General features: G+C 69.6%; 54 protein-coding genes, 6 pseudogenes and 1 other annotated feature (2 of these 61 only partly in view). Of the genes and pseudogenes, 38 read left to right on the forward strand and 22 right to left on the reverse strand.

All coding sequences use genetic code 11. The annotated features are described in order from the left end of the window. The 3 genes from WJ438_RS23560 to WJ438_RS23570 form a co-directional block, all read left to right on the forward strand. On the forward strand, positions 1-296 hold the final stretch of the coding sequence (locus WJ438_RS23560) for a fascin domain-containing protein (RefSeq protein WP_406726997.1). It extends 367 nt beyond the left edge of the window; only the last 296 of its 663 coding nucleotides appear in the window; its start codon lies off the left edge, out of view; the stop codon is at positions 294-296. A 476-nt stretch (positions 297-772) separates the two neighbouring features. Next, positions 773-1,417, forward strand: coding sequence for an SMI1/KNR4 family protein (locus WJ438_RS23565; protein WP_406726998.1), 645 nt, complete (start codon positions 773-775; stop codon positions 1,415-1,417). Between the two features lie 701 nt (positions 1,418-2,118). Further along, complete coding sequence (locus WJ438_RS23570; protein WP_406726999.1) at positions 2,119-2,664, forward strand: hypothetical protein; 546 nt, start codon at positions 2,119-2,121, stop codon at positions 2,662-2,664. A gap of 256 nt (positions 2,665-2,920) precedes the next feature. Here WJ438_RS23570 and WJ438_RS23575 read toward each other — a convergent pair whose 3' ends face one another. Both WJ438_RS23575 and WJ438_RS23580 read right to left on the reverse strand, forming a co-directional pair. Next, a complete protein-coding gene (locus tag WJ438_RS23575; protein ID WP_406727000.1) occupies positions 2,921-3,250 on the reverse strand; it encodes a hypothetical protein in 330 nt (109 codons plus the stop codon). Positions 3,251-3,264: 14 nt separating this feature from the next. Beyond that, positions 3,265-3,573, reverse strand: coding sequence for a hypothetical protein (locus WJ438_RS23580; RefSeq protein ID WP_406727001.1), 309 nt, complete (start codon positions 3,571-3,573; stop codon positions 3,265-3,267). Positions 3,574-4,224: 651 nt separating this feature from the next. On the opposite strand from WJ438_RS23580, the gene WJ438_RS23585 reads away from it, so the two are divergent. Both WJ438_RS23585 and WJ438_RS23590 read left to right on the forward strand, forming a co-directional pair. Next, positions 4,225-5,259 carry an SMI1/KNR4 family protein gene (locus tag WJ438_RS23585; RefSeq protein ID WP_406727002.1) on the forward strand — a complete coding sequence of 345 codons (1,035 nt, stop codon included), beginning with the start codon at positions 4,225-4,227 and terminating at the stop codon, positions 5,257-5,259. A gap of 533 nt (positions 5,260-5,792) precedes the next feature. Next, complete coding sequence (locus WJ438_RS23590; RefSeq protein ID WP_406729786.1) at positions 5,793-6,359, forward strand: SMI1/KNR4 family protein; 567 nt, start codon at positions 5,793-5,795, stop codon at positions 6,357-6,359. A gap of 46 nt (positions 6,360-6,405) precedes the next feature. Here the strand turns inward: WJ438_RS23590 and WJ438_RS23595 are convergent, their stop codons facing one another. Together WJ438_RS23595 and WJ438_RS23600 are read right to left on the reverse strand one after the other, a co-directional pair. Next, positions 6,406-6,786, reverse strand: coding sequence for a hypothetical protein (locus tag WJ438_RS23595; protein WP_406729787.1), 381 nt, complete (start codon positions 6,784-6,786; stop codon positions 6,406-6,408). Then, positions 6,786-6,878 (reverse strand): annotated as a pseudogene (locus tag WJ438_RS23600) (ATP-binding protein); the annotation flags it as partial. The pseudogene WJ438_RS23600 and the gene WJ438_RS23595, both read right to left, overlap by 1 nt. A 55-nt stretch (positions 6,879-6,933) precedes the next feature. Here WJ438_RS23600 and WJ438_RS23605 point away from each other — a divergent pair. Next, positions 6,934-7,893, forward strand: coding sequence for a hypothetical protein (locus tag WJ438_RS23605; protein WP_406727003.1), 960 nt, complete (start codon positions 6,934-6,936; stop codon positions 7,891-7,893). On the opposite strand, the gene WJ438_RS23610 is transcribed toward WJ438_RS23605, so the two are convergent. Next, complete coding sequence (locus tag WJ438_RS23610) at positions 7,864-8,169, reverse strand: transposase (protein ID WP_406727004.1); 306 nt, start codon at positions 8,167-8,169, stop codon at positions 7,864-7,866. The genes WJ438_RS23605 and WJ438_RS23610 overlap by 30 nt on opposite strands. A 198-nt stretch (positions 8,170-8,367) precedes the next feature. Between WJ438_RS23610 and WJ438_RS23615 the strand changes: the two genes are divergently transcribed. Together WJ438_RS23615 and WJ438_RS23620 are read left to right on the forward strand one after the other, a co-directional pair. Further along, complete coding sequence (locus WJ438_RS23615) at positions 8,368-8,637, forward strand: hypothetical protein (protein WP_406727005.1); 270 nt, start codon at positions 8,368-8,370, stop codon at positions 8,635-8,637. Beyond that, on the forward strand, positions 8,634-9,062 hold the full coding sequence (locus tag WJ438_RS23620; RefSeq protein ID WP_406727006.1) for a PIN domain-containing protein: 429 nt from the start codon (positions 8,634-8,636) through the stop codon (positions 9,060-9,062). The genes WJ438_RS23615 and WJ438_RS23620 overlap by 4 nt, the downstream gene beginning before the upstream one ends. 452 nt (positions 9,063-9,514) lie before the next feature. Here WJ438_RS23620 and WJ438_RS23625 read toward each other — a convergent pair whose 3' ends face one another. Both WJ438_RS23625 and WJ438_RS23630 read right to left on the reverse strand, forming a co-directional pair. After that, positions 9,515-9,961, reverse strand: coding sequence for a hypothetical protein (locus WJ438_RS23625; protein ID WP_406727007.1), 447 nt, complete (start codon positions 9,959-9,961; stop codon positions 9,515-9,517). After that, positions 9,958-10,224 (reverse strand): hypothetical protein, encoded by a 267-nt coding sequence (locus tag WJ438_RS23630; protein ID WP_381360068.1) that lies wholly within the window; start codon positions 10,222-10,224, stop codon positions 9,958-9,960. Before WJ438_RS23630 ends, WJ438_RS23625 begins: the two co-directional genes overlap by 4 nt. 372 nt (positions 10,225-10,596) lie before the next feature. On the opposite strand from WJ438_RS23630, the gene WJ438_RS23635 reads away from it, so the two are divergent. The 3 genes and pseudogenes from WJ438_RS23635 (at position 10,597) to WJ438_RS23645 (ending at position 11,592) form a co-directional block, all read left to right on the forward strand. Then, complete coding sequence (locus WJ438_RS23635; RefSeq protein ID WP_406727008.1) at positions 10,597-10,884, forward strand: hypothetical protein; 288 nt, start codon at positions 10,597-10,599, stop codon at positions 10,882-10,884. Between the two features lie 205 nt (positions 10,885-11,089). After that, a pseudogene (locus tag WJ438_RS23640) lies at positions 11,090-11,269 on the forward strand (type II toxin-antitoxin system RelE/ParE family toxin); the annotation flags it as partial. Next, positions 11,269-11,592 (forward strand): helix-turn-helix domain-containing protein, encoded by a 324-nt coding sequence (locus tag WJ438_RS23645; RefSeq protein WP_406727009.1) that lies wholly within the window; start codon positions 11,269-11,271, stop codon positions 11,590-11,592. The pseudogene WJ438_RS23640 and the gene WJ438_RS23645, both read left to right, overlap by 1 nt. 427 nt (positions 11,593-12,019) lie before the next feature. Here the strand turns inward: WJ438_RS23645 and WJ438_RS23650 are convergent, their stop codons facing one another. Then, positions 12,020-12,316 (reverse strand): hypothetical protein, encoded by a 297-nt coding sequence (locus WJ438_RS23650; RefSeq protein WP_406727010.1) that lies wholly within the window; start codon positions 12,314-12,316, stop codon positions 12,020-12,022. A 124-nt stretch (positions 12,317-12,440) separates the two neighbouring features. On the opposite strand from WJ438_RS23650, the gene WJ438_RS23655 reads away from it, so the two are divergent. Next, positions 12,441-13,001: a GNAT family N-acetyltransferase gene (locus WJ438_RS23655; protein ID WP_406727011.1), complete on the forward strand. Its 561-nt coding sequence runs from the start codon at positions 12,441-12,443 to the stop codon at positions 12,999-13,001. 361 nt (positions 13,002-13,362) lie between these two features. Beyond that, positions 13,363-14,130: a ferritin-like domain-containing protein gene (locus WJ438_RS23660; RefSeq protein WP_406727012.1), complete on the forward strand. Its 768-nt coding sequence runs from the start codon at positions 13,363-13,365 to the stop codon at positions 14,128-14,130. Positions 14,131-14,360: 230 nt separating this feature from the next. On the opposite strand, the pseudogene WJ438_RS23665 reads toward WJ438_RS23660, so the two are convergent. Together WJ438_RS23665 and WJ438_RS23670 are read right to left on the reverse strand one after the other, a co-directional pair. Continuing rightward, positions 14,361-14,580, reverse strand: a pseudogene (locus WJ438_RS23665) (phosphotyrosine protein phosphatase); the annotation flags it as partial. 96 nt (positions 14,581-14,676) lie between these two features. After that, complete coding sequence (locus WJ438_RS23670) at positions 14,677-18,240, reverse strand: NACHT domain-containing protein (RefSeq protein ID WP_406727013.1); 3,564 nt, start codon at positions 18,238-18,240, stop codon at positions 14,677-14,679. Positions 18,241-18,555: 315 nt separating this feature from the next. Here WJ438_RS23670 and WJ438_RS23675 point away from each other — a divergent pair, with 315 nt between their 5' ends. From WJ438_RS23675 to WJ438_RS23685, 3 genes and pseudogenes are all read left to right on the forward strand, one after another. After that, the gene (locus WJ438_RS23675) at positions 18,556-18,798 is read left to right on the forward strand and encodes a hypothetical protein (RefSeq protein ID WP_406727014.1); all 243 of its coding nucleotides are present in this window, start codon (positions 18,556-18,558) and stop codon (positions 18,796-18,798) included. Positions 18,799-19,460: 662 nt separating this feature from the next. After that, positions 19,461-20,471 (forward strand): lytic transglycosylase domain-containing protein, encoded by a 1,011-nt coding sequence (locus tag WJ438_RS23680; protein WP_406729788.1) that lies wholly within the window; start codon positions 19,461-19,463, stop codon positions 20,469-20,471. A 154-nt stretch (positions 20,472-20,625) separates the two neighbouring features. Then, positions 20,626-20,958: pseudogene (locus WJ438_RS23685) on the forward strand (RNA polymerase sigma factor); the annotation flags it as partial. Between the two features lie 8 nt (positions 20,959-20,966). Here WJ438_RS23685 and WJ438_RS23690 read toward each other — a convergent pair. Then, positions 20,967-21,239 (reverse strand): hypothetical protein, encoded by a 273-nt coding sequence (locus WJ438_RS23690; protein WP_406729982.1) that lies wholly within the window; start codon positions 21,237-21,239, stop codon positions 20,967-20,969. A 99-nt stretch (positions 21,240-21,338) separates the two neighbouring features. Here WJ438_RS23690 and WJ438_RS23695 point away from each other — a divergent pair, with 99 nt between their 5' ends. The 12 genes from WJ438_RS23695 to WJ438_RS23750 all read left to right on the forward strand — a co-directional run bounded on the left by WJ438_RS23695 (position 21,339) and on the right by WJ438_RS23750 (position 32,689). Continuing rightward, positions 21,339-21,626 carry a hypothetical protein gene (locus tag WJ438_RS23695; protein WP_406729983.1) on the forward strand — a complete coding sequence of 96 codons (288 nt, stop codon included), beginning with the start codon at positions 21,339-21,341 and terminating at the stop codon, positions 21,624-21,626. Positions 21,627-21,735: 109 nt separating this feature from the next. Beyond that, positions 21,736-22,665, forward strand: coding sequence for an ABC transporter ATP-binding protein (locus WJ438_RS23700; protein WP_406727015.1), 930 nt, complete (start codon positions 21,736-21,738; stop codon positions 22,663-22,665). Further along, on the forward strand, positions 22,662-23,432 hold the full coding sequence (locus WJ438_RS23705; protein ID WP_406727016.1) for an MlaE family ABC transporter permease: 771 nt from the start codon (positions 22,662-22,664) through the stop codon (positions 23,430-23,432). The genes WJ438_RS23700 and WJ438_RS23705 overlap by 4 nt, the downstream gene beginning before the upstream one ends. 3 nt (positions 23,433-23,435) lie before the next feature. Next, positions 23,436-24,257 carry an MlaE family ABC transporter permease gene (locus tag WJ438_RS23710; RefSeq protein ID WP_406727017.1) on the forward strand — a complete coding sequence of 274 codons (822 nt, stop codon included), beginning with the start codon at positions 23,436-23,438 and terminating at the stop codon, positions 24,255-24,257. 5 nt (positions 24,258-24,262) lie between these two features. Continuing rightward, positions 24,263-25,507 (forward strand): MCE family protein, encoded by a 1,245-nt coding sequence (locus WJ438_RS23715; protein WP_406727018.1) that lies wholly within the window; start codon positions 24,263-24,265, stop codon positions 25,505-25,507. Continuing rightward, positions 25,504-26,541: an MCE family protein gene (locus WJ438_RS23720; RefSeq protein WP_406727019.1), complete on the forward strand. Its 1,038-nt coding sequence runs from the start codon at positions 25,504-25,506 to the stop codon at positions 26,539-26,541. The genes WJ438_RS23715 and WJ438_RS23720 overlap by 4 nt, the downstream gene beginning before the upstream one ends. 110 nt (positions 26,542-26,651) lie before the next feature. Further along, positions 26,652-27,632, forward strand: a complete 981-nt coding sequence (locus tag WJ438_RS23725; protein ID WP_406729789.1) for an MCE family protein — start codon at positions 26,652-26,654, stop codon at positions 27,630-27,632. 8 nt (positions 27,633-27,640) lie between these two features. Continuing rightward, positions 27,641-28,744: an MCE family protein gene (locus WJ438_RS23730; RefSeq protein WP_406729790.1), complete on the forward strand. Its 1,104-nt coding sequence runs from the start codon at positions 27,641-27,643 to the stop codon at positions 28,742-28,744. Further along, positions 28,741-30,057, forward strand: a complete 1,317-nt coding sequence (locus WJ438_RS23735) for an MCE family protein (protein ID WP_406727020.1) — start codon at positions 28,741-28,743, stop codon at positions 30,055-30,057. Before WJ438_RS23730 ends, WJ438_RS23735 begins: the two co-directional genes overlap by 4 nt. Further along, entirely contained in the window at positions 30,054-31,334 is a 1,281-nt protein-coding gene (locus WJ438_RS23740; RefSeq protein WP_406727021.1) for an MCE family protein, read from the forward strand. Before WJ438_RS23735 ends, WJ438_RS23740 begins: the two co-directional genes overlap by 4 nt. Beyond that, positions 31,331-31,855, forward strand: a complete 525-nt coding sequence (locus WJ438_RS23745) for a hypothetical protein (RefSeq protein WP_406727022.1) — start codon at positions 31,331-31,333, stop codon at positions 31,853-31,855. The genes WJ438_RS23740 and WJ438_RS23745 overlap by 4 nt, the downstream gene beginning before the upstream one ends. A 24-nt stretch (positions 31,856-31,879) precedes the next feature. Further along, the gene (locus WJ438_RS23750; RefSeq protein WP_406727023.1) at positions 31,880-32,689 is read left to right on the forward strand and encodes a hypothetical protein; all 810 of its coding nucleotides are present in this window, start codon (positions 31,880-31,882) and stop codon (positions 32,687-32,689) included. A gap of 107 nt (positions 32,690-32,796) precedes the next feature. Here the strand turns inward: WJ438_RS23750 and WJ438_RS23755 are convergent, their stop codons facing one another. Next, positions 32,797-33,279: a DUF4291 family protein gene (locus WJ438_RS23755; RefSeq protein ID WP_406727024.1), complete on the reverse strand. Its 483-nt coding sequence runs from the start codon at positions 33,277-33,279 to the stop codon at positions 32,797-32,799. Between the two features lie 27 nt (positions 33,280-33,306). Here WJ438_RS23755 and WJ438_RS23760 point away from each other — a divergent pair. Continuing rightward, a pseudogene (locus tag WJ438_RS23760) lies at positions 33,307-33,484 on the forward strand (glyoxalase/bleomycin resistance/dioxygenase family protein); the annotation flags it as partial. Positions 33,485-33,616: 132 nt separating this feature from the next. Here the strand turns inward: WJ438_RS23760 and WJ438_RS23765 are convergent. Further along, a complete protein-coding gene (locus WJ438_RS23765) occupies positions 33,617-35,314 on the reverse strand; it encodes a LuxR C-terminal-related transcriptional regulator (protein WP_406727025.1) in 1,698 nt (565 codons plus the stop codon). Between the two features lie 317 nt (positions 35,315-35,631). On the opposite strand from WJ438_RS23765, the gene WJ438_RS23770 reads away from it, so the two are divergent. From WJ438_RS23770 to WJ438_RS23785, 4 genes are all read left to right on the forward strand, one after another. Then, positions 35,632-38,661 carry a M36 family metallopeptidase gene (locus WJ438_RS23770; protein ID WP_406727026.1) on the forward strand — a complete coding sequence of 1,010 codons (3,030 nt, stop codon included), beginning with the start codon at positions 35,632-35,634 and terminating at the stop codon, positions 38,659-38,661. Positions 38,662-38,697: 36 nt separating this feature from the next. Further along, positions 38,698-39,807: a S8 family peptidase gene (locus WJ438_RS23775; protein ID WP_406727027.1), complete on the forward strand. Its 1,110-nt coding sequence runs from the start codon at positions 38,698-38,700 to the stop codon at positions 39,805-39,807. 244 nt (positions 39,808-40,051) lie between these two features. Continuing rightward, a complete protein-coding gene (locus tag WJ438_RS23780) occupies positions 40,052-40,402 on the forward strand; it encodes a helicase-related protein (protein WP_406727028.1) in 351 nt (116 codons plus the stop codon). 576 nt (positions 40,403-40,978) lie between these two features. Continuing rightward, positions 40,979-41,644 (forward strand): MSMEG_1061 family FMN-dependent PPOX-type flavoprotein, encoded by a 666-nt coding sequence (locus WJ438_RS23785; protein WP_406727029.1) that lies wholly within the window; start codon positions 40,979-40,981, stop codon positions 41,642-41,644. A gap of 304 nt (positions 41,645-41,948) precedes the next feature. On the opposite strand, the gene WJ438_RS23790 is transcribed toward WJ438_RS23785, so the two are convergent. The 4 genes and pseudogenes from WJ438_RS23790 to WJ438_RS23805 form a co-directional block, all read right to left on the reverse strand. Beyond that, positions 41,949-43,658 carry a relaxase/mobilization nuclease domain-containing protein gene (locus WJ438_RS23790; protein ID WP_406727030.1) on the reverse strand — a complete coding sequence of 570 codons (1,710 nt, stop codon included), beginning with the start codon at positions 43,656-43,658 and terminating at the stop codon, positions 41,949-41,951. Continuing rightward, positions 43,655-44,317 (reverse strand): MobC family plasmid mobilization relaxosome protein, encoded by a 663-nt coding sequence (locus WJ438_RS23795; protein WP_406727031.1) that lies wholly within the window; start codon positions 44,315-44,317, stop codon positions 43,655-43,657. Before WJ438_RS23795 ends, WJ438_RS23790 begins: the two co-directional genes overlap by 4 nt. A gap of 186 nt (positions 44,318-44,503) precedes the next feature. Beyond that, positions 44,504-45,749 (reverse strand): annotated as a pseudogene (locus WJ438_RS23800) (DUF3631 domain-containing protein). A gap of 634 nt (positions 45,750-46,383) precedes the next feature. Then, a complete protein-coding gene (locus WJ438_RS23805; protein WP_406727032.1) occupies positions 46,384-46,608 on the reverse strand; it encodes a helix-turn-helix transcriptional regulator in 225 nt (74 codons plus the stop codon). Positions 46,609-47,009: 401 nt separating this feature from the next. Here WJ438_RS23805 and WJ438_RS23810 point away from each other — a divergent pair, with 401 nt between their 5' ends. The 3 genes from WJ438_RS23810 to WJ438_RS23820 all read left to right on the forward strand — a co-directional run bounded on the left by WJ438_RS23810 (position 47,010) and on the right by WJ438_RS23820 (position 48,966). After that, entirely contained in the window at positions 47,010-47,309 is a 300-nt protein-coding gene (locus WJ438_RS23810; protein ID WP_406727033.1) for an XRE family transcriptional regulator, read from the forward strand. Further along, the gene (locus WJ438_RS23815; protein WP_406727034.1) at positions 47,309-48,547 is read left to right on the forward strand and encodes a tyrosine-type recombinase/integrase; all 1,239 of its coding nucleotides are present in this window, start codon (positions 47,309-47,311) and stop codon (positions 48,545-48,547) included. The genes WJ438_RS23810 and WJ438_RS23815 overlap by 1 nt, the downstream gene beginning before the upstream one ends. Before the next feature lie 98 nt (positions 48,548-48,645). Further along, complete coding sequence (locus tag WJ438_RS23820) at positions 48,646-48,966, forward strand: hypothetical protein (RefSeq protein WP_406727035.1); 321 nt, start codon at positions 48,646-48,648, stop codon at positions 48,964-48,966. A gap of 160 nt (positions 48,967-49,126) precedes the next feature. On the opposite strand, the gene WJ438_RS23825 is transcribed toward WJ438_RS23820, so the two are convergent. The 3 genes from WJ438_RS23825 to WJ438_RS23835 form a co-directional block, all read right to left on the reverse strand. Continuing rightward, entirely contained in the window at positions 49,127-50,515 is a 1,389-nt protein-coding gene (locus WJ438_RS23825; protein ID WP_406727036.1) for an IS1380 family transposase, read from the reverse strand. A gap of 652 nt (positions 50,516-51,167) precedes the next feature. Next, positions 51,168-51,752 (reverse strand): hypothetical protein, encoded by a 585-nt coding sequence (locus WJ438_RS23830; RefSeq protein WP_406727037.1) that lies wholly within the window; start codon positions 51,750-51,752, stop codon positions 51,168-51,170. Between the two features lie 168 nt (positions 51,753-51,920). Next, the gene (locus WJ438_RS23835) at positions 51,921-52,253 is read right to left on the reverse strand and encodes a hypothetical protein (RefSeq protein ID WP_406727038.1); all 333 of its coding nucleotides are present in this window, start codon (positions 52,251-52,253) and stop codon (positions 51,921-51,923) included. Positions 52,254-52,890: 637 nt separating this feature from the next. Between WJ438_RS23835 and WJ438_RS23840 the strand changes: the two genes are divergently transcribed. Continuing rightward, positions 52,891-53,400 carry a hypothetical protein gene (locus WJ438_RS23840; protein ID WP_406727039.1) on the forward strand — a complete coding sequence of 170 codons (510 nt, stop codon included), beginning with the start codon at positions 52,891-52,893 and terminating at the stop codon, positions 53,398-53,400. Positions 53,401-53,703: 303 nt separating this feature from the next. Here the strand turns inward: WJ438_RS23840 and WJ438_RS23845 are convergent, their stop codons facing one another. Both WJ438_RS23845 and WJ438_RS23850 read right to left on the reverse strand, forming a co-directional pair. After that, a complete protein-coding gene (locus WJ438_RS23845) occupies positions 53,704-54,036 on the reverse strand; it encodes a hypothetical protein (RefSeq protein ID WP_406727040.1) in 333 nt (110 codons plus the stop codon). Between the two features lie 418 nt (positions 54,037-54,454). Further along, on the reverse strand, positions 54,455-54,832 hold the full coding sequence (locus WJ438_RS23850) for a hypothetical protein (RefSeq protein ID WP_406727041.1): 378 nt from the start codon (positions 54,830-54,832) through the stop codon (positions 54,455-54,457). A gap of 155 nt (positions 54,833-54,987) precedes the next feature. Between WJ438_RS23850 and WJ438_RS23855 the strand changes: the two genes are divergently transcribed. Further along, positions 54,988-55,578 (forward strand): IS3 family transposase gene (locus WJ438_RS23855; RefSeq protein ID WP_406727042.1). Its coding sequence is split into 2 segments (ribosomal slippage): positions 54,988-55,267 and positions 55,267-55,578, totalling 1,236 coding nucleotides; it runs 644 nt beyond the window's last position; the frame shifts between segments, so codons are not numbered across the junction. Then, positions 55,263-55,394, forward strand: a sequence feature (AL1L pseudoknot). Its footprint overlaps the gene before it by 132 nt.

A 55,578-nucleotide genomic window follows, 5' to 3' on the forward strand; every position in this document is an offset into this window, starting at 1 on the left:
CCAGTACGTACGCGCTGAAGTCCCTGGCCAACGACCGCTACGTGGCGGTCGAGAAAAACTTCACCGGCAGCGCGCAGAACGAGCTGCGCGCCCGCTCCACAAGCGTGGGCGGCTGGGAGCGGTTCGTCCTCTACTACAACGAGAGCCTGGACCGCTGGGCGCTCCAGTCCACGTTGAACGGTCTCTTCGTCACCATGGAGAACAACTACACCGGCTCGCTCCAATACGTCCTGCGCGCCCGCTCCGGCGGGATCTCCGGCTGGGAAGAGTTCAACCTCTACAGCCTCGACGCCTGACGCCCGCGCGTCCGGCACAAGCGGTAGGGAGACCGCTGGGCGGATCATCCCGTGAGGTGCGTGGAGGCGGGGGATCACGATGAGCAACAAGAAGGCCCGGGTCAGTGATCCGGGCCTTCGCTCCGGAGCGGGTGACGAGAACCAAACTCGCGCTCTCGGTTTGGGAAGCTTGGGTGCTTCAGCCTCGCTCCATCGCGAGACCAGAGATCCCGCGGTGGATCGAGGCTCAATGGGCGAGTCAAGCACCATCGAGTGCCAGCAGCAGCCGAAGAAATAACGCGGCACCTTCCTGACCTGCACGCGCTCCGGCCGTTGCCCTTCTGGCCTGCGGGTTGGCGGTCGGCGGCTGTCGTCGCCCGTCAGCGTTGAGTGCCCTCGCACGGCCCGGAGACGGCCCAGCCGGATGTGTCGGGGTCACGGCCACCGTCCGGCTGTTCCCAAGGGGTTGTCAGTACCGGGTGGCAGGATGCCGTGCCATGACCGCACCGATCAGTGAGTCGTGGACGCGAATCGAGAACTGGCTGGCCGAGCACGCGCCGGCGACCTGCGCCGCGCTGGCGCCGCCCGCGGATCCGGCGGACATCGCCGCGACCGAACGCGTCATCGGCCGGCCACTGCTGAGGCCCTTGGTGAGGTCGCTGCTGCGGCACGACGGTCTCCTCAACCATCGGGGCTCGCTGCTGCCGGCGTTCTACAGACCGATGAGCGCACGCGAGATCGCGGCTGCGTGGCAACTTCTCACCGGCTTCTACGACCAGCGCACGGCGGATGAGAAAGGAGAGGAGGCGGACTACGACTTCATGAAGATCGGGTCCAGCAGCGTCCTGTACGGACACCCGCAGGTGATCCCCATCGCGCGGGACCTCGGCGGGGGTCACCTCGTGCTGGACCACCGTCCCGAGATCGACCGGGGGCGCGTCCACGAAGCCGAGGCCGTGGAAGGCATCATGCGCGTATCGCACGAGATGTGGACGTCCCTGCCGCTGCTCATGGAGGCGATCGCCACCTCTCTCGAGACCTCCCGGCCCCTCAACGGCTACACGCCCGTAGTGGACGAGGAGCAGAGGCTGTCCTGGGACCTCATACCGCTGCGCAGTGACCGGACCCTGCATCGGTCATGACGCGCAACGGGCAGTGAGGCCGGTGGGGTTTTAATGGCCCAGTCAACTGACGGGCTGCCGTCCATCCGCAAGGACGGCAACCCACGCCGGGCACAAGTTTCAGGGACCAGCCTCATCCTTGTCAGGTCGATCACGGGGAGTCGGCAACGTCGGCCAACCGGCTATGCGCTTTGGCCGATCGTTCCTGAGGGCCGGCGCCGACCGCCATCGGGCGATATTCGGGAGAGCAACTCTCCGTTCGCTCACGCAAACGGCCTCGGGTGAGGAGTCCGAGGCCGAACAGAGCGCCTTCCTGGGGGAGAAACCCCAAGTCAGCGGCGTACTGCGCTGTGCCCCCGGCAGGATTCGAACCTGCGACACCCGCTTGAGGAGTTCGATCCGAGCCCGCTTCAACTGCTGCCGGCGACTGGTGCGGCGGTCGGACAGAGACGTTGGTGTACGTCCCCGTCCGGCGTCATTGATGGCACTCGTGGATGTCAGAAGCCTTCTGATCCGTGGCTATAGCGGGATCGGTCATCGGCGGTCGTACCAGTCGTCTCACGGCTACGGAGGGGCACAGCCGGATGGAGACGGTCGCTGTGGTTGCTGTACTGCGCTGCTGTACTCTGGCCCGCTTCCCGGTCATCTACGCGCAGTCGGGTCCGAGACCCTAACCTCGGCCTGGACGCGAGGTGATTGAACATCATGAATCGGCAGACACCATGCTGAGAGTCGAAGAGCTGGAGGCCGCGCTTCCGTCGATGACGCCGTGGCGCGCGGCGGCGCGGCGTAGCGTGGACTGGTCGGCCCTCGAGGCGGACCTGGGTACGGCGTTGCCGTCCGACTTCCGTTCCCTGGCGGAGGCGTACCCGGTGCTGGTTGTCGACGATTTCCTCGTGGTGTCCATTCCTCGGCCTGGTGCCGAGGCGTCATGGGCGTCCGGGGTCAGGGACGAGTCCGAGATCTTCCAGGATCTGTACGAGATGGGCGACACCGAGGGCTACGTTCCCTACCCGGAGGCGGATGGCCTTGTCAGTTGGGCAGAGTCCAATTCGGGGGACTGCTTCTACTGGAGGATGAGCTCTCCCGACCCGGACGCTTGGCCGGTGGTCGTCCGCGGAGCCAACGGCGACTGGTCGGAGTTTCCGGTCGGTGCCGTGGAGTTCCAGGCCGGTGTGTACCGGCGCACCATCGACGTGCCGGGCATGCCCAGGAGCTTTCCGAGCGACGGCCCGAAGGTGCTGGGCCTGAGCGACCGCATCGACTGATCGGCTAAAGCTCCACAGACACATGTGAACAGCGGTCGCCCTTCCCCGGCACGCTGTCACCAGTTTGGAAGATCGCGTAACCGGATGCCGCCTGACCTGGCAATAGGCTGATCTGCGCGTCCCCGGGATACTCGCCGACGTTCCCCGTTGTTCCCCGCCTGTGGCCGTCCGATCGGGCACGCAGGGGGCACACGTGGCCCTCTCCCACGCTCGTGGCCTAGGAGCGTGTACTTCCCGCGCTGAGCTTACTCAGCGCTCACGCGGTCGGCGGAGTCTCACGAGCCCAGTCGAAAGGCATCGGCGTGCCCTGCGGGATCACCCAAGGGTAGGGATAGCGAGCCTGACAACCGGTGCAGCGCGCGACGAACGGACCGATCTCCGGGTTCGAGAGAACGCTGTAGTGGCTGGAGGGTTGAGCCGGGAACATGTGCCCGTTCGCCGTCGTCTCCAAGCCGGGCCATTCCGGCGAGCATTGGCACGGGAGCTCTACCGCGAACGGGTCGCCGTCAGTAGTCTTGGCCGTGCTCTTGAAGAGTTCGGCGAAGTTCTCTCGTATCGACATGGCGGCGGCCTCCCCCTCACTCACGTTCCAGTAGCTTCTCACGGTGAGGAGACCGCTAGGGCGTGGCTCCCCAGTACCACGGCGACGATCAGGCAGGCGACAGTGACGCCGGCGGCGATGCGCCGCTCTGCAAGAAACTGGCGCGGCATGCAGAGAACCAGCACCGCACTGGTCCACGCGGCGTACACCAGCTGGGGGAGCCATGCCTCCGCCCGGTCGTTCACCAGGTAACAGTTCTCGGCCCTCGGTCCGGTATCGCCGAAGTAGAAGAGGCAGTCGTTTCCGAAGTTCTCAGACAGCAGCGCAGTGAGCCCCCACCACACGGTGGCGAGGATGGCTGCGGCCACCGCGACACCGAAGACGGAGCAGCCGCCAGGACTACGCGGTGTGGCTGTGTCCATCCTCTGATCTCCCCCGATGAGAAGTTGTCGCCGAGAGTGTGCCAGTAGGGTTCTTCGGAACCTTCGGCACCCGCTGACCAGTGCCAACGGTTGGGGCTGTTGCCGTGCCCCTGTGACTGCCGTTCCCATGCTTCTCTGCTCGATGGGGCACGGCTTCCACCGGCCCTGACTCAGAAGCCGAAGAAGTGAAGGGCCGGGTCTCTGACCTGCGGCCGTGCAAACGATCAACGCTGCGACCTGCGACTTAGCCGTCGGTGGTTGTCAGCGTTGGTCGTCGTTGAGCGCCCTCGGACGGCCCACAGACGGCCCGTCGTACGGCGAACGGGCATCCGCGACGTTCAGCCCTGCTGCCTGCCGAGACGCTGCCGGGCTATGCTGCGGAACGGCCACCGGACCATGCCATTGGCAGGGCTATGCAGACGGCGCCGTCCGGGGCGATGCGGCCGAAGGTTCCGATGGCTCGCGCTGCGGGAACCGACCGATTCCCCCAAGGGGCCGGAGGGGGCCATGAATCGTCTGCTCGGTTTCGCAATCGTCTGGGCGGCTGTCTATGGGTCGATCACCTTCGGGTCGGGGGAGTCCGGCGAGGATCGGCTGATGAGTCTTGTCGCTGCGCTCCCGGCGTGGGGTTATATCGGCTTCCGTGTCATGCGAGAGATCCGGGGGATCAGGGAGGACAACAGGTCGGCACGTATGCGCAGGGAGGAACGGAAGCGCATCGGGAGGGACGAACTGCTCGACGCCGTAACGCGGTTGGTTGCCCGCGGTCCGCAGCCGCTGGAGTGCGGCGTAGCGGGGCATGGGGCAGGGCACCTGTGTCTTGCCGTTTCCGGAGAGGTCGCGCTGGCCGATCTGGTCGAAGAGATCAGCCGTCGGTACGGGCCCTCGCGCAACCTCGCCATGGGTGGGTACGCCGATCCGACGGTGGACGCGACGGCAGGACTGCCCCTGCTCACCCCCTTCGGCAAACACGTGGTGGACATGCGGGCCTGGACCTACGGGAGTTGGTGGATCGGGGGCGGGACCGCGGACAGTGGTGACGGCGTACGGCGCGTGGTGCTGGTCGCTGAACGGGCCGAGTCGGTCGTGGACGGGTCGCCGGCCGATGCCTCGTGGGTGGAGCGGGTCGTTGCCGTGACCGGCTGGGTCGGAGACAGACGGGTACGGACGATCGACTGGGCGGCTGTGGAGCAGCGCCTCGGCACTGCTCTGCCCAGCGACTACAAGCAACTCGCCGAGATTTTCGGTCACGGGGACTTCGACGGTTTCCTCAGCTTGTACGTTCCCGATGCTGGTGTCTCAGGCGTGGACATCGTCGACCATGCCGAGTATCTGGCCCGGGATGCCTCTCAAGAGGACACGCGTCTGCGGCGGCCGTATGACGTCTACCCGGCTCCCGGCGGGCTCCTTCAGTGGGCTGCGTCCGAGCAGGCGGACCAGTTCTACTGGCTCACCGAGGGCAACGACCCGGAGGGCTGGCCCGTCCTGGTGCAAGAGGAGGATCCCGACTCCTGGCGCCGGTTCGACTGCTCGGCCGCCGAGTTCGTCTTCCGCATGTTGACCGAGCGCGGGCATCCCTACTCGACCGCCCGGTATTTCGACACGCACTGGTTCCAGAGATACGAACCGTGAGCGCGCGGTGTCCGGTCCGACTGGGCGATGCAAGTTGGCGCGCACATGGCCACGCGGTCGGCAGAGCGGCTTTGGGCGGGAGTTGCTTTGGGGCGAGTGATCATGGCCCCGTAAGCTTCCGGCGCGTCGGGCAGTCTGTGGACCTGCCCGGTAAAGCACGACGTTGGGGCCATGATCTTAGAGGCTCGCGCCAAAGTGGCTGCCTGAAGTCGCGGAGCCGACCGCCCCAGCCACGACGCGTTCTGACCTCATGCACTGTGTGCCTGCCTCTTGGGCGGGCGCGGGCGGCCGGCGGTGCCGAGCGGGGCGGAGACAGGAGCGCGGGCGCCGTCGGCCGCCCGCGCCCGCCCGGAGGAGCGAAGCGACGACGGGTGCTTGAACCCGTAGAGAAAGTTGTAACTCAGTCACTGGGTTGTCAGTGCGTACAGCTACGGTGAGGCCCCTGAGCCGATCGAAGGAGCGTCATCTCCGCTGAGAGCTCTTTGAAGCCGCTGCTCAGTCTCGTGTCCGCTGAGCACGGGGCAGATGAGCAGGTGGACTGGCGTGAGGTTGAGGAGGCTCTAGGGGTTGGTCTCCCGAGTGACTACAAGGCGTTCATGTCCGTCTACGGCGCGGGTGACATCGGGGAACTCGGCATCTTGGGGCCGCTGCCCGTCGACTTCTTGCAGTGGGACCCGGGCAACATCCTGGACAGCACGCCTGCGTTCCGGGACCTGTGGGACAGGGAGGGCGGTGTCCCCGGCATCGCGGCGGACAGCAGTTCCGTCCTGCCTTGGGGCTCCGGTTGCAACGCTAACGAGTTGGGCTGGCTGATGCTCGACTCGGACCCCGACAACTGGCCCGTGGTGGTCTGGCGCCGGCAGATCAGCTACGGCGACACGCGATGGAAGCTCTTCGACTGCGGCATGGTCGACTTCCTGGTCAAGATGATGCGCGCCGAGTTCGATGCGTGCCCTCTTGGTGACGCCTCCCTCTGGGGCGAGACGGCTCCCTTCGTCCACTGGCGCGAGCAGCAGCGACGCTGGCTTGCAGGTCTCGACCCCGAGACGGGTGAGCCGGACCCCATCGTGCAGGACTTCCTGAAGTGGCCAGCACCCTGACCGACGGGACAGTGCCAACCTGGCGCTGATCCAGTCCGACACTGCCTCAGTTGGTCGTGCGGGGCTTGAAGTCGTGCGTACAGGCCGGGAGTTCGATGCCCTGTCGGTGTGCGAAGGGCAGGAAGACCACTGGGCGGATGGTCCAGGTGATGCGGGTGTCGGCGTGGGTGATCGTCACTTTGCAGGGCTCCTGACGCAGTAGGGCGCGCCTGGTTTCGCTGTGGCCGTCGTGGAGCCATGCCCATGCCTCGTCCGAGGCGTCAGAGTCGAGGGCCGGTGAGATCGTGCGGAGTGCGACGGCTACCCACCTGTCTGCCTGGGGCGCCGAGTACGCGCCGAAGGAGGCGCGGAAGGCCGGTTTCTCCGTCGTTTCCCCGAGGCTTTCCGTCCAGCATCGGCACCAGCAGCCGCGGGTGGGCCCGTCCATCAGCACGGGCAGCCCCCTGGTCGAGTGTCGGTGAAGAGTTCCGCGGTGACGGTGTAGCCGTTCCGGCTGCCGGGGACCACCACTCGGTGGGCGTGGCTGCGGGACCGGAAGCTCGCCGACCGCACCCGGGAGCGGAACGAGTCGGTGGTGCGGCTGCACATCCTGCCCACCTTCGGGGCCGGGAGCGTGGCCGACGTGACGACGGCCCGGGTGCGCGGCTGGCGCGGCAAGCTCCTCGCGGCCGGCGTCGGGGAGCCGACGGTGGGCAAGGCGTACCAGCTGCTGCGCGCCCTGATGAACACGGCCGTGGACGACGAGCTGCTCCGGCGCAACCCGTGTCGCATCAAGGGCGCGGACCGCTACGACGTGCCCGAGCGGCCGGTCCTCACGGTCGCGGAGGTCTTCGCCGTCGCCGCCTCCCTCGCGCCGCGCTACCGGCTGCTCGTGCTCCTGGCGGCCTTCACCACCCTGCGGTTCGGGGAGCTGGCGGCCCTGCGGCGCCGGGACGTCGACCTGGAGGGGCTGATTCTCACCGTGCGCCGGGCTCAGGCCGAGCTGCAGGACGGCCGGCTCTTCGACAAGGCGCCGAAGTCCGTGGCCGGGGTGCGCGCCGTCTCCTTCCCGGCCGAACTGCTCGACGCGGTCACGCGCCCCCTGGAGCAGTTCGCCGCTCCCGGCCGCGACGGGCACGTCTTCGTCGGGCCGCAGGGCGGGCAACTGCGGCGCAGCAACTTCCGGGACGACTGGGTCAGGGCCCGGAATACTGCGGGCGTCACGGCCGAGCTGCACTTGTTGAGTCGGCCCGGGGCGCGGTGCCGGGATTGCTCCCGGTCCGTCTCCCCGGACCGCTCGCCGAACCCGCCGTACCGATCTCTCGGTAACGGGCTCTCCACGGTGTCTGCCGTCAGGCAGTGGCGGGCCAGGGGGTTGGGATCTTGTTGCCCCGGTAGGTGTAGCGGGAGACCGCCACCTTCTCGATCCGGAAGAACTCGACCCCATCCGCCGCGATCTGCCAGCGCCCGGTGGCGGCGGCCAGATGGCGGCGGAGTTGTCCCCAGTTCCAGCCGTGGCGGGCTCTCAGCAGGTGGGCGAGTCTCCAGAACGTGAAGTCGTCCAGCTTGCGGCTTTCAGGATCTCGTTCGACCGCTTGAGCTGGGCGTTCTCCTTGCGCAGGGCCGTCAGCTCTTCCCGCTCGGCGGTGGTGAGCACATCGCCCCGCTCGCCGGCGTCGGCCTCGGCCTGCCGGATCCAGTTGCGCAGGGCCTCGTGGTGCACGCCGAGTTCCTCGGCCAGACGGCGGATCACGGGCTTCGGCTCGGCCGTGCGGTACATCCGCACCGCACGCTCACGCAACTCCAGCGGGTATTTCCTCGGTGCGGGCATCGTGTGGGCTCCTCTCATGAGACCCATCCGACCCTCTGTCACCCTCCACCGCATCTCGGGGGAAACTCAGGCCCCGGGGCGAGACCCTGAATCCGGAGGGATGTCCGCTCCGGTTACAGAGCTGTGAGCAGGTGGGTGGGAACCCGTAGCCTGGGACCACCAGCAGCACACGGTTCTGATCAAGCGGAGGGGATGCCGATGACCACAGCTCCTAGCGGTGTGCCTCACCCACCGTCCTCGTCGCACCCGCTGCGGACCATCCGTGACATCCGGGAGTCCTTGCCGGAGGACCAGCGTCGGCATTTCGACGCGGAGCTCGCCGACACGGAGATCGAGGCACTGCCCAAGATGCTTCACCGTTGGGTGACACTGAGCAACGACGGCTTCGAGCAGTTCCTGCTCTCCCGGCCGTTCGAGGGTCTGGAGTTCGGCGCGCGTTCCTACGACGAGCAGACGGACACCGAGTGATCTACCTGTTCGACACCAACGTCGTCGCCGAACTCACGACCCGGGCCACGCCCGACCCGCGCGTCCTGACCTGGTTCAGGTCCACAGCCCGGCCCAACCGCTTCCTGAGTGTGATCACTGTGGCCGAGATCGAGGGCGGCGTGGCCGCCGCCCCGGATCCCGTACGCCGGGCACGCTATGCCCGAGCGCTTGCTGCGGTACGGCACGAATACCGCGACCGCATCGCGCCGATCGGCGAATCGGAAGCGGCTGCCTACCTGACCATCCACAAGACGCTCAAAGCCGCAGGCACCAGCATCGACCCACCGGACGCACTGATCGCCGCCACCGCCCTGGCCAACGGGTGGACGGTCGCCACCCGCAACATCAAACACATGGCCCGAACCGGGGCCCTGGTGGTCAATCCATGGGAAGAGAAGCTGTAGGCGGTACTCAGGGCACGAGCCACCCTGCTGGTGCCGTCCCGGGGTTGGCGCAAACTCTCTTCTTGTCTTCAACCGCTCCGGGATTCCGCCGACCCATAGCGGATCGCCATGACTCACAGGTCGACGAGGCGGCTGGGTGGTGTGCTGTAAACGCAGAGGCTCTCCCGCCCATCGGACGGAAGGGCCTCTGACCAAGCGTTTCTCTGTGCCCCCGGCAGGATTCGAACCTGCGACACCCGCTTGAGGAGTTTTCCCGGAGCGGGGCTGTGACCTGCGGAGACGCGGGCCGCAGGGTGTCTGACCGGGGGAAGGACTCCTCAGCGGTCCTCACGTGTTCACGGTGCTTCCCGTCCTCATGTGTGCCGAATCCGTGCCGGTGAGTGTGCTGTCCGGCGAAGGCCACGGGGTGCTTGGGGCCCGGCGAGCGGCCGGAGTGAGGGGCGGGCGTCCCGTCAGACCTTCTCGACTCGCACGGAGTGGCCCGCGAGGAGTTGATTCATGTCGTCGGTGTCGGAGGTGAAGACAGTTGCCTGGGCCCCCTGTGCGGCTTCCCGCCCGGCCACAGCCGCCAGGACGGCGTCGATGGCGTACTTGTGCCCATGCAGGCCGGCTGCCTTCAGCATGTCGCGCGCCATGGCGATCACCTGGTCGTCCGTGTGTACGACGCGGATCCGGGACAGCGTCCAGTGCCACAGCGCCTGCCTCGACGCTTCGCGCGGGTCCCAGGCCTCCAGGGTCGTGAGCGTCGAGGTGACGATCGGGATGTCGAGCCGCGGAGCCGTCTTGAGCAGCGCAGCCATCTCCCGATCGCCCTGAACCGCCTTGGAGAGAGCCTCGGAGTCGAACACGAAGACGCGCTGCCGTGGCCGGGGCAACTTCGCTCGGACAGCGCGGCTCACGCGGCCTCGCCCGAAGCCGACCGTTGCTCGTCATGCCAGCCGTCGATGGCGGCGATGCGATCCAGCGCTGCCTGCTGCTCGTCGTCCGTCACGGCGCCGTGCTCTTCCTCGAGACGGTCGGCCAACTCGCGCAGTCGGTCCATCGCGTCCTGATGAGCGGCGGCGGCCGCGATGTAGCCGGACACCCCGCGTGCGTCGACGCGCTCCTTGATCGATTCCACCAGCTCTTCCGGCACGGTGATGGTGATCTTCCGAGTTGCCATACTTCAAGTATGCCAGGTTCCGGGTGGCGTGGCCTGACTCCTCGAAGAAGCCGGCTCCGAAGAGTAGGGGTGCACGGGATGCCGCCCTCCACCCGGGCGAGGACTCCGGCTCGGCCGGCCACGTCCCGATCGGGCGCAGATGCCTCACGACCCGCGACAGGTCGTGGGGCACGGCGTGAACATCCACAGCGGCCGCGTACTCGCCCACGCCCTGGCCGTCGACCGCGACGGTGCGAACGCCCGTCGATACTCAGCTGAAAACGGTTTAGCGTCGTCACCGGCGGAGTCTGCGCCCACGGTCGGACGACCGCCGGAGGGCTCTTCCCGGCCGGCACGGCCCCGTATGTCGGTGGCTTCGTCTACCTTCCCATCATGACGCTGAACGAAATCACTCGATCTGCGATCCTGCAGGCTGTTGCGGAGTATGACCGACTCGGTCGGGATGCGTTCCTGGAGAGATACGGATTCGGACCGTCGCGTAGCTACCTGCTCGAGATCGATGGCAAGCAGTACGACTCGAAGGCCATCGTGGGGGCGGCGCACAGCTATCTGTCCGGCCGGGATCCTCTGGGACGCGACGAGTTCTCCGGCGGCAAGGACCACGCTGCCAAGCTGTTGAGCGACCTCGGATTTGAAGTCGTGGTCCGTACGGCGGGCTGAGCCCTGACGGCACCCGACATCGAAGGTTGCCGAATCTGCGACCTCAGCACGAGGAAACGGTGCCAGTGGCTCTCCGGAAGGCAGGAGAGCCACTGCGACGTGGGCTGATCAGTACTGGTCCGGTGCGACCGGAATGCGTTGAGCCGCGAGTTGTGCCATCCGCGACAGATGTTCGCGGTCATCGCGGCGAACGAGCCCGGTGCCCGAGGCCGTGCGTCTCCCGTACCGGCTCGCCCCCGGGCAGCGGATCGTTCTGTTGACGGTGTTCCGTAAGACGAGGATGCGTGAGGCGGCGGAAGTCGAGCGCGCGCACCAGGCCCAGAGGGTCTGCGAGGCCGAGCACGGCCGGGCCGAGCACACCTACGAGCGGCGCGAGGAGAGTTGATGAATCACAGCACGTGGAGGACGCGCCGGGCCCGGCAGCTTGCGGGTGAGGCGGTGGAGTACGACCAGGAGTACGTCGACGCGCGGCTGGCCGGCGATCTCGGGCAGGCGGTCTACGACCGTCGGATCGAGCTCGGCCTGTCCCAGGCCGAGCTGGCCGAGCGGACCGGGATGACGCAGCCTCAGGTGTCCCGGATGGAGGGCGGCGACACCGTGCCCACGCTTCCGCTGCTGCGACGCCTGGCCATGGCCCTGGACGGCACCCTGAACCTGGCCATCGACGAGGGCGACTCCCGCGTCACCTTCACCCCGCACGCCGTCTGAAACCGAACCGCCAAAGGCCCCGGACCGTGATCGGTCCGGGGCCTTTTGGCTGGTGCCCCGGCAGGATTCGAACCTGCGACACCCGCTTTAGGAGTTCGGTCAGCGGAGCACGTGGGATGCTCCTACTCGGGCTTCGGGGGGTTGCTGATCCACCTCTGACTACCTGGATCCATGACTGTCCGACGACGTTGATGTCAGCTGGTGATGTCAACCTGCCTTGGAAAAGTGGCTGTTCATGAGATGACCTACAGGTCTCTCGCACGGTGCGCGCGTGTGAACTTGTGAAGTTTGGCTCTGTCCGCGAGAACGGGCAACGGATGTACACCGGTTCGGGAGGCAGCCGCCGCCCGAGAAGGAATCGAAATGTTCACGGGTTTCGACAGCAGCACGGGCACGGAGAGGTTGCTGCTGCATCGGTGCGCCGGCTTCAGGCCGGTGGAAGTGGCCCTGCGACGGTGACCGTGCCGGTCCACCAGTCGGGTTGATCGGGTGCGTGCCAGAGGACGCCGAGCCGGCAGCGGGTGAGTTCCTCCGCCTTCTGGACCAGGGCCACCTGCGCGATGTCCGGCTCGGACGAGGGCGGAGGACCGGCGAGCGCGCCGTCGGCGATGCCGGTCGGCCCGGTGAAGTGGACGGCGTACCTCCATCCGTCCGGGTTCCGGTACAGGACGAGGCTGGTCGGCGTCCCGAGGGTGCGCCAGTACGGTCGCCGTTTGCTCGCCATGCCGGCAAGGTACTGCGGACCCGCCGCCCATGCGGCGCGTCCGGCGTCACCGGGAACGTACGTGCCCCGGCTGTCCGGATAAACGCATGGCCGGGGGCGAGCGTGACGCGGCAGGATGCTCCGCATGACATTGCCCACTCCCGAGCTGCGCACCGCCCGCCTGCGACTGCGGCCGTTCACTGCCGCCGACGCGGCGCCGCTCTACGCGCTGCACAGCAGCGCTCACGTGCTGCGTTACTGGGACTCCCCGCCGTGGACCGAACCGGCCCGCGCCCAGCGCTTCATCGCGACCTGCCGGACGATCGAGGAGGAAGGCACGGGAGCGCGGGTGGCCGTCGACCGTGTCTCCGACGGCGCGTTCATCGGCTGGTGCGGCCTGACCAGCTGGAACCCGGACTTCCGCAGCGCGTCCCTGGGCTACGTCTTCGACGCCGCCGCGTGGGGCCACGGCTACGCCACGGAGACCGCGCACGCCGTCCTGCGGTGGGCGTTCGACACCCTGGACCTGAACCGTGTCCAGGCCGAGACCGACACCCGCAACGTGGCGTCCGCCCGGGTCCTGGAGAAGCTCGGCTTCGTCCGCGAAGGCACCCTCCGCGAGGACTGCGTCGTCAACGGCGATGTCTCCGACTCCTGGGTCTTCGGCCTCCTCCGCCGCGAGTGGCACCCGACGGCCAGCCGCTAGGACCGAGACCTGCCCGCCTTTCGGTCCGCACCCCACCGAGGTCACCGTGGGCCGCTCCTGCGAGCTCAACGTCTTCGCTTGCTCCACCGGTCCCGGCCATCCGAACCGCTGGAGCATCCAGTAGCTCGTAGGGCCCGCCTGGAGCGGCGACATTCTCATCGGCGCGCGGGTGCTGTCGCTTCTCGTGAACATCGAACACGCCGCGGCCCGGGTGCCTCCCGAAGCACTGAACAACTGCTGTCGAAACCGGTGAACAAAGCCAGAAGTTCGCGGCGCCGGGCAGCAGTGGAACGGTTTGGTGTCCGCCGGCGTCTCCCCTCTCCGGGGCACGGCGGCCGTGCCCCGGAGAAGGGGAGATCGGGTGCGTACGGGCGACTTCGCCAAGTGGACAAGGCGGTTCGAGGACGAGCGCGAGCGCAGGCGCGCCCAGGGCGACCCGGACTGGGAGCAAAGCGCGACGCTGCATCCGGCGGTGTGGGCCAGCATTCAGCGCTTCCAGGTCGGCGAGGACGGTGACGGCGCCAACCTCGTCGGCAAAGCGGACCAGGCCGGCGACGCCGACTACGCGCAGGCAGTCCGGCTCTTCGTCGCCGAGGAGCAGAACCATGCCCGTCTCCTCGCTCGGCTGCTGGCTGCGGGTGGTGTACCGACGTTGACCGGCCACTGGAGCGACACGGTCTTCGTACGGCTGCGGCGTCTCCTGGGCCTGCGCATGGAACTGCTGGCGCTGATGATCGCGGAAGTGGTGGCACTGCGTTATTACCGGGCCCTGCGCGATGGCACCGACGACTCGCTCACTTCGGATGTGGCGGGGCGGATCCTGTCCGACGAGCAGCGCCACGTCCCGTTCCATTGCGAGCGACTGCACGCCTCCCTGGCGGAGCTGCCCCGCGCAATGCGCCGCCCGGTGATGGCCCTGTGGCGGCTTCTTCTGCTCGCGGTCTCCCTCGTCGTCGCCGCCGACCACGGTCCGGCGCTGCGACGCCTCGGCATCGGACGCCTGCGATTCGTGGCTGATGTCGCGGCCTCGTCCGGCGCGGTCGTCTCCGCGGTGCTGGCGCCCCACCCGGATGCATGGCGAGCGCGGGCTGACAACATACAGCCCACCGCTTCCCGCCCACCTCTTTAGGAGTTTTCTCTGGGCGGGGCTGTGACCTGCGCAAACTACCGACGAAGAGCGGTTGACCTGCGGAAACACGCCTCGCCGGTTCTCGCGTTTTCGCAGCGCTTCTCGGCCTCATGTGTGCTGTATGTGTTCCGGAAGGCATCGTGGGTCCGCACCCCGAACCACACTGGTAAGAGCCGCCGTTGCCGGCTTGCACTGCCCAACCGATCCGGTCAGTGCCGCGCGTAAGGCGCTTACGCTGTGGCCTCCGGTTTCGCCGGCGCGATCCCGGCGATCAGGTCCACGACCATCGTCTTGATCTGGTCGCGGATGGGACGTACGGCCTCGACGCCATAGCCGGCGGGGTCGTCCAGCTTCCAGTCCAGGTAACGCTTGCCGGGGAAGACGGGCAGGTGTCGCCGCAGCCCATCGTGACGCACACGTCGGATTCCTCACCGCGTCGACGGTGAGGATCATGATTGGTGGACTCGGCGCGACCGCCCGCTCCATTTCCGGCGGTGGTCGCCTCCGCCCGACGCGTTGCGCGTGGTTTTGCTCCTGACTCATCCCTCAGGGCCGAGGGCGCACACCGTCGTCACACCCCGGACAGTCCTCGGTGTCGAGGGCCTGGACCGTCCGGCAGTGGTTGCAACTCCAGTGCGTCGGGGCGGGCGTGGCCTGATGCGCGTCCTTCGGACGGACCGACAGGTCGGCGTCCCGGCGCAGCGCCTCCACGATCGAACCGTTGGGGTCGAGACGTGGTACGGCAGAGATCAGCATTCTCGCCGCCAATCGGTGGTCCGCCGACTCCGAGGAAGCGGCCCGTGCCAGGAGCGAAAGGCGCCGATCGCCCGAGGTCATGAGGGCGACGGCGTGGAAGAGGGCCGCCCGGTGGCGAGGCCAATGGGTCATGTTCCTGTCGAACAGTTCCTGACCGTCCCACGGAACGCGACCTCCCTCCAGGTTGATCAGCACGTTCGCCGCCGACCACGCCATCCACGAGGAGTCCGCTTCCAGGCACGCCAGCAACGCCGTCTGCTGGGCGTCCGTGAGGACCTGCCCGACGCCGGGGATGGGCGAGGGCTTGACCAGAGGCGGTGTGCCCGCGACGAGCCATTCGTCCAGCAGGGCACCGGGCGCGGTGATCTGCTGGAGGTGACGAGCCTGGGCGGCCACGGCCGCCTTGTCGATGCCGTACGCGTCAGCCGTCGCGTCGAGCCACGCCCGGCGCTCCGCCGCGCTGTTGTGGGCGAAGGCGCGGTCGATCTCGTTCGCCGGGGAACCGGAGTATCTGGTCGCCGCGAGAAGGTCGCCGAGGGCGGTGAGCGACCAGAAGTCCCCGCCTGTGGACTCCGGGCACGGGCCGTGGAGCGACACGAGGTCGGAGAGGAGAGCCGCCCTGTCGTTCCGGGCGCCGGATGCCCAGTCTCGCAGCTGGGCGGCGATGTTCCCCCAACGCCGACTCGTGTCGAATCCCGCGCGTGCGAGTACGGCGTAGATCCTCTCGGCGACGTGCCCAGGCGTGTGCATCGCGAGGGCGAACACGTACTCACCCGCGTCGTCGGGAAGCTCTCCCAGGTGCTCGGCCGCGCCTAGGGCGACCTGCTCGAGCCCCGGCGTGAGGCGGTCGCCACCGACCATCTCCCAGTTGTGCCGCCCTTTCTGCACCATCTCGGAGTCCTGCGGCAGGGGAAGCGCCAGCACCGCGCGGAGCGCGTCGATCTCCGCTCCGCTCAAGGGGGACGCGTCCGTGCGGGCGTCCGTCAGCGCGCACAGGGTCCGGGCGATCGACTCGGCGGTGTCATCGAGCTCGGACAGTTCCACAAGGTCCGCTCGCCGACGCCGCGACGTCGAGGGCAGGGCCAGCAGACACGCGGCCTCCACGAAGGGCCAAGGTCCCGCGTTGCGCGTCTTGTCCCACAGCGCCGGGAAGAACTCCGGGGGTTTGCCGGGGCCACGTGGGAGTACCGGCTCGTCCGCGAGCGCGCCGAGGGCTCCGTCCGTGAGCTGGTCCAGGGCCCGTTCCAGCTCGCCGTCGGAAAGAGTCACGACACCGCGCGCCGCGAGGTCAGCCACCATGAGGGTGGCCTCCCGCTGTGTCTCGCCGACGTCGAGCAGAGCCTCGGCCGTACGGGAATCGAGTCCGGCGGCGAGTGCGATAGCCCCGTCGGAGTCCGTATGGACGAGGGCGTGGCGCAGCCAGTCCCGCAGTTCCTCGGCCCCGCACGACCGTGCCCACATGGCCGTTGCGATCTCGGCGAAGACCTTGCTGCGGGCGGTGAGTTCGCCCGCGCCGTTCACCACGAACACGGCGACGTGCTCGTCCCAGAACCGGAGCACGTGCTCCGCCACCTCGCCGGCTGCGGCGGGCGGCATGGCCCATCGCAGCGGGTCCCTCAGCATGCCGGTCAGTGACTCGAGGGCACGTCCCGCTGGAGGGGTCGCCTCGCCGTCGAGGAGCCGTCCGAGCGTGACGAACCCGTCGAGGAGCATGCCCGTCGTCAGGGCGGGTGCCCAGGGCCGGGCCGGGTCGAGCGTCCCCCGTAGCCGCTCCCACCGGTGCACGGACTGTTCCACCGCGCGGTGCAACAACGCCGCACGCCCTTTGGGGAGGTCGGCGTCCGGCGCGTTCGCGCAGACGAGGGCGAGCAGAGCGGCGAGCAGCGGCACCGCGAGCAGATGCGCGTGCTCCTCCTTCGCATCCTTGATCCAGGCGCGTCGCGTTGCCAGGAAGGCCGCTCGGTCCGGCCCGGGAATCCGTGCCTCGGCACAGGCGACGAGGACGCTGTCGACCGTCGCGCCGAGATCCTTTGGAGGCGCGAGCTCGACGCGCGGCAGGCCGAGCCGGGCCGCGGCCCCTTGCGCGTTCATCCGTGTCGTGACCACGAACCCGCAGGAGGGGTGCAGAGACGCGAGAATCTCTTCGAGTTGTTGCGCGACCCACGGCGCGCGCGCCCCGCATTCGTCCAGCCCGTCGCAGAGGAGGAGCACGCGCCCTTGGCCGATCTTCTCATGGAGGTACGCGGCGAGCGGTCCCCGGTCCGCGTCCGGCACGGTGTCCGCCACGGCGTCATCGACCAGGCCGTCGAGGGTCAAGCGCCCCGGCTGTCCCTTCAGCAGACGCGGCAGCGACACGGGGATCGGGGCGGGGGCGTCGACGTGGCTGGCGCAGTGGGCCGCGATCTCGCGTACCGCCACCGACTTGCCTGAGCCCGGTTGCCCCACGATGAGCATGCGGCGCCAGCGCCTCAGGTATTGGAGGAGGAAGGAGGAGGTACGCTCGCCCTCCACGTCGATCCGGAGGCCGCCGACGAGGTCGTCGACGACGAGGGGCGGGAGGTCATCGGCGAGCAGGCTGAGGTCGATCCGTCCGGCCTCCGCTGTGAGCCGGGTGCGGTACGCGTCGACGGCGTTCCGACGGGAGGCCAGACGCATTGCCACCGGACCCCCCTGGCCCGGGAGCACGGTCACCCCCGAGGCGGTCAGGGCGGCGACCCAGTCCTCGGCGGAGCTCCCGAGCGCCTCGCCCGCTTGCCGGTGGAAGAGGTCGGCCAGGGCGCTCACGGCACGGTGTCCCTGCGCGTCCGCGACGACGAGGTCCATCAGGGCAGCCAGGAGGTCACGGTGCGGTGCCGGTCCGGTCGAGCCGGGTAGGTGGAGGATACGCGCCCGGTCGAGGACGAGCCTGCGGACCCGCGACGGAAGCCGGTCGGTGAGGAGGGCGAGGGCCGTGGACTCGTCACCAGTCTCCATGCGCAGGCCCGCACGGTGGCGTCGCAGAGCCCGGTCGAGGTTCTTTACCGGCCCGACGAGTTCCTCGCCGGCGATGACCAGAAGATCGTCGGGACCGAGCGTCGGAACCTGTTCCACCCACCCTGTCAGTGTCTCTTCCAGCGGACGCCCTCGGTCGATCTTCCGCTTCGCGGACACGTAGGCGTGGCGCCCGTCGGAGAAGGTGACACGGATGTCGTCGGTTGGGTCGCTGGTCTCGAAGTCCAGCCGGACGGGCCACACCCCTGCGGGCACGTCCAGCCCCGACACCGGGCGGCCACGGAGCCCGTGCACTGCCAAGTGCGCGGCCAGCTCGCACCGGAAGACACTGCCGACTTCCCCAGCCTGCCCCGCCCTGCTCACACCGACCGCACTCCGCCCGACCGACCCACACCGCTTGCTCCGGACCTCCGGCGGAGCACCGCCCCATGGTAAGACGTCACACCGAGAGGCGGGGGCGAGACAAGGACGGTTCGCGTTCGGGCGCCTGAGTCCTCGTGGTCTCCGCCCTGTGAAGGTCCGGGCGCGATCAGCGTCCGCCCGGACCGGTACCGCGACGCACGGGCCATGGCCAGGGTCCCGCAGCCGGGGCTCCCGCCCGCCGTCCTACCGGCCTGGCCGGGCATCAGCACGAAGCACATCAGAGCCTCCATCAGAACCGGGACAGTTCAGACTGTCGTGCCTCTCTGCGCCGGCACCGGCGAGCTCGCCACGGCCTGCCGCCGCCTGCTCGCCGAGACCGCCGCCGACGCCGCACCGCCCGCTCCGGCGGCTCCCGGCCGGACCAAGTGGTCCGGGAAGCCGAAACGGCCCGGGCGGGAAGGGAGACGGATGAGCCTCGCCTCCTGGACGATCCTCGCCTGTGTGGTCGGCGTCGTCGCCCTGTACGCCTGCAGCACTGCGACGACAGGCACGCTCTGAGCACACGGCCGGCATCGGCGAGCCGCCACGCCCGCTGCGCATCCTTCGGGAAGGCGACTTGGCCGCCACCGTCAGCGGGTCGTGGCGCTTGGGTTGTGCACGCTTCGTGTCATAGCTGTGACGTTGGTGGAGGCGCTCTTTACAAGGGTGTTGACCTCGCAGCCATCCGCCGTCACCCGTGACACTCCAGACACAGGGGCCGCTGCACGGAGTGACCCCGGGCGGGGTCGGGCGCCTGCACTCCGGGGGAGGTTCGCGGGCGCCGACGTGCAGGGGCAGGCCGGCTCCCCCGTGGCGGGTCTGCCCCTGCTCGAAAGGCCGGCCTGGGCGCCCAACACGTGGCAGGGCGCCCAGGCCTCTTCGGCGGGCGGGGTGACAGGGCGCCGCTCTTCAGGCTCGCGGCAGCCTGCCGGTGCAGTCGCCCGGACTGGTCTGCTCGTCCCTGCGATGTGTTGCGGCCGGCGGCGGGAACCGAGTGCGGGCGTTCTCCTCCGCGGAGGCGGTCCGGCCGCAGGGATCCTTTGGTTCCGCGCGACGGACCTGCCCTCCGGCCGCGTAGAGCAGACAACGGATTCACCCACGGAGGGGGCTGCACAGTGACAGCGCGTGCACTCAAGGGGGCACTGAGGGGTGCCAGGGGTACGGCGATCGCGGCGGCGGCGATGGCCGTGCTGACCGCGTCGCAGGCGCCGAGGGCGGTCTCGGCCGAGACCGCGGAGCCCGCGCGGAGGGCGGCACCCGCCGAGCACGGCCTCAGCGTGTCCGGCGACACTCCGTACCGCACCGGTCTTCCCCCGCTGCGGACGCGGAAGAAGGGCTCGGCACAGGAAGTGGCGGGCGGCGGTGCCCTGCCCGCGAGCGTGTTCGCCGCGTACCGGCGTGCCGAGGATGAACTGGCGCGCAGCGCACCACGCTGCCGGCTGCGCTGGCAGCTGCTGGCCGCGATCGGCCAGGTGGAGTCCGGGCAGGCACGGGGCGGCCGGGTGACCCGGGACGGTACGACCGTGACGCCCGTTCTCGGCCCGCGGCTGACCGGCGGCGCCTTCGCCGTAGTGGCGGACACCGACGGCGGCGCGTACGACGGGGACGCGGTGTACGACCGCGCGGTCGGCCCGATGCAGTTCATCCCGTCCACCTGGGTCCGCTGGGGAGCGGACGGCAACGGCGACGGACGGACGGACCCGAACAACGTCTACGACGCGGCGCTCGCCGCCGGCCGCTACCTGTGCGCGGGCGGCCGGGACCTGTCGAACCCCGCCGACCTGGACCGGGCGGTCCTGGGCTACAACCACTCGGACGCCTATCTGCGCACCGTCAAGGCGTGGTACGCGTACTACCTGACCGGACACCGCGTGGTGCCGGACGCGTCCGACGGATCCCGGTCGGACCGGCCGAAGCCGTCCCGTCCGAAGAGGCCGAAGCCGTCGGACGACCGGAAGCCGGGCCCCGGTCCTTCGCGCACGCCGTCGACGTCGCCCACCTCGTCCTCCCCCAGCCCGTCCCCCAAGGTCGGCGTCCCGAAGGAGTCCGGGACGCCGCTGGTTCCCGTTCCCGAACCGACCCTCACGCTGCCCGGCGGCGGTGTGCTGCCCGACGCGGGGCCGCTGACCACTGGCAACGGCTGGAACACGATGGGTGTCTCCCCCTCCACAACTGCCACTACTCGGAGGTAATGTCGCCACCGTCGGAAGCACAGGACCGGTGGGTGAGTGCGAAGGGGCCCTCATGGCGACGGACATGCCTGCGGACAGAGCGGCCGCCGACGAGCGTTGGCAGCGCATGTGGAGCCATCGCGAGCAGCTGCTCAAGGTGGCCCGGCGGCGATCCATGAGCCAGGAGGACGCCGAGGACGCCGTTCACGAGGCGATGCTGCGGGCCGCGGAGCGCCCGTACCTCGACGACGAGCGGCTCGGCGCCTGGCTGACGACGGTGACGATGCGGCTGTGCGTCGACCGGTACCGGCAGGTCAACCGCGAGGCCGAGGTGGGCAGCCGCCCCACACTCGTCGTGCCGGGCCCGGTACCCGTCGAGGAGGCGGTGTGCGACCGGGCCGAGGCGAAGTGGCTCGCCGTGCGCAGCGGTGAGCTGCCCGCCCGGCAGGCGGAGGCGCTCCGGCTGAGGTCCGAGGACCTGGACGTGAGCCAGGTCGCGGTGCGGATGGGGCTCAGCTACCGGACCGTCGAGTCGCTGCTCGCCCGGGCCCGGCGGACGCTGCGCGCCTCGCTGGCCGGGACGCTCGGGTTGGTGCTGTTCCTGGTCGGGCGCGGGCGGCCGCGCTGGGGCGGCCATGCCCAGGCGGTCGCGGTCACCTCGACGGCGGCGACCCTGACGGTGGCGGGGTTCGTGCTGCCGTACGCGCTCGACGCGGGCGGAAACGGGAACGGTCCGGCGCCGCGGCCGGCCGTGTCCAGCGACGCGCCGGTCCTGGGCAGCGAGGCCACGGGCCGGGGCGCGCCCCCAGGACGCCGCCCACCCCCTTGTCCTCGGCGTCCGGGGCCTGGGGTCGGACGCCCTCACCCACCGGCGGAACGTCCCTGTCGGTGTCGGTGCCGTCCCTGCCGGACGTGTCCGCGTCCCCGCTCGCTGAGCTGTCGGCGCCGCAGGTCCTGCAGGTGCCCGAGGTGCCGAAGGTGCCGAGCCTGCCGACCGCCGCGCCGAGCCTGCCGACCGCCGCGCCGAGCCTGCCGACCGCCGCGCCGGGCTTGCCGACGGAGTCGGCCGCCTCGTCGGTCCCGTCGCTTCCCCCGGCTTCGGCCGTACCGGCCGCTCCGCCCTCCGTCTCCGCCCCGAAGACGCCTTCGCGCACGTTGTCACCGAAGCTGCCGTAGCGCCCCGTACACGCGTCCGTAAAAAATTCTTCGTCCGCCGCGACGGACGCCCCTCCCCTCCCCGTAGAGCAGATGTCGGAGCTGCTCCACGGGCGAAGGGTGTAACCGGATGGGTGTCGAGATCTGTGTGGAAGGGCTGACCAAGTCCTTCGGCCACCAGGTCATCTGGCAGGACGTCTCGCTGACGCTGCCCGCCGGCGAGGTCTCGGTGCTGCTCGGCCCCTCGGGGACGGGCAAGTCGGTGTTCCTCAAGACGCTCGTCGGGCTGCTCAAGCCGGACCGGGGCTCGGTGAAGGTCGCCGGGCGCGACATCACCGAGCTGCGCGAGCACGAGCTCTACGAGGTGCGGAAGCTGTTCGGGGTGCTGTTCCAGGACGGCGCGCTGTTCGGCTCGATGAATCTGTACGACAACATCGCCTTCCCGCTGCGCGAGCACACCCGCAGGTCCGAGAGCGACATCCGGCGCGTCGTGCTGGAGAAGATGGACATGGTCGGGCTGATCGGCGCCGAGGAGAAGCTGCCCGGCGAGATCAGCGGCGGCATGCGCAAGCGGGCAGGGCTGGCCCGCGCCCTGGTGCTCGACCCGGAGATCATCCTCTTCGACGAACCGGACTCGGGCCTGGACCCGGTGCGCGTCGCCTACCTCAACCAGCTGATCGTCGACCTCAACGCCCAGATCGACGCGACGTTCCTGATCGTCACGCACGACATCGCCTCGGCCCGCCAGGTCCCGGACAACATCGGGCTGCTGTTCCGGCGCGAACTGGTGCTGTTCGGGCCCCGCGAGACGCTGCTGACCAGTGACGAGCCCGTCGTACGGCAGTTCCTGCACGGCAGGATGCAGGGCCCGATCGGCATGGCGGAGGAGAAGGACGCCGCGCAGGTCGAGCAGGAGCTCGCGCAGCTCGACGACGGCGGACGCGTCCCGGAGCTCACGCCCCGCCTGCTGCCGGGACCGGACATCGGCCGCCCGCCCCGCTGGGAGGCGATCGCGCGGCGCGAGGCGGAGCTGCACCGGAAGGAGGCGGCCGGCGCATGAGCCTGTCACCCACCGGAGCGCTCCGGCACACCGGCAGTCTGTTCGCGCTGGCCCTGGACGTGCTGCGGACGCTGCCGCGACGCCCTTTCCAGGCGCGGGAGTTCATCCAGCAGGCGTGGTTCGTGGCGAGCGTCACCATCCTGCCGACGGCCCTCGTCTCCATCCCCTTCGGGGCGGTCATCGCCCTGCAGATCGGCAGCCTGACCCGGCAGTTGGGTGCGCAGTCCTTCGCTGGTGCGGCCTCGGTCCTCGCGGTGCTGCGGGAGGCCTCCCCGATCGTCACCGCGCTGCTGATCGCGGGCGCGGGCGGCACGGCGATCTGCGCGGACCTCGGGGCGCGGAAGATCCGTGAGGAGATCGACGCCATGCAGGTGCTCGGCATCGACCCGATCCACCGGCTCGTCGTGCCGCGCGTGCTCGCCTCGATGCTGGTGGCCGTGCTGCTGAACGGCCTGGTGTCGGTGGTCGGCGTGGCGGGCGGCTACTTCTTCAACGTGGTGCTGCAGAACGGCACTCCGGGCGCCTACCTGGCCTCCTTCACCACTCTCGCCCAGCTGTCCGACCTGTGGGCGGCCGAGTTGAAGGCGCTGGTGTTCGGGGCGATCGCCGGGATCGTCGCCTCGTACAAGGGGCTCACCGCCGCGGGCGGATCCAAGGGTGTGGGCGACGCCGTGAACCAGTCCGTGGTGATCACCTTCATGTTGCTGTTCGTGACCAACTTCGTGATGACCGCGGTGTACTTCCAGGTCGTCCCGCAGAGGGGTTAGCCGATGCGACGACGACTCCTCGAACGCCCGCTGCGCTCCCTGGAGGAGCTGGGCGCCCAACTGTCCTTCTACGGCCGGTCACTCGTGTGGACGGGCCGTACTCTGCGCCGCTACAAGAAGGAGGTGCTGCGGCTGCTGGCCGAGGTGAGCTTCGGCCGCGGCGCGCTGGCCGTGGTGGGCGGCACGGTCGGCGTGATCGCCTTCCTGTCGTTCTTCACCGGCACCGAGGTCGGCCTCCAGGGCTACGCGGCCCTCAACCAGCTCGGCACCTCCAACTTCGTGGCCTTCCTGTCGGCGTACTTCAACACCCGGGAGATCGCCCCGCTGGTGGCCGGGCTCGCCCTCTCGGCGACGGTCGGGGCCGGGTTCACAGCGCAGCTCGGCGCGATGCGGATCAGTGAGGAGATCGACGCGCTCGAGGTGATGGGCGTCCCCTCACTGCCGTTCCTGGTGACGACCCGGATGATCGCCGGGTTCGTCGCCGTGATCCCCCTGTACGTGGTCGGGCTGCTGTCCTCGTACCTGGCCGCGCGGACCATCACCACCGCCTACCACGGGCAGTCGACGGGCACCTACGACCACTATTTCCACCAGTACCTGCCCCCGGTCGACGTGTTCTGGTCATTCGGCAAGGTGATCGTCTTCGCGGTCCTGATCATCCTGGTGCACTGCTACTACGGCTACCACGCGAGCGGTGGCCCGGCGGGAGTCGGCGTCGCGGTGGGCCGTGGGGTGCGCACCTCGATCGTGGCGATCAACGTCCTCGACTTCTTCCTGTCCCTGGCGATCTGGGGCGCCAGCACGACCGTACGGATCGCGGGGTGAGCGTGGTGGGAGCGACGAGACTGAGGCTGTACGGCGTCGTGTTCATCGCCGTGCTCGCGCTGCTGCTGTCCCTCGCGGTGGCCGTCTACCAGCAGGCGTTCACGCCCGTCGTCCGGGTCACGTTGGAAGCTGGCCGGCTCGGCAACCAGCTCGATCCGCGCGCCGACGTCAAGCTGCGGGGGCTGCTGGTCGGCGAGGTGCGCGCGGTGCACGCGGACGGCACGAAGGCGACCCTCGACCTCGCCCTGAAGCCCGAGCACGTCGCGCACATCCCGTCGGACGTACGGGCGCGGCTGCTGCCCAAGACGCTGTTCGGCGAGAAGTACGTCGACCTGGTGGCGCCCGCCCGCTCCACCGCCCGGCCGATCCGCGCCGGGGACGTCATCACCCAGGACCGTACGACGGTCGGCATGGAGGTCCAGCAGCTGATGAACGACCTGCTGCCGCTGCTGCGCACGGTCGAGCCCGGTGAACTCAACGCCACGCTCTCCGCGTTCGCGGGCGCGCTGGAGGGCCGTGGTGACCGGATCGGTGACAACCTCACCCGGCTGGAGGCCTATCTGCGCGAACTCAATCCCCATCTGCCGTCGCTGAAGGAGGACATCTCGCGGTTCGCGGACGTGGCGGAGGTGTACGGCGACGCGGCACCGGACCTGCTGCGCGTCCTGCGCAACGCCGTCACCACCAGTCGCACCCTGGTCGAGAAGAAGGACCGCCTGGCCTCGGCGCTGCGCACCACGGCGACCGTCGCCGGGACCGGGCGGAAGTTCCTCGACGCCAACGGCGACCGGTTGATCACCCTGGGCCGGGTCTCCCGCCCCACGCTGGACCTGTTCGCCCGCTACTCCCCCCAGTACCCGTGCCTGCTGGCCGGGCTGGTGCGGCAGAACAAGGCGGCGGAGGAGACCTTCCGGGGCGGCAGGATGCGGATCACCCTGGAGGTGGTCCGTGCCCGGCCGGCGTACGAGCCCGGCGAGGAACCCGTCTACGGCGAGCGGTCCGGCCCGAACTGCCACGGCATGCCCCGTCCGCAGGTGCCCGCACCGCACATCGACCTCGACGACGGCGCGAGATCGGCCGCTCCGGGCGGATCGGGCGGTCCGTCGCCGGTGTCCGCCACCGCGGCCGAGCAGCGGGCGGTCGGCTCGCTCGTCGCGCCCGTGCTGGGCGTGCCGGCGGACGAGGTCCCGCCCGTGACGACGCTGCTCTTCGGCCCGCTCGCCCGGGGAACGGCGGTGAGCGTCGCATGAGCACGTCCAAGGCCCGGCAGACCGTGGCTCCGCTGGTCAAGTTCAGCCTGTTCGCCCTGGTGACGATCCTGGCGACGGCCCTGCTCGCCGCCACCATCGTCAACATCTCCTTCGAGCCGAAGCACTCCTACCGGGCGGTGTTCAGCGATGTCACCGGCCTGGAGGAGGGCGACGACATCCGGGTCGCCGGGGTGCGGGTCGGCGAGGTCGAGGACATCCGGATCAAGGACCGGACCCGCGCCGAGATCACCTTCAGCGTCCGCGCCGACCGGCCGCTGCTGACCACGACCGGCGCGGTGGTGCGCTACCGGAACCTGGTCGGCCGGCGGTACGTCGCGCTCACCGAGGGCTCGGGCGACGGCACCCGGCTGCGGCCGGGCGGCACCATCCCGCTGTCCCGGACACAGCCCGCACTGGACCTCAACGTGCTGCTGAACGGCTTCAAGCCGCTGTTCGCCGCGCTCAGCCCGGAGGACGTCAACCAGCTCGCCACCGAGGTCATCAAGACCCTGCAGGGCGAGGGCGGCACGGTGAACAGCCTGCTCGCGCACACCGCGTCGCTCACCACGACGCTCGCCGGCCGCGACGAGCTGATCGGCTCGGTCATCACCAACCTCAACTCGGTGCTCACCACGCTCGACCGGCGCAGCGGCCGGTTCTCCGGCCTGCTCAAACAGTTGCGGCGGGTGATATCCGGGCTGTCCGCCGACCGCAAGCCGCTCGGCAAGTCGCTGGTGAGCATCGGTGACCTCGCGGATGCCACCTCGGGGCTGCTGAAGGACGCCCGGCCGCCGCTGAAGGACGACATCGCCGAGCTGAACGAGCTCACCGGAAACCTGAACGAGAACGAGAAGACCGTGGAGGGCGTGCTGAAGCGGCTGCCGAACAAGCTCAACGAGCTGACCGGGACGGCGTCCTACGGCTCGTGGTTCAACTTCTACCTGTGCGACTTCGACGGCCGGGTCGTGCTGCCGGGCAGCGACGAGGTGCTCACTCCGCGGCTGCACGTGGCACGGGCGAGGTGCGGGGAATGAGCATACGTTTCCTCCCGCGCCGGAAGGGCGGGCCGGAGCCGTCGGCGAAGACGCGGATCAGGCCGCCGCGACTGCCGAGGCTGCGGCGCCGCAAGGGGCGCGGGCCCCGGATGAAGCCGTTCCGGGAGCGCAGTCCGCTGGTCGTCGGCGCCGTCGGACTGACCGTCCTCGCGCTGCTGACCGTCGCCGCCTTCAACGCCGACGACCTGCCGCTGATCGGTGGCGGCACGCGCTACAGCGCGGCCTTCTCGGAGGCGGGCGGGCTGAAGCCCGGGGACGAAGTGCGGATCGCCGGGGTGAAGGTCGGCAAGGTGGAGACCGTCGACCTGGACGGCGACCACGTCAAGGTGATGTTCAAGCTGCGCGGCGAACCGGAGTTCGGCCGGGAGACCGGCGCGTCGATCCGGGTGGAGACCATCCTCGGCGCCAAGTACCTCGCCCTGCACCCCGAGGGCCCCGGGCAGCTCCCGGCGGGCAGCGAGATCCCGCTGCGGCGGACGGTCCCGGCCTACGACGTGGTGGAGGCGTTCAGTGATCTGACGACCACGACGGAGGAGGTCGACACCCAGCGGCTGGCGAAGGCGCTGGACACCCTCTCGGACACCTTCCAGGACTCGCCCGAAGAGGTGCGTGCCTCCGTCAAGGGCCTGTCGAAGATCTCCCGGACGGTCGCCTCGCGGGACAAGGAACTCGGTGAACTCCTCGACCGGGCGAACGGCGTCAGCGGCGTGCTGGCCGAACGCTCCGGCGACTTCAGCGCCATGGTCAAGGACGGCAACGAGCTGTTCAAGGAGATCAGCAAGCGCCGCAAGGCGATCCACAAGCTGCTGACGTCCTCCGCCGAGCTCGGTGTCGAACTGTCCGGGTTGGTCGAGGACAACCGCAAGGAGATCGGCCCCGCGCTGAGGAACCTGAACACGTTCGTGAAGATGCTGGAACGCAACCAGAAGAGCCTCGACCGCAGCGTGGAACTGCTCGCCCCCTACGTCCGGGTCTTCTCCAACACCCTCGGCAACGGCCGCTGGTTCGACAGCTACATCCAGAACCTGGTAGCGGCACCCGTGGTGCCCAGGACGGGAGGCACCCCGTGAGGAAACGCATCGCGCTGGTCACCGCCCTGGCCCTGGTCGCCGCGCTCACCTACGTGCTGTGGCCGCGCCCCGGGACGGTGCGCGTCACGGCGTACTTCCCGCGCACCGTCGGCATCTACCCCGGTTCCGACGTCCGGGTCCTGGGCGTCCGGATCGGCGAGGTCAAGGAGATCGTGCCCGAGGGCGGCCGGGTCCGGGTGGAGCTGGAGTACGAGGAGGGCCGCCGGGTTCCGGCGGACGCCCGGGCCGCGATCATCAACTCCTCGGTGGTCAGCGACCGTTACGTGCAACTGCTGCCGGTGTACCGGAAGGGACCGGCGCTGCGGAACGGCGATGTCATCCCCGAGTCGCGCACGGCCGTCCCCGTCGAGCTCGACCGGGTCTTCGACAGCCTGCACACCACGGCCGAGGCGCTCGGACCGGAGGGGGCCAACAAGGACGGCTCGCTGTCCCGTCTGCTCGGGGTGAGCGCCGACAACCTCGAGGGTCAGGGCGGGAATCTGCACGGCATGGTGAAGGACCTCTCGGCGGCGGCCGGCACGCTGTCCGACCACCGGGGCGATCTGTTCGGCACCGTGCGCAACCTCCAGGTGTTCACCGCCGCGCTGGCCGCCGACGACAAGGAGGTGCGGGCGTTCAACACCAGCCTCGCCGAGGTCGCGGAGCAGCTCGCCGGGGAGCGCGAGGACCTGGCGGCGGCGCTCAAGAACCTCGGTACGGCCCTCGGTGACGTGTCCGACTTCGTCAAGAAGAACAAGAAGTCCCTGACGTCGAACGTGAAAGGGCTGAGCAAGGTGACCAAAGTGCTGGTCACCCAGCGGGCCGCCCTGGAGGAACTCCTGGAGGTCGCCCCGACCGGCCTGTCCAATCTGCAGAACGCCTACAACGCGTCGTCCGGCACCCTCGACACCCGCAACAACCCCGACCACCCGCAGGACCCGGCCGCCCTGCTGTGCTCCCTGCTGCGCACGACCGGGGACGAGGGCGGTGGGAACCCCGACTGCCGGGAGCTGAAGCGGCTCTTCGACTCCCTGCCCGAACCGCCTCGGGCACCGGCCGCGCCCGGCTCGGTCGACCGCACCCTCGGCGGCATCCTGGAGGCCGGCGCATGAGCGCACGACGCACGAACGGGCGCCGCGGGACCGGCGCGTTCGCCTGGGCGGCGGCGGGCAGTCTGCTGTTGTCCGGCTGCGAGTTCAACGGCTGGTACGACGTGCCGCTGCCCGGCGGGGCCGCCGCCGACGGCGCCGCCTTCCATGTCACCGTCGAGTTCCGGGATGTGCTGGACCTGGTGCCGCAGTCCGCCGTGAAGGTCAATGACGTGACCGTGGGCGCGGTGGAGAAGGTCGAACTGGACGGCTGGCACGCCCGGGTGCGGCTGCGGGTCGCGGACTCGGTGAAGCTGCCCGCCAACGCGGTCGCCGAGCTGCGGCAGACCAGCATGCTCGGCGAGAAGTACGTGGCGCTGTCCGCGCCCGCCGGCGCCGCCCCCGTTGGACGTCTCGCCGACGGGGACCGCATTCCGCTGTCCCGCAGCGGCCGCAACCCGGAGATCGAGGAGGTGCTGTCCGCGCTGTCCGCGTTGCTGAACGGCGGCGGGGTGGCGCAGCTGAAGACGATCACCATCGAGCTGAACAAGGCGCTGGGGGGCCGCGAGAACCGGGTCAAGTCCCTGCTGAAGGAACTCGACACGTTCCTCGGGGGCCTGGACGGACAGCGCAAGGAGATCGTCCGCGCGCTCAAGGGCATCGACCGGCTGGCCAAACGGCTCGGCAAGGAGAAGAAGACCATCGCCGAGGCGGTCGACACCATGCCGCCGGCACTGAAGGTCCTCGCCGACCAGCGCCGCGACCTGACGAAGATGCTCACGGCCCTGTCGAAGCTCGGCACGACGGGCACACGGGTGGTCAACGCCTCCCACGACGACACCGTCGCCAATCTGAAGCGGCTCCGTCCGATCCTCCAGCAGTTGAACAAGGCGGGCGACGACCTGCCCAACTCCCTCGAACTGCTGACCACGTACCCGTTCCCGCGCAACGCCGCGGACGCCGTCAAGGGCGACTACGTCAACCTTCAGATCACCGCCGACCTCGACCTGTCGAGCATCTACGGCAACCTCACCGACGAGCCCGGTGAGGACGGGGGCGGGCCGCGGCCGCCCGGCACGCCGGACGCTCCCGAGCTGCCGGACCTGCCGGACCTGCCGGACCTGCCCGACGTACCGGAGGTGCCGGACGTTCCGCTGCCCGAGCCGTCCGTCCCCGGTCTGCCCGACGCGCCCACCGCGCCGGCGCCGCCCCGGGAGGGCGGCCCGCTGTGCCCGCCGGTGTGCACCGCCGGCTTCGGCGGCGGGGACTCCCGCCGTCTCCCGCCGGGGACCGACCTGGCGCTGGCCGAGCTGATGCTGAAGGGGATGCTGCCGTGATCACCAGGACGGTCAGGGCCCAGCTGCTCGCGTTCGCCACCGTCACCGCGGTCGGAGTGTCGTACGTGGGCACCGAGTACACGGGGCTCGCGGACGCCCTCCTCGACCGGGGGTACACCGTCCGGGCCCAATTCGCGGGCTCCGGCGGGATCTTCTCGGGCGCCGAGGTCACCTACCGGGGTGTGCCGGTGGGCCGGGTGGGCCCGCTGCGGCTGACCGGCGACGGGGTGTCGGTGACGCTGGAGATCGACGACGGGGCGCCGCGCATCCCCGCCGGCACACTGGCCGTGGTGGCGAACCGCTCGGCGGTCGGCGAGCAGTACGTCGACCTCCAGCCCCGCCGCGACGGCGGGCCGTATCTGCTCGACGGCGCCACGATCCCGCGCGAGCGCACCCGGGTGCCGCTGCCCACCACGGACCTGGTGGGCAGTCTCGACCGGCTGGTGAACTCGGTCGGCAAGGACGATCTGCGCACCACCGTCGACGAGTTGGGCGAGGCGTTCGCCGGCACCGGACCGCACCTGGGAAAGCTGGCCGACTCGGGCAACGCGCTCGTCGAGTCGGCGTCCGACGCCCTGCCGGAGACGGTCGCGCTGATCGAGGACTCGCGCACGGTGCTCAAGACACAGGCCGACCAGGGCTCGGCCATCAAGGCGTTCTCCCGCGACCTGGCGGCGCTGACGGAGCAGCTCAAGTCGAGCGACGGGGATCTGCGCCGGCTGATCGGGAACGCGACCCCGGCCGCCGTCGAGATCAACTCGCTGCTGAAGTCGACCGAGTCGAGCGTGCCGGTGCTGCTCGCCAACCTCATCAGCGGTGGCCGGGTCACCGTGGCGCGGCTGCCCGGTGTGGAGCAGGCGCTGGTGACGTTCCCCCTGGTGGTGGCGGGCAGTTACACGGTCATTCCCGGCGACGGCACCACCCACTTCGGGATGGTCGTGGGCGCCGACGACCCGCCGCCGTGCACCCGGGGGTACGACACCCGGCGGCGCGACCCCGCCGACACGAGCACGCGTGAGGCGAACACCGGCGCCCGCTGTGCCGAGCCGCGCGGCAGTGAGACCTCGGTGCGCGGTGCGCAGAACGCCCCCGGCCCGGCGTCCCGTCCGGGCGGCACGGAGCCGGCGGCGCACGTCGCCCCGTACGACCCGGCGACCGGCATCGCGACCGGATCGGACGGCAAGACGGTTGAGATCGGCTCGACCGGCGGTGAACAGAGCATGTTCGGAAAGGAGTCGTGGCAATGGCTGCTCGTCGGACCGATGGCACGAGCGTGAGCGGGCGGATACGCGCGGGGGCGCGACGCCTCGCGCGGGCGGGGCGTTCCAGGGCGGTGGCGGCGGGGCTGGTCGTGGCGACCGTACTGACCACGGGGTCGGCGCTCTGGCTCGCCTTCGAGGTGCTGGGACAGCGGGAGGCCGAGCAGCGGCGCCAGGACGTGCGGGCCGCGGCCCGCCAGTCGGCGCTGAACTTCACCTCGCTCGACTACCGGCACTACGAACGGGACAGCGCCAACGTGCTCAGGGGCGCCACGGGCGACTTCCGCGAGGAGTTCGCCGCGCAGACGGAGGAGCTGACGAAGCTGGTCGAGCAGAACAAGTCCGTGTCCGAGGGGCAGGTCCTCGAAGCGGGCATCGTGCGGTCCGACGCGCGCTCGGCCCGGGTGCTGGTGGTCGCCGACAGCAAGGTGACCAACACCGCCGTGCCCAAGGGCGAGGCGCGCACCTACCGGCTGCAACTCGACCTGGTGCGCCGGGACGGGCGCTGGCTGACCTCCGACGTCGAGTTCGTCGGCTGACCCGCGACACCGAGGAGCAGGACCATGAGCAACCCGCCCACCCGAGCGCGCGGCGCCGGCGCCCCGGCCCGCCGCACCCTTGCCGCCGCCGCCCGCGCGGCGGCCAGACGCACCGAGCGCACGGCACGTCCGCGGCGGACGGAACCGGCCGGGGACGAGGCACGCGCCGATGTCCCGCCGCTGGAGCGGATCTCCGGGCGCACCCTGGTGATCGAGCCTCCCGACGGCTGGGACGACCCGCCCGAGCCGTTGTCGGATTCCCCCGAGGACGACCTCGAGCCGGCCGGGGAAGCCGGGGAAGCCGGGGAACGGCCGAAGAAGGGGGCGCGGTCGCGGCGGGGGCTGTACGGCGCGCTCCTGGCGCTGGTTCTCGTCGTCGGCCTGGTCGCGGTGGCCGTGCTCGGCCTGCAGTACCGCGATGCCCGGCGGGCCGACGCGGCGCGGGACGAGGCGCTGGCCGCCGCGCGGAAGGCGGCGCCGGTGGTGCTGTCGTACGACCACCGTCATCTGGAGCGGGACTTCTCCCGCGCCCTCGCCCACCTGACCGGGGACTTCCGTGAGGAGTACCGCAGAACCACGAAGACCGTGGTCGCCCCGACCGCGGCGAAGTACCGGGGGGTGGTGAAGGCGACGGTCGTGGAGCCGCCCGGCGGCGGGGCTCCCGCGGCCTCTGTCGTGTCCGCCGCGCCGGACCGGGTCGTGGTGCTGCTCTTCGTCAACCAGGTCACGGTGAGCACCCAGGTCACCGGGCCACGCCTGGATCTGAACCGGGTCCGGATGACGCTCAGTCGCACCTCGCAGGGGTGGAAGGTGAGCGGCGTCGACGCCCTCTGACCAGGCCTCCGTAACTGCCCTCGGGCAGTCGCGCGGGGGCACTTTTTCGTGGGGAATGGGGTGCGGGCCGAATGGCATGCTGCTGCTCGGGGCGGTGCCGGCAGTGGTCACCGGCGCCCGCGGTTGTGTGCTGCCACGTGACCCATGGGCGGCGGCCGGCCGTTCGGCGCGTGCACGGTCACGAGCGTAGGTGGGCCAGCAGTTCGTCCCCGACGGGGTATGCCCGCTCCACTCGGCAGGCACGCGTTGCGCATCGCCCCCTCGAAGTCGTCGCGCGCGATCTCGGCAGCAAGACGACAGCAAGAACGGTCTCCTGCCCTGCCTTCGTGCCAGCCGCAGCGGTACATCATCCACAGGAATGACGGCTTGATCCACTTCAAGCCTTGTTGAACGGTCCTTTCTGGCCCGGTGCACTCCGTGCGCACTGTCCAGGCCGTTTCGAAAAGAGTTCGGTTTCTCGCGACGGACGCCGCCGGCCTCCCTGTAGAGCAGACGAAGGCATCACCCGTACCGCCACACACCACCACCTTTCGTCCGACTCGCGAATCCACGAGGTACCTGTGGCTCTCCGCTCCGCACTCCGTCTTCATCACCACCCACGTTCGCGGGGGTGTCCCTCCACCACCGAGGAGAACGACAACCACCTGTTGCTACGCCCTCCAGGACAAGGGCTGGGTCCACGGCCCGGGCCAGGAGCCGCGGAAGGTGTACATCGTCAAGGCGAACGCCGACACCATGGCCGTGAAGAAGGGCAGTACCTGCTGCTCCGGTCCGGCGTCCGCGGTCGACTGCTGACCCGCCCATGCCCCATCTGCACATCGGCGAGACCGCGGCCGGAACGGGGGACCGGTCGCGGCCCCGCGCCGCAGCTTGAACGCCCGGCTGCCGGTCCGCGCCACAACCCGGTGCGCGTTCGTGCTGCCGAGTTCAGTCGAGCTCGCCGACGATGCCGAGTACCAGCGCCAGGCGCCGCTTGGGTACCGAGCCGAACTTCCGGCGGACGTTCATGATGTAGTTGCGCGCGGTGCCGACTGTGATGCCCAGATGGTCGGCGATCTCCACCGCGGTGAGCCCTTGGGCCGCGAGCAGTGCGACGTCGCGCTCACGTGGGGTGAGCCCGGCGTTCACATGGTGGCGCTGGTTTTCCGGTACATGCAGCAGGCCGCGGTGCAGTGAGCGGTTACGGGCGAGAGCGGCGAGTGATCTGTCGGCTCCCGCCGTGGTGAGGAGCTCGGCGGCGCGGTCGCGGGCGCGGGCCCGTTCGGCCGGAGAGGGGGCCACCTTCGCGGCTGTGTGGTAGGCGCGGCCTGCGGTGATCGGCTCGCCCATCTCGGCGAGGGCGTCCGCGCCCTCGATCAGAGATGCCCAGCCCCGCTTGCCCGCGAGGTGTCCCTCGACGATCGAACGGATCGCGGCGGCGCGCGGATACGGCGACCAGAGCCGGGACATGGCGGCGGCCTCGTCCCGCGCCGCGGCGGGTGCGATTTCGGTCAGCGCGAGCAGGGCGTCCTCCCAGCCGAAGTGGTGCTCGGCCTCGCGCGCCTTCCGCAGGATCCGGGGCAGCCCGCGCGCCGGCCGCGGCTCGCGGCGCGCATGGCGTGTGTACGCGAGGGTCGCCGCCGCGCTCGCCCCGCACGGGGGCGAGGTCGCGTACGCGACCGTGACGACCGCCTCGAGGTCGTCGTGCTGGAGGCGGCGGGCGGTCTCGAACGTCACCGCGGCGGCGACGGCCGCGCCGAGTTCCCGTATGCCCGGTGCGGCGCCTGCCATCGCGACGGCGGCCTGCTCTCTCGCGGCGTCCAGGTGTCCCGTACGGTGCCGTACGAGCGCCTCGATCGCGGCGAACTTGTTGACCCAGGGGCCCCGGCCCACCACCCGCCCGCGTGCGACGGCCTCCAGGGCGGTCGGGTAGTCGCCGACGTACGCGGAGGTCAGCGCCCAGTTCAGATAGTTCAGCGCGGCGATCTCCCCGGTGACCGCGTCGAGGTCGGCCGGCAGCAGTGAGGCGGCCTGTTGCCAGCGCTTGGGTGCGCGTTTGCTTCCCTGGTAGGTCTCGACGGCGGCCAGCATCCCGGCGGCGAGGGCGATGATCCACGGTTCGCCGGACTGCTGAGCCAGTGTCAGGCCCCGGCGGGCGAGCTGCCGCCGGTAGGAGGGGCTGAGGCCGGCGTCGGAGGGGAAGGACATCCGGCTCAGGGCGAGGGCCTGCCCCTCGATGTTTCCTGCCGCGGTGAACTCGAAGAGGGCCTGGGCGCCGTACTCGGTTATCGCCTTTCCCCAGGCGGCGCGTGCCTGTGCGAGGAGCACGGCACCGCGTGCGCGGGGGGTGTGGCACGCGGCGGCCAGGTCGTCGAGGAGCGTCCAGGGGGCGGGGCCGGGTGCTCCCCAGCGGGTGAGCATGGAGACCATCTCGGCCAGGGCGATCCGGTCGTCGTCGGCGAGCGGCGGCAGCGACACCAGGGACCAGTGCAGCGCTTCGAAACCGAGGTCGGCCCGGCCGCGGAGCGCGGCCAATTCGGCGTGCCGTACGTGTTCCTGGACGGCGGCCGACACGTTCTCGGCGAAGGACGCATGGGGCTGGCCCGGAAGGAGCGGGGGCCGGGCACCGGACACGTTGTCGCTCATGGTGCGAGCAAGAATAGGTGCAGTTCTTGGATTGTCCAGGGGGCGGAATCGAAGCTTTCATTTCCGTCGACGGGACCGCGGCCGTCGCCTCTCTTCCAGCCGAGGACTGCCCATGCACGCATCCCGCAAGTTGGTTGTGTCCGTGCTCACCGCCGCGCTGATGGCGACACCAACGGTCGCCGGCGCCGCGACCGATGACCAGCCGTCCGGCCCGGCGCCGGCCGTCGCCGGTGACATCCCGCGCGAGTCCACCGACGTACGGCGCGACCTGCCAGGCCCTGCCACCCACCGAAGAGCAACTCGCGGCCGTGGCGGCAATGCTGGGATCCACCCCAGGAGACATATCGCCGAAAATCACCTGGAACACCATCTACGGCACGCTGCGGACCGTGCGTGCGCCCGGCGGATATCTCACCGGCCCTCAGTCCGGCGAGCCCCTCGCGATCGCGAGGGGCTGGCTGCAGGAGCACCGCGCGGCGTTCGGCCTGTCGGCCGCGGACGTCGAGGCGCTTGCGGTGCGGCGCAACCACGAACTTCCGGGCATCGGCGCCCGGGTGGTGAGTTTCACGCAGACCTTCGACGGCGTCGAGGCCGCGTACGGCGGCGTGATGACGGTGACCGTGGCCAAGGACGGCCGGGTGCTGTCCTACGCCGGCGACCCGGTACGGAGTGGTGGCACGCTCGCCGGGTTCGACAAGTCCCCGGCCGACGCGCTCACCGCCGTCGTGTCGTCACTGTCCCCCACGTCCAACTTCGTCCCTGAGCCGACGGGTGAGACCCAGGCCGGCTACCAGGTGTTCGCGGCCGGGCCGTTCGCGCAGGTGCAACGGGTCCGCAAGGTCGCGTTCCCGACAGCCGGCGGCGCCCTCCCGGCGTACAGCGTGCTGTTCATCAAGAGCCTCGACGAAGCGTGGGGCGTGGTCGTCGACGCGGCGACCGGCAAGACGTTGGCCAGGCACTCCCTTGTGCAGCACGAAGGCCCCCTGGAGCCCGAGGGCACGGTGTACGAGAACTTCCCGGGCGCTCCTCAGGGCGGCGGGCCGGTCATCAAGAGCTTCGGCCCGAACACGTCCTCGCCGGGCGGCTGGGTCGACCCGACCGGGGCCGCGGGACTGCCGGCCCCCACCACGCTCGGCAACAACGCCAACACCTTCGCGCAGTACACGGCACCCCTGGCGCCGACCGACGAACACAACCGGCCCGTCAGCCCGACGGCGCAGTTCAACTACGCGTTCGGCTCCAATTGGGCCCGCACCAAGGGTCAGACGCTGCCACCCTCGTACGTGCTGGACCGCGACCCCGCCGTGACCAACCTCTTCTACCACCACAACCGGATCCACGACGAGTACTACCAGTTCGGCTTCACCGAGACCGCGGGCAACTTCCAGATCAGCAACTTCGGCAAGGGCGGCAAGGGCGGCGACCCGATCAGCGGTCTCGCGCACTCCGGTGCCGCGACCGGTGGCGTGCCGACCTACCTCGGCCGGAACAACGCCAACATGCTGACCCTGCCCGACGGCATCCCGTCCTTCTCCAGCATGTACCTGTGGGAGCCGATCAACGACGTGTTCGAGGGTCCGTACGCCGACGGCAACTTCGACCAGACCGTGATCCAGCACGAGTACAGCCACGGTCTGTCCAACCGCTACGTCGGCGGCGGCGGGCTCGGCTCGCTCGGCGGCGAGCAGTCCGGCGCGATGGGCGAGGGCTGGGGCGACTGGTACGCCATCAACCACCTGGGCCGCGAGGGGCTCTACGACAAGGCCGTGGTCGGCGAGTACGCCGTGGGGAACACCGAGCGGGGCATCCGCAACTGGGCGTACGACAAGAGCCCGCTGACGTACGGCGACTACGGCTACGACATCACGGGACCCGAGGTCCACGCGGACGGCGAGATCTGGACCGCCATGCTCTGGGACCTGCGCCGCGCCCTGGTCGACCGGCACGGCAACAAGGCGGGCAGCGACATCGCCGAACACCTCGTGACCGACGCCATGCCGCTGTCCCCGCCGTCGCCGTCGTTCCTCGAGATGCGCGACGCCGTCCTCGACGCAGACACCCTCCGGTTCCACGGTGACAACACCGACGCCGTCTGGACCGCGTTCGCCCGCCGTGGCGCGGGCCTGTCGGCCGCGACAGCGGGACCCGACGACACGGACCCGAAGCCGGGCTTCGACCACGCGGCCCCGTCGCGCAACGGCATGCTCGCCGTCAAGCTGGTCAACGCCTCCACCGGCGAGCCCATCGCCGATGCTCGGGTGATCATCGGTGAGTTCGAGGCCCGGGTGACCCCGCTCGGTACGACGGGCCCGGGCGGTGCCGTCTCGGCGCCGATGGTCGACGGCACCTACACGATGACCGTCCAGGCACGCGGCTTCGGCATCCAGAAGTTCCGGGGCCTTCAGGTGCAGTCGGGCCAGACCACTGCGCGGACCCTCAAGCTGGCGCCGAACATCGCCTCCCAGCACAGCGGCGCGACCGTCGTGAATACCTCCAGCCAGGACGACGGCCTTCCCGCGAGCTTCCTGATCGACGACACCGAAGCGACCGCCTGGAAGACCAAGGACGAGGGCAAGCCGTACAACGCGGGCGCGAGCCACGTCGCCGAGGTGAAGCTGGCCAAGCAGGCACAGGTCTCCCGCATCGCGGTCAGCACACTCAAGCCGACGACGGCCGGACGTTTCAACGTGACCAAGGACTTCACGGTCCAGACCTCGACCGACGGTGTGCGGTGGAAGACGGTCAAGGCGGGCACGTTCGGTGCCCCGGCTCCGCGGCCGACGGCGCCGGACATGCTGATCCAGACCCTGAAGCTGGACACACCGGTCACGGCGAGCCATGTCCGGGTCTTCATCGACTCCATCCAGGGCGAGACGAAGACGTACGGCGTGCTGTCCGAACTGCAGGTATTCGGCAACGCCTCCGGTGTCGAGCCGATGCCTTTCACGCCGGGCGAGCCGGTCAGCGAGTCGGGAACGATCCAGGCCGGTGAGCCGCAGGGACAGTGGTACCTCCCCGGCACCGAGCCCTACCGCCCCGGCGCGACCGTGGCCTCGTGGCAGGCCGCCTGCGGCACACCGCCGGCCGCTCAGGGCGCCGACGCGTGGATCATGAAGCTGCCAGCGGGCTGGGGCGACGGACTGCACGTGGCGTCGTACACCGAACCGGAGAGCCAACTGGGCGAGATGCAGATGTTCTTCTACGACTCGGCGTGCAAGCCGATCACCGGCGACTTCGCGGTTCCGGGCCAGAAGGTCGTGATCGCCCCGGGCGCGGCGTACGTCGGACTGCTCTACCTGTACGGCGCCGACTACCAGTTCACCCTTACCGCGCAGCATGCCGACTGAGTACCCCGTCCAGGCCGTCACCCAGGAGAGGAACACATGTATCGCAGCAGCAAGTTTGCCATGGCCGCGTCACTCATCGGCGCCGCCGCCCTGTTGAGCACATCGGCAGGCCTCGCGCATGCCGGCACCAATGACCCGCTGAGCGGCGACCAGTGGGGCCTGAACCAGGTCCACGCCGAACAGGCCTGGGCCACCAGCACCGGTGGGGGTGCTGTCGTCGCCGTTGTCGACACCGGGGTGGACCTGACCCACCCCGATCTCAAGAGCAACCTGGTGGCCGGCGCCACGTTCACCGGCTGTGCCACGACGGGTCAGCCGTGCGGGAACGGTGACTTCCGCGGTCCGGACGGACAGAACAACGGCGACGAGCACGGCACCCACGTCGCCGGCATTGTGGCCGCCGTCGCCAACAACGGCACCGGTGTCGCCGGAGTCGCGCCGAACGCCGAGATCATGCCGGTCAAGGTGCTCGAGGAAGGCAGCGGCACCTTCGAGGACATCGCCGCCGGCATACGGTGGTCGGTGGACCACGGCGCCGACGTGATCAACATGAGCCTCGGCGGGCTCGCGGGAACGCAGGTCATCACCCTCACCGGCCTGGAGTCGTCGGTGACCGAAGCGATCAAGTATGCCAACGCCCAGGGCACCTCGGTCATCGTCGCCGCCGGGAACTCGGCCACCGCGGTCTGCAACACCCCGGCGTGGGAGCCCGGCGCCATCTGTGTGGCTTCGACCGACCGCAACGAGCTGAAGAGCTGGTTCTCCGAACTGCCGAACAAGCCCGACCTGAAGGCCGTCGCCGCTCCAGGGGGCGCGGGACTGACCTCGTGCAAGGACGACATCGTGTCCACCGTGCCGGTCGGCACCGGATCCGCGTCCTGCGGCCAGAAGGACTACGACTACTACGCCGGCACGTCCATGGCCACGCCGCACGTAGCGGGTGTCGCCGCCCTGCTCTTCGCACAGGGCCGGACGCTGGCCAACGTCGAGGACGCACTGCTCGACACGGCCCGCCAGCCGGGCACCGGCATGACGGGCGTCTACTCGCCGGTCTACGGCTGGGGCATCGCGGACGCTGCTGCCGCCGTGAAGTACGCGGGCGCTGCCGCCGGCAAGGGCCGTAAGAGCGGTACGGAGAAGCGCTGAACCGGATCGCTCTCCATCGAGTGCGTGGGGCGGCCACCCGGGTGTCCCGGGTGGCCGCCTCGCCTTCCACGGGCTCCCAGCGCTCGGTACGGCCCGACAGCCATCCGATCCTGCCCTGACCGACGAGTGCGAGGCCCTGGTACGCCCGACACGGCATCGTCAGATCGAGCTCATCCGGCGAGCGGCCGGAGCGACCGCTTCCGCGCAGCGGCTCGGGGCGCTCCAGGCCGCGCTCCTGCGGACCATGGCGGACCACAAACTGAAAACCTGCATCACCTTCCACCACCGGACGATGGAGGCGCAGGCGTACGCCGAGGGCCTGGAGCGCGTCACCGGGAAGCTGCACGCGGACCAGCCCGAGAAGTACCCGAAGCAGATCTGGGCGGACTGGCTGTGCGGCGAGCACGTCCCCGAGCATCGGCGGCAGGTCCTCGGCGGCTTCGGCACCACCGCGCGGCGGACGGTCCTCTCGAACTGCCGCGTCCTCGGGGAGGGCGTGGAAATCCGGGCCGTGGACTCCGTGGCGCTGCTGGACCCCAAGGGCGCGCCGCACGACATCGTGCAGGCCATCGGCCGGGCACCCCGGCAGAGATGACGTCCCGCGTGATGCAACACCGTTGCGTTAGGGTCTGCCGGAGAACAACATGTGGGCGAGCGGCGCGCTGACCTGCGGGTCAAGTCTCAAAACCCACAGGTTAATTCCCGGCAGGCCCTTATGTCGACTGGCGCTTTGTCAAGTCGATGAACGAGAGAACGGGGCCCCTGGTAGATCCCTGTGGTGTCGAGCCCAGGGATCGTCGCACCGGAGGCCCCGTTGCCGCGCAATTCTGCCAGCTGTGCGCCCACCGCGTCAGATACGTCTGTCCATGCCCCCGGCCACTTAGAACTCCTAACAGACTGGTCAGGTCGGACAACATGGCCTGGTTCACCCGCGCTGACCTCTGCCCCAGTCCGCGTGCTGACCGGACTCCTCGGCTCGGCATAGCAGCGGGCCGAGGCGGGCGCCGTGCTGCCCCTGACGGGGCGCCTGCTCGCACAGTTTCGCCTCGGCACGGGCTGGCATCGCACCGCCACGTTCTTCCGACTGCGCCGAGGAGTAGCGACCGGTCAACACCGGCGAGTTCACGCACTGACCCGCGCACTGTCTCGGTCGTCTTCTAGGGTCGTCCATATGATGATCGACAGTGGGGCCGCCGGCTTGCTCTTCGAATCCCTCCGGGCGGACGCCCTCACCAGCCCGGACCAGCTGCGCGAGCTCTACCCGCAGCCGAATCCACACTCGCTCCGCAAGGAGATCGACCGCCTGACCGAGGAGACCCGGGCGCTGATCGGCTGTTCCTCGCTGGTGTTCATCGGCAGTGCGGACGTCAAGGGCCGAGCGGACGTGACGCCGCGTGGCGGCCCGGCCGGGTTCGTCTCGGTGCTGGACGAGCGGACCTTGGTGATCCCCGACGCGACCGGCAACAAGCGACTCGACACCATGCACAACGTGCTGCAGACCGGACGCGTCGGACTGCTCTTCCTCATCCCCGGCCGCCCGACCACGCTGCGCGTCAATGGCCGCGCCTGCGTCTCGGCGCGCCCGGAGCTGCTCGCCCAACTCACTCCCGTTGGAAAACCACCAGTCACGGCGATTGTGGTGCATGTCGAGCAGGTCTATCCGCACTGCCCGAAGTCGCTGATGCGCGCCAACGCCTGGCAACCGGAGCGGTGGGTGTCTGCTGACGCTCAGCCGACCAGCGCCGAGGTGACGCTGGCCCAGCTGAACCTGCCGGGCCTGACCGTCGCCCAGATTGAGGAGGCCGAACAGGAGTCACTGCGCCTGCGTTACGAGTGAATTCGGACTCAGTCTCTCCTCGACGACCGGGCTCTCCACGGTATGGGGATCTCTCCACCATCCGCAGCAGCTGCGGCAGGGGGACTCCGAGGCCGACGCCACCGCGCGGCGCTCGGCCGGGACTTCGCCGTAGAGACCAAGCCCTTCGCGCTACCGGCCCTGACCAGGGGTTCTAAATCGAGCCTGCGGCGACGAGAGATGGGCCTTGAACGAACCTCACAACTCGAAGCGGCGGCGGGGCCGACCGCTCCCGCTGGGAGGCTCTGGAACTGCTCACCCCCAGAGGGTGTCCGTGCGGTCGTGATCAACGCCGTCGTGCCTGTGGCGGCTGCTGTGCTGGGACGGCTGCCGCCGTGTGGTCTGGAGCGTCGGGCCGCTGTGCTGCGCTGCCGACTCGTGCTGTGCTGCGGGCCTGTGCTGCGCGGGCTCGTGCGCTGGGTGCCGGCCTTGCGGTGAGGCGTTGGATGCGCCAGGTCAGGACTCGTGCGGGGTGGCGGGTGTCGTCCAGGGTGCGCTGGTCGGCGACTGTCTGGAGGAGCCGCTCCGGGTCGTGTCCAGCTGCTTCTGCCTCGGCGAGGGCGGCGGTCAGAGCCGCGAAAGCGGGGTCTTCGGTGATCTGCTCCGCGTGCTCGGGCACGACCTGGCGTAGGCGGCGGATCTGCCGTTCCACGGCCTGCTGGGGCGGTTGTCGCTGCGCGAGAGCGGCCAGCGGTGCAGTGGCTACTTGGTCGTAGGCGGCCTGGAGGTGGAGCAGGGTCTGGTGGGCGGCGGCGACTTGCTGGTCGTGGTGGCGGAGCTGGTGCCAGCGGGCGGTGGCGATGACGACGAGGATCGCGGCGTCGAGGAACATCGCCACGAGGGCACCGTCCGTGGGAATGGGCTCGCGGAGCATGGTTCGTACGGCGCTGCGCAGGGCGCGGGCGTGGTGGTGTTCGGCCTGGATGCGGGAGCGGGTGGCGCGTTCGAACGCGGTCGCTGCTTCTCGGAGTTGGGGTCGCAGGGGCTGGGGTGCGAGGAGGGGGAGGGCGTCGAGGGCTTCGCCGAAGGCGGCGAGGTGGGCCTGGGAGGCTCGGTCGTCGTTCTGGTCGAGGTGATGAGGGATGCGCTCGGTGGCGGCGGTGGCCTGGTGCCAGGGCTTGGGTCGGCGTTGGCCCGGCTTGCCGGTGGGCTGCGGGTCGATGGCCTTCAGTCGTTCTTGGATCTTCGGGAAGGACAAGTCCGGAGCGAGTCCGGAGCCGGAGTACCAAATGGGGCCGCTGGCCTCGTCATTGAGGGCGACCTTGTAGCCGCGTACGTCGCCGGAGGGGAAGTACACGATCTCGACCAGCACGCCGTCGATGTGGCCGAGCAGGTGGACGAACTCCTCCATGCTGGAGGCGGCGGCCACCGCGGTGCGCACGGTGGTACGCAGGCGTTCGCGGGCGGTCTTGCCCTGTCCGGTTCGGCGGGCCTTCTCCTGCTCGGCGCGGGTGGGCCGCTTTGCGGCTGTGCGGTCCCCGCGTACGACTCGGTACAGGCCGTATTCCTTCTCGACGGCGGCGAGTTCGCGGTCGGCGGTGAGGTAGTCGTTCCAGTGGCGCGCGGTGCGCAGGTCGCCGCGGACCTTGGTGGCAGCGATATGGATGTGGTCCGGAGCGTGCCGGACGGCGACCCACCGGCAGCCGTCCGCGTCGCCATCCGGCGCGATGCCCGTGGCCACGACCACCCTGCGGGCGATGTCGGCCCACTCCTCGTCGCTCAGGTGGCGGTCGGTCTCGGCGGCCCGGACCGAGCAGTGCCACACGTGCTTCTCGGGGACACGGCCCAGCCGCTTGGCTTGCTTGACGTGCAGGTCGAGATCGGCGACGAGGAGCTTCTTGGCGGCGACGAAGTCGTCGGTGCGGCCGGGGTCGGGGGCGAAGCCGTCCCAGGAGGCGACCAGGTGCGGGTCGGTGTGGTCCTTGGCCTTCTTGGTGTCGAACAGGTAGCGGATCAGTCCGGCGGTGTCCTTGCCGCTGCTGATCTTCGCGATCATCGGGCCGCCTTCTTGGCGACGGCCTGGTTCGCGGCTGTGGCGATGTGGCGGACCGCGGCGCCGACCGCGGTCAGGGTGCGTTCGGCCTGGACCAGGACAGTGGTGTCCCCAGGGTGTGGACGGCCGCCGGAGTTGAGCTTCTTGGCGATCTGGTTGATGTTGTGGCCGATCTTGGCAACCTCGCCGCGCAGAGCGGTCAGCTCGTCGATGTAGTCGTCGAGCGGGGTGCGCTGGCCGGGAAGAGCGAGGTCGCCGTGGACGTGCGCCATGACGACGGCGCCAACGTAGTGGGCGCCGGCGATGTTCAGCGACCGCGCCATGCGGAGGATGTCCTTCTTCTCGTCGATGCTGTAGCGGGCGTCGACACGCTCCTTGCGCTGGCCGTTCGGGTTGGGCTTGCGGCGGCGGGCGACACGGTGCAGCGCGGCGGCTTCGGCGGCACGCGGCAGCGTTACGGCGGCAGCGGTGGTGTCGACGGAGACTTCCCTCTCGGGCACCCTCTGGTGCCCGAGATCCTTCGCCACCCCCGGGGCGGAGGCATCGCCGTTGGACCGACCCTTGGACGGTCCAACGGCATACCTTGCTGCTGTTCGGTGGGCCGGCCTGGAGGGTTCCCTGCGGTGATGAGAGGGGGCGTCGTCTGTGGGGTAGTCGTGCACAGTGTGCTCCGGTGGCAGGTGGGCAGGGCTTCGTCATGTCCGTCGCATCCGTCCCGTGGCTGGTCAGGACAGGTACGGACAGGCATGCAGGTACGGATCGATCCGTTGCGGCGCGGAAGTCCGTCCCCGCGCTGACCTGCGCGGGGACGGATGGGACGGACTGAGACGGTCCCAGAGGGAGGCGGGTCAGCGGGCGAGCTTGGGGCCGGTGGTGCCGGGCAGGCCGACGGGTAGCGACCCGGTCGGAGGGGCGGGCGGTTTGCTCTGGGCTGGACGTGCGGGCGCGGACTCGTGTCCACCTGCGCTGGGCGGGGTCGGGGCAGTAGCGGGCCCAGGCGTCGAAGAACTGGCTGCGGGCGTATGCCTTGGCCTGGCGGCCCTGTTCGAAGCGGTAGTTGGCCGGGCGGATGTCGAAGCCCCTGAGTAGCGCCGACAAATGGTAGGCATTCAGCCCCTTGACGCCGTAGTCCGGCCACGGGGACTCAGCGTCCGCCAGTAGCGCGGCGAGCAGGTCCTGCGAGCGCAGGGCCTCCTTGTTGCCCTCCTGTTCGAAGACGCGGCGAATGTCACGCAGCAGCCGCGTCTTCAGGGTCGTCTGCTCGTCCTGGACGGCCTCGTGCCGAGCCATCGCCAGGCAGGCGGTACGGGCGCTGGTGGGCCAGTGGCCGCCGGCCAGGTCGGCGACGATGACCAGCGGCTCCCATGTGTCGGCGGCGCGGTCCTCGACCGGCATCTGCGGAACCAGGCCCGCAGCGGTGCTCCGCAGCGGGGCCAGCCAGGCGGTCAGCCGGTCGCGCAATGCGTTCAGTTCGGGCACCGAGTATCGCGAGCGGAACGGGGTGATCCGCTCGCCGGGCTTGCGCTTCTGCATGCGGAGCACGACCGTCCGGTCCATGATCGTGTCGGGCAGGTCGCCGATCCCGGCCAGCGCGGCCATGGCGAAGGTGGGGAACGCGGTCGGCTTGTGCTCCGGCCCGGAGATCCGCCAGGCGGGCCGGTTGCGCTGGTGCCCGGCGTTCAGCAGGCCGCGCAGGTCCTCCTTGTCGCCCGCCCTGGGGCCGAAGATGGTGTCGGCCTCGTCCCCCAGCAGCGTCGGCGGGTTCTTGCCGATGACGCGGAAGACCACCGCGGGAGAGGTGTTCACCGTCATCATCGGCTGGTGCACCGTCTCGTGGAGCACGTCCAGGACACGGGACTTGCCGCACCCCTTGGTCGGGCCGACCACCGCCAGCCGTGGCGCGTGCTGGAGGGCGGGCTGGATATGGGAGGCCGCCACCCACAAGGTGACCGCGGTCAGCGCCTCCTCGCTCGGCAGCACCACGTACCGGCCGATCGCCGCCCGGACCTCGTCCAGCAGCACGGCCCCGTCCTCCGCCGCCCCGCCGCCGGCGCTTCCACGGTCCCCGGCCCTCGAACCGTCGTCCGGGACCACAGTCCCGTCCTCCGCCTGCCCGGTCCCGGTCCCCGCGGTCCCTCGGGGACCATGGTCCCCTGCCGTACGGTCCCCCAGTGTGATGCCCACGTCCTGGGGACCAGTCCTCAGAAAGGGGACCGGGGGACCGGGACCAGGCTCCTGCTCCGGGGAAGGGATTGGGTCGCCCGGACCGGCATGGTCCCCAGCCTGCGGCCCGGTCCCCATGCTGCTGGCCTGTGTCTCTTCCGCATCAGCGGATATTCGGTCCCTGGTTTGTGCCTGGTCGTGGGACGGGACCGCGCCCTCCGGCGGCCACGGAGCAGCACCATGGTGCGGTGAGTCCCCGGTCCCCTGGCGTGGGGACCGTGACTCGGCCCGGTCCCCATTGCGACGGTCCCCGTTGCGCGGGACCGTCCCCTGCCCGGGGACTGCCACGGGCGGCCAGACGACCTTGGGCCCGGCCTCCGCGCCGGCGGACGCACTCGCGGCGTCCGAGGACGTAGCGTCCTCCATAGACGTTCCTTTCTGGTGAGGGGCAGGACGGACTGGGTCCCGCCCCTCACCGGTTCGTTCGTTCAGGGATGGGCGATGCGCAGGGGAATCTCCGGCCCTCGGCGTTGGCGCGCCGGGGGCCGCTCTGTTCCCCCGTGAGTCATGCCGTGAGGTCGTACGCGGTCTGCTGGTCGAGCCAGGCGTCGACCTCGTGCCAGCGGTAGCGCAGGTGGCGGCCGACCTTGTGCACGTTGGGGCCGATGCCCCGGTACTTCCACTGGTAGAGGGTTTTCACCGGCACCCCGAGGTAGGCGGCGATCTCGGCGGGTGTGGCGAGCGGGCCGCGCTCGGCGGCCGTGGCAGGGCGAGGGAATCTGTTGGGCAAGGGCACTCCGTATCGATTGCGGCGACGGGCATGGGAAAGAAGCCCACGCCTTCGGGCTCTGTTCACGCGCATCTTCGGGACTTCTTCGGTCGACCAGAAGAGCGAAGCTGGATAACCGTAAGGGCGAATCGCCGGTCGACCAAAAAGCCGTTCGGTCGTACGTATCTTCCCGGCAGGTTCTGTGGATGCTCGGCAATCTTCGCCGGGGAACCAGCAGGCCGGAAGCGTTCTGGGATGGCCTTCAGTACCTGGCGTCGCTGTAGCGGCGCGAGACGATACCACGCAATTATTGATACGCCGAACCATCCAATCCGGCCGAAGTGCCACGCATCTGCAAGTTCTATAGAGTTTTAGAACCACCTCTTGCCACGGCTGCCGATTCCGAGTTACAGCTACCTGTCATGGCTGCTTATCCCATGGAAATCGGAACCGCCGGAATCGGTGCGGCTCGCAGTATTGAGGCTGCTCGTCCTGCCTGCCGCCTCACCCAGCGGCAGCTCGCCGCGCGCTGCACCGCCCTGAGTCGCCCGGTGACCGACATCGTCGTGAGCCGGACCGAACGCGGTCGTCGTCTTCGCGACGTGGACGACCTGGTCGCCCTCGCCGCCGCCTTTGGCGCCTCGCCCCTGACCTTGCCACTGTCCTCCTCGGAGGCCGACCCTGCGACCGCCATGCCCAACGGCATCCGGGAAGGGGTCTGATGGCGCGCGTCTGGATAGAAGACCGCGCCGGCCACAGCGCGTACGGGCAGGCCGTGGCAGCAGCCAAGAAGGCGGGACGCACTCCGCCCGGGCGCTATCGCGTGCGCTGGTACGACCCTGACGGCAAACTCAGGATGAAGACCCTTGCCCGCAAAATCGACGCCGAGGCCGAGCGGACGAAGGTGGAGTCCCGTCTCACCGATGGCACGTACCGCGATCCGGCAGCTGCACGGGTGAAGTTCGCCGAGGTGGCGGAGTCCTGGCTGGCCGCCCAGGTCCACCTCAAGCGCTCGACGCGCAACCGCTATCGAGGTGTTCTGGACGTCCACGTGATTCCCAGGTGGGGCACCACACCACTGGACCGCATCCGCTTCGAGGAAATCGCCGAATGGCTGGCGGACATGCTGTCGGGTGAGGCGGCGGGCGGACGGAAGCCCGGCGCTCGCTCAGTGCGCAAGGCGTACGTCGTCCTCAGCCGCGTCCTCGGCTTCGCGGTCAAGTACCGTCGGCTGGCGTTCAACCCCGCCGCTGGCGTCCCCCTGCCGAAGCCGGTACCGGCTGACCACGTCTACCTCGACGACCTCCAAGCCGAAGCGCTCGCCGACGCGGCCGGGGCGTATCGGTTCTTCATCCTGCTGCTGGCCTATACGGGGCTGCGCTGGGGCGAGGCGTCCGCGCTGAAGGTGGGGCGCGTCGACCTCGATGCCTGCCGTGCCCACATCGTCGAGGCGTACGTCGAGGACAACGGCAAGCTCTACCTCGACTCACCCAAGAACCACGAGCGCCGGTCCGTTCCGATCCCCCGCTTCCTCGCCGAGGAGCTGAAACCCCACGTCGAAGGGCGAGGCGAAGACGAACTCCTGTTCACCGCCCCGCAGGGCGGGCCGTTGCGGGCTCGGAACTTCCGGCAGAGGTTCTTCGCCCCGGCCGTGGCCAAGGCGGGCCTCGGCCACCTCAGACTCACGCCGCACAAGCTGCGTCACACGGCGGCCTCCCTTGCCATTGCCAGCGGCGCGGACGTCAACGTCGTCCAGAGCATGCTCGGCCACAAGTCCGCGACCTTGACACTGGACACGTACGGACACCTCTTCCCCGACCGCCTCGACGAGGTCTCGAAAAAGATGCACAAGCGCCGTTCCAAGCAGTTGGCCAAGGCGAAGGCTGAACTGGCGAAGGCGGAGAAGAGGGCGCGGAAGGCGGCTGAGGCGGTGGCTGCCTTGGAGGGTTCCGCAGCATGATGTGTGTCTGAGCCGTGCTGAGGTGCAGCGTCGACGGAGCCGCGCTGGGGTGCCGCCCGTTCTTGCCCGAGCGGGGACCGGCAGCGGATCATTCGCGCATGAGACCCGAGGTCAGAGCTTTTGCAGCCGCCGGCCCCCTACCCGACTGCAACGCGGACGAGGGTGAGATCGACCGGCGGGTCAGGCAGCTCGAAGCCATCTCCCGGCCCGTCACGGCCGAGGAGGCCGAGGCTCTGGCCGGTTGTTTCGGCCCGGATGACTGCTACGGCGTCGCCTGGTCGCTGCTGCACCTCATCGAGACCGGTCCTGGTCCAGTCCCCTCCGTGCAGCGGCCTGGTCCGAACGCCGGCGAGTGGCACCTCACACTCTGGAACAGGTGGGGAAGCCGGGAGTTTCCCGAGGACGAGTCGGCAGGCTGAAGCCCTGAGCCTCAATCCACCGCGTGAATTTTGATCTTGAATTTCCGGTGGGATGTCGGTGATGTTCCGGGCCTGGGCAGCACGTCTTGCCGGGTGGCCGTCCCGGTGGCGGGTTCTCCGAAGGTTCTTCCTGGTCGTGGGCGGGCGTCGGTCAGCTGGGTCAGGTACGCAGTCGCTGACCGGTGGCGGCCCACAGATCGGTGAAGTCGGCTTCCCAACGCCAGCGTTGGGGCAGGTGCAGGGTGATCGTCCGTGCCCTGGTCGCGAGCCTGGCCGGGACGTGGATGAGGTGGCGGCGGATGGTGCCGGTCCGTGCCCTGGCGTGGAAGGCGGAGGCGAGGTGGCCGGCGGCCCGGGTGAGGTTGTAGGCCGCGGCGGCCAGGGCCGGCCAGGCGGCATTCGCGGTGAACCTGCCCGAGGGCAGGTGGCCGAGGGCGGAGTCCTCCAGGTCGGCGAGTACCTGTTCGACGACGGCGTGGTCGCGGTGCATCGGCTCGGCCTGGCCGAGGGTGAAGCGGCTGTCGGTGAAGACGACGTGGTGGCGCCAGACGCCGAACAGTTCGGCCTGCCCTTCCGGGACCGTCTTCGGGTTCAGGCGTTTCACGCGGCGCACGATGAGCCGGGCCGTGGTGTGGAACTGCTTCTTCTTGCTGGTGAACGCGGTGAAGGGGATCTCGGCGATCTCCGCGTCGGAGACCCAGCACTCGTCTTCGTCGTTCCAGACGGCGTCGGTGTACTCGATCGGCGTCCAGGCGTCCTCGGCGATGTTCACGATGGCTTCGCGGACCGTCTTGGTGACCGCGACCGCCAGCGAGAACCGGGCACCGGCCTTCCTGGCGGCGTCAACGACCTTGTGGGAGAAGAACGCCGAGTCGGCACGGACGATGATCTGCGCGGTGATGCCCATCGCCCGCACCGTGGCCAGGGCCTCGCGCAGCAGCGAGGCGGCACCCTTGGCGGAGCCGGCCGAGCCCCTGCGCAGTCTGGTGGCGACGATGACCGGCGCGCAGGTGGGCGTCTTGACCGTGACGATCTGGAAGTGCAGGCCGCGGACCTTGGTGTAGCCGAACGAGGCGCCCTGCCTGGCCGGCCCGTAGACCTGCTTGACCTTGGAGTCGATGTCCACGAACACCACCTCGTCCGTCTTCGGCACCAGGCCGGTGTGCGCCGCCAGGTTGCAGATGAAGGCCCGGGTGGCGGACTGGAGTTGGCGTACGTGTCCCCAGGTGAAGGCGCGCAGGAAGGTGCCCAGTGTGGACGGAGCCCGCACCCCGCCGAACAGGCGGGGCAGACCACCGTGGCGCAGGACATCCAGGTCGTCGATACTGTCCGCTCCGGCGACCATCCCGGCCACGATGGACATGGCCTTCGCGTCCGCGGCCGTGCCCGCGCCGTTCCTCGCGCCGGTCAGCCTGACCTTCTCGGCGACCAGACGCGGCAGGTCACACCGCTCGGCCGGCCGGACGGCCGGGACCAGCCCGGCATGCGCGATCAGATTCGGTTCGTCGAACGCGGCGAACACCGTCGCCGGGCTGTGGGAGACTTTCATCTACGAGGTGCCTTGCTGGTTGGGCCTGGTGGAAGCGTCAGAACTCCCATCATCCCAGGTCAGCAGGCACCTCTTCCTGTCTCCCCCTTCAAAGCGCACCCGCCACACGGTGGATCGAGGCTGAGATGATCACGCAAGGAACACAGGTCGCAGGCCGCTGTGACCAATGCGGCGGTGTACTGACACGCGACGTCGGCCAGTTCATCGAACGGGGCAGGCTGCGCTGGGGCAGCGAGGGCCGGTGCGAGGACTGCCGCGATGGGTGGTGGGAGCAGGACAGCGGCCCCGTGACTCCCGAATACATCAGACAGGCCCTGCTGCAGGCGTACGGCCCGGCCCGGCTTCGGCTGACGGGAGAAGCACCGAGCCTCGCCCTGGTGCTGAAAGCCCTGCGCAAGGCGCAGGAGCTGCCCATGGACGAGACACGCGCACACGCCGCCCAACTGGCCGCATCCGGTCTCGTCGGCACGCTCGTGGAGATGGAGTTCCTGGCCATCCACCTTCGAGAACAAGCCGTCGCGGTGGCAGTCGAGCTCCCTGCCGAGTGGCGGCCTTCCCTGCTCCGTGAGGCTCGACCCAGTAGGGAGGAACTCACCCCCGTCAACGGCTCCAACGAGGTGTGCCGAGCTCTCAGGGCTGGCTTGCTCGCCGGTCAGAACGGCAGGTCGGCCCGGTCCTCCGAGGAAAGGTGCCATTCGGCCGCCGACGGGTTGAGCGGTGTGTCGCACACCGTGAACGGGTTCCGTCGGACTTCCAGGCCCGTCGTGTCCTCGCCCCACGCGGAGAGGGCCTCGACGGCCCGCTCCTGGTACTGCCACAGGGCGCTGACGGCCAGCGTCTCCCTCAACAGCGGGGCCGTGGCCGTCCGATGGTGGCGCAGGTGAGGGTCATCCAGCAGAGGGATGCAGGCGGCAAGGGCCGCTTCACGGACGTGCGGGTCGTGGTCGTCGAAGCAGGCGGAGACGGCGGAGAAGAGCAGCGGACGGATCTCGCGGGTCCGGACGAACGGGGGATGGTCCTCGGGCGGGAAGCCGAAGCGGCGCATCGTCGCCTCGGCCTGGTCGTCGGCGGCCTCGGCCACTGAGTCCAGCCATCCCAGTAGCTCGGCGCGCAGCGGACCGGGGAAGTCGTGGGGCCTCTTGTCGACGGGCAGGGCGGTGCGCGGGTCGAGGAGGATGGCGGCTACGTAGAGCGCGGCCGGGACCGTCGCGGCGTAGAGGGTGTTCTGGTGGTGCATGCACCACGTGGTGCAGGTGGTCCAGGGCCTGGGATCTCGTGTGCTGGTCGTCGGCCAAGAGCGCGACGAGCTGCGCGGGAGTGTCCTCTGCCGTCCCGTAGGCGTGTTCCAGGGCGCCCCAGTCGGTCTCGGACAGTACCGCGGCGGGCTCGGGCAGGATCACCGGGCTCACCGATGCTCCCGCCTGGCCCGGTCCATCGCCTCGGCCGCCGCGTTCTCGGCGAGCTGCTGGATCTCCTCGGGCACCTCGCGCTCGTCGAGGACGAAGAGCCGGTCCCCGACAAGCCTGGTGGCCGGCTTCCAGCCGAGGCGGCGGCCCGCCTCCAGAGCAGCACGCCGGACGTCCTTGAGGCCGCCCATCTCCGCCAGGTCGTCGCTGCTCAGGATCAACTGTCCGTGATAGCCCTGGTACTCGGGCTTGAGGGCGGCCTGCATCAGCGACTGGAGGCGGTCGACCAGCTTCTCGTACCGGCGCCGGGCCGGCTCGTCCTTCGCGGGCATCTTGCACAGCTCCCCACCCATCTCTCGCAGCGCATGTGTGCCATATGTGTGCTGCAAGCGCAGGAGCCCTCCCGTCCGCTGGACGGAAGGGCTCCTGACCTGGTGTTTCTCTGTGCCCCCGGCAGGATTCGAACCTGCGACACCCGCTTTAGGAGCGAGGTTGGGCGATCACGCGCGTGACCTGCGGATTGCGTACCGTGGGCAGGTTCGGCCGAACTCACTCCTGCGGCCCCCGGTTCCCCGTGAGTCCCCGTCCGTTCTGGCACGAGAGTGGCACGACCACGGGACCGTGCCTTGGGCCCCCTCGATGCGAACTATGGACGGGACGGCTGTTGAGGTCTGCCCGGCCGGTCGCGTGGGCGTTTAGAGGCGGTGACGGTCGGCGGCAGTCGCAGCGGTTGCTGTACTTCGGTCCTGGATAGTGCTGCTCGGTGCGCCGCTCAGCTCGGCTGCACTCGGCGGACTGTGCGTTACTCAGGAGCAGTTGAGCAGCCGTATCCCAGTCGCCCTATGCTGCGGTGGCCACGTGCGAGCACGTCTGATGGGGGCGGTCATGTTTGATGCGGAAGAGGCCGGCGGGAGAGCCGTTTCCCACGAGATGGAGGATGTGGGCGACACGGACCGCGGAGGTTCCGGAATGGGGCGGCGACTGTCGTGTCTGGCGGTTGTGGTGGCCGTCTTCGCCCTCGGGGCGGGAAGCCTCGTCTGGTTGTTCCAGGACGAGTTGTTCCATCCGTTCGGGGACGCCCGAGCCTGTGAGGGCAGCGATATGATGCTGCCGAAAGTGATCTCGGCCGGAGGCGTGCCGATCCCCGCCGACGCTTCGGACATCCACTACGTCACCGAGAACGGCAACGCCCAGGTCTCCTTCCTGAGCAACCAGATGCCGGACTACCTGCACCGCGCGGGGCTCGTCCCGGAGGGAGAGTCCCTGTTCGACAAGAAATACGGCGACGCCTACGGGCTCGGCCAGGACGACGGCGAGCTCCCCGAGGGGCTGTGCGGGCCGGCTCTCCAGGGACCTGCCTGGTCCTACTACCGCACGGGGCCCGGGCCGGGCGTCAACATCCTGGTCGAACGTTCCCCCATCGCCTACGACACCTTCCGCGCCCCAGCCCGCGTTATCGCCACCTTCGACATTCGCTGAGCGAAAGAGGCTGGATGGTACGGGGAGGGAGCGGTCGAAGCGGCCGTCACGTCGGCGAGTCCGCGTCAGGATGAAGCCGTGAACGGTACCGAGCGGTCGGCGGAGTCTCAATGACCCCGTCAAGCGCCACCGCGCGGCCTGGAGTACCAGTTTGGAAGATCGCGTATGCGGATCAGTCCTGAGCTGGCAAGACGCTGACCTGCGCAGATCGAGACCGGTCGTCGTGACTCCCCGTTGTTCCCCCTCGTTGGCTGCTGGGCCGGGCACGCAGGGGGCACGTCGGTGTCGTGGGGGCGTAGGGTCCTACCGGGACTCTGTGATGATCCTCGCATGTCCTTCCTCGAGGTCGGCGAGTAGGCCCACCTTGGTCATCAGAGCGATCGCTGCGCAGAGGTCAAGGGCCTCGCCGAGAACACTGTCCTTCTGGACCACGAAGACGAACGCCTCTTCGTTGGTCGGAAGCGTACGCGGAAGCGTGACGAGTCCCTGTTCGCTCAGGGCTTGTGTGATCTTCTTATTGAGCTCAGGGCTGAGTCGCGTCCTGGAGGGGTCTGCGTACCTCTTGATGAACCGCATCGAGACTCGCTTGATGCCGTGATCGACCTCTACCGCGTTGGCAAGCACTGTGAAGTCCATGGGCGGAGTTAACTCTGTAGATAACTAAATTGTCAATCCTGTTGCATCACGTGCCCGGGGATGCTGTGCGCTAGGTCGGTGGAGCGGCTTTGGGCGGGAGCTGCTTTGGGGCGAGTGATCATGGCCCCGTAAGCTTCCGGCGCGTCGGGCAGTCTGTGGACCTGCCCGTTAAAGCACGACGTTGGGGCCATGATCTTAGAGGCTCGCCCCAAAGTGGCTGCCTAAAGCCGTGGAGCCGACCGCCCCAGCCACGACGTGTTCTGACCTCATGCACTGTGTGCCTGCCTCTTGGGCGGGAGCGGGCGGCCGGCGGTGCCGAGCGGGGCGGAGACAGGAGCGCGGGCGCCGCCGGCCGCCCGCGCCCGCCCGGAGGAGCGAAGCGACGACGGGTGCTTGAACCCGTAGAGAAAGTTGTAACTCAGTCTGTGGTGCGGGGCTTGAAACAGTGGGCACAGGCTGGGAGTTCAGTGTTCTTCCAGTGTGCGAGGGGCAGGAACAGGACTGGCCGGATGGTCCATGTGATGCGGACGTCTGCATGCGTGATGGTCACCGTGCACGGCTCGGAGCGCAGGAGAGCCCTTCGGGTCTGGGCGCGCTCTTCGTGCAGCCATGCCCAGGCTTCGTCCGATGCGTCGGAGTCGAGTGCTGGTGAGATGGTGCGGAGGGCAATGGCAACCCAACGGTCTGCCTGGGGTGCTGAGTACGCGTCGAACGATGCCAGGGGTGCCGGCCGTTCTGTGGTGCTGACGTCCTCGGTCCAGCATTCGCACCAGTAGCCGCGGGTGGGCCCGTTCATGAGGTCGCTCCCGTCGGATGGACCATGAGGACGTAGCGGGTGCTCTCGTCGTACAGGGTGAGTTGGTAGCCCGTGCCTCCGGTCATGTAGGCGAGGGCTCGTTTGAAGCGCCCCGGGTTTGATGGAGACATCGAAGACCCGGAAGGATGCCGATCATGGCTGCCCCCCGTAAGTACTCCGACGAACTCCGTGAGCGTGCGACGCGGATGGCGGTCGAGGCCCGTAAAGACCCCGCCGCGCGGACCGGTGCGGTCAAGCGCATCGCCGACCAGCTCGACGTGCACCCCGAGGCCCTGCGGACCTGGGTCAAGCGGGCCGAGACCGACGAAGGCATCGTGGCCGGCACGACGAGCACGGACGCGGCCCGGCTCGCGGAGCTGGAACGCGAGGTGAAGGAACTGAGGCGAGCGAACGCGATCCTGAAGTCCGCGGCGAGTTTCTTCGCGGCGGAGCTGGACCGCCCACTGCGCTGAAGGTCGCCTACATCGACCAGCACAAACAGGAGTTCGGCGTCCAGCCGATCTGCGACGTCCTGACGGGTACGGACGCCGAGATCGCGCCGAGCACCTACTACGCCGCCACCAGCCGACCGCCCTCCGCCCGCAGCCTGCGCGATGCGCAGCTCACCGACGAGATACGCGTGATCCACGCCGCGAACTACGGGGTCTACGGCGCACGCAAGGTGCACGCCGCCCTGCGCAGGGCCGGCCGGAAGGTGGCCCGCTGCACCGTTGAGCGGTTGATGC

This window comes from Streptomyces sp. GD-15H (assembly GCF_045291515.1).
Classification (GTDB): domain Bacteria; phylum Actinomycetota; class Actinomycetes; order Streptomycetales; family Streptomycetaceae; genus Streptomyces.

Bases quoted from the DNA above. Each gene is read 5' to 3' on its own strand.
- WJ438_RS23835 (WP_406727038.1), bottom strand. From the start codon at position 52,253: ATGCCCGCGAAGGACGAGCCGGCCCGGCGCCGGTACGAGAAGCTGGTC.
- WJ438_RS23710 (WP_406727017.1), top strand. From the start codon at position 23,436: ATGCGACGACGACTCCTCGAACGCCCGCTGCGCTCCCTGGAGGAGCTG.
- WJ438_RS23705 (WP_406727016.1), top strand. From the start codon at position 22,662: ATGAGCCTGTCACCCACCGGAGCGCTCCGGCACACCGGCAGTCTGTTC.
- WJ438_RS23815 (WP_406727034.1), top strand. From the start codon at position 47,309: ATGGCGCGCGTCTGGATAGAAGACCGCGCCGGCCACAGCGCGTACGGG.
- WJ438_RS23570 (WP_406726999.1), top strand. From the start codon at position 2,119: ATGCTGAGAGTCGAAGAGCTGGAGGCCGCGCTTCCGTCGATGACGCCG.
- WJ438_RS23845 (WP_406727040.1), bottom strand. From the start codon at position 54,036: ATGGACTTCACAGTGCTTGCCAACGCGGTAGAGGTCGATCACGGCATC.
- WJ438_RS23615 (WP_406727005.1), top strand. From the start codon at position 8,368: ATGACCACAGCTCCTAGCGGTGTGCCTCACCCACCGTCCTCGTCGCAC.
- WJ438_RS23585 (WP_406727002.1), top strand. From the start codon at position 4,225: ATGAGTCTTGTCGCTGCGCTCCCGGCGTGGGGTTATATCGGCTTCCGT.
- WJ438_RS23630 (WP_381360068.1), bottom strand. From the start codon at position 10,224: ATGGCAACTCGGAAGATCACCATCACCGTGCCGGAAGAGCTGGTGGAA.
- WJ438_RS23680 (WP_406729788.1), top strand. From the start codon at position 19,461: ATGGCCGTGCTGACCGCGTCGCAGGCGCCGAGGGCGGTCTCGGCCGAG.
- WJ438_RS23735 (WP_406727020.1), top strand. From the start codon at position 28,741: ATGAGCGCACGACGCACGAACGGGCGCCGCGGGACCGGCGCGTTCGCC.
- WJ438_RS23720 (WP_406727019.1), top strand. From the start codon at position 25,504: ATGAGCACGTCCAAGGCCCGGCAGACCGTGGCTCCGCTGGTCAAGTTC.
- WJ438_RS23645 (WP_406727009.1), top strand. From the start codon at position 11,269: ATGAATCACAGCACGTGGAGGACGCGCCGGGCCCGGCAGCTTGCGGGT.
- WJ438_RS23725 (WP_406729789.1), top strand. From the start codon at position 26,652: ATGAAGCCGTTCCGGGAGCGCAGTCCGCTGGTCGTCGGCGCCGTCGGA.
- WJ438_RS23655 (WP_406727011.1), top strand. From the start codon at position 12,441: ATGACATTGCCCACTCCCGAGCTGCGCACCGCCCGCCTGCGACTGCGG.
- WJ438_RS23775 (WP_406727027.1), top strand. From the start codon at position 38,698: ATGTATCGCAGCAGCAAGTTTGCCATGGCCGCGTCACTCATCGGCGCC.
- WJ438_RS23840 (WP_406727039.1), top strand. From the start codon at position 52,891: ATGGGGCGGCGACTGTCGTGTCTGGCGGTTGTGGTGGCCGTCTTCGCC.
- WJ438_RS23595 (WP_406729787.1), bottom strand. From the start codon at position 6,786: ATGGACGGGCCCACCCGCGGCTGCTGGTGCCGATGCTGGACGGAAAGC.
- WJ438_RS23830 (WP_406727037.1), bottom strand. From the start codon at position 51,752: ATGCACCACCAGAACACCCTCTACGCCGCGACGGTCCCGGCCGCGCTC.
- WJ438_RS23755 (WP_406727024.1), bottom strand. From the start codon at position 33,279: ATGAAGACGGAGTGCGGAGCGGAGAGCCACAGGTACCTCGTGGATTCG.
- WJ438_RS23765 (WP_406727025.1), bottom strand. From the start codon at position 35,314: ATGAGCGACAACGTGTCCGGTGCCCGGCCCCCGCTCCTTCCGGGCCAG.
- WJ438_RS23650 (WP_406727010.1), bottom strand. From the start codon at position 12,316: ATGGCGAGCAAACGGCGACCGTACTGGCGCACCCTCGGGACGCCGACC.
- WJ438_RS23785 (WP_406727029.1), top strand. From the start codon at position 40,979: ATGATGATCGACAGTGGGGCCGCCGGCTTGCTCTTCGAATCCCTCCGG.
- WJ438_RS23850 (WP_406727041.1), bottom strand. From the start codon at position 54,832: ATGAACGGGCCCACCCGCGGCTACTGGTGCGAATGCTGGACCGAGGAC.
- WJ438_RS23750 (WP_406727023.1), top strand. From the start codon at position 31,880: ATGAGCAACCCGCCCACCCGAGCGCGCGGCGCCGGCGCCCCGGCCCGC.
- WJ438_RS23770 (WP_406727026.1), top strand. From the start codon at position 35,632: ATGCTGGGATCCACCCCAGGAGACATATCGCCGAAAATCACCTGGAAC.
- WJ438_RS23780 (WP_406727028.1), top strand. From the start codon at position 40,052: ATGGCGGACCACAAACTGAAAACCTGCATCACCTTCCACCACCGGACG.
- WJ438_RS23565 (WP_406726998.1), top strand. From the start codon at position 773: ATGACCGCACCGATCAGTGAGTCGTGGACGCGAATCGAGAACTGGCTG.
- WJ438_RS23700 (WP_406727015.1), top strand. From the start codon at position 21,736: ATGGGTGTCGAGATCTGTGTGGAAGGGCTGACCAAGTCCTTCGGCCAC.
- WJ438_RS23810 (WP_406727033.1), top strand. From the start codon at position 47,010: ATGGCTGCTTATCCCATGGAAATCGGAACCGCCGGAATCGGTGCGGCT.
- WJ438_RS23790 (WP_406727030.1), bottom strand. From the start codon at position 43,658: ATGATCGCGAAGATCAGCAGCGGCAAGGACACCGCCGGACTGATCCGC.
- WJ438_RS23820 (WP_406727035.1), top strand. From the start codon at position 48,646: ATGAGACCCGAGGTCAGAGCTTTTGCAGCCGCCGGCCCCCTACCCGAC.
- WJ438_RS23610 (WP_406727004.1), bottom strand. From the start codon at position 8,169: ATGCCCGCACCGAGGAAATACCCGCTGGAGTTGCGTGAGCGTGCGGTG.
- WJ438_RS23825 (WP_406727036.1), bottom strand. From the start codon at position 50,515: ATGAAAGTCTCCCACAGCCCGGCGACGGTGTTCGCCGCGTTCGACGAA.
- WJ438_RS23635 (WP_406727008.1), top strand. From the start codon at position 10,597: ATGACGCTGAACGAAATCACTCGATCTGCGATCCTGCAGGCTGTTGCG.